We start from the raw sequence: 57671 nt of genomic DNA on the forward strand, positions 1-57671 counted from the left end.
CAAGCAAGAACATTTGAGGATACGACGATTGGTGGTTTAGAAGGAATTCTAACTAGTTTACAGTTGATTCACGAAGCGAAGAATATTCGTCCTGGAAATGAGAAACAGCTTAACCGGTGGTTATCAGCTCTTATTCCTGGTGATGTTACATCCTTTAGAGAATGGTTACTTCATGATCATACAGAAGCCATTCATCAACTCATACAACAGTTAAAAAAACAACAAAGCGCGTAAAGCTTTGTTTTATAGCAGGAAAACGAATGAACAGGATATGAGATCTGTTCTTTTTTTATTACTTTTTGGAGGGATTTATTATGCAATTTACTATTAACCGTACATTATTTATCGAAAAATTAGAGAAAGCAAGTGCTACTGTAGACGTTAAAAACCCAATGCCGGCATTACAAGGTGTTTTATTGGATTGTAATTCAAAGGGAATGATTCTAATGGGTTCAGACGGTACAGAAACAGTAACATTAGTAACTCGCTTTAATGTAAACAGTGGGGATTGTACTGAACCGGGGAAGGTGCTTTTTGCAGCTGCTCCGGTACTTAAAACGATTAAGAAATTCAAAAGTGAATTCATCGGTCTTGAACATAAAAATAATGAGCTAAAAATCGTAGAAAGTAAGAAGAAACAATTTAGCTTTTGTACCATGGATCATGAAGAATATCCTGAAATTAAAATTGAAGCAGGGGAAGATTGGATTTCACTTTCACAAGAACAATTTGTATCGATGGCCAACGGAACATTGCATGCTATTCCTGCAATGGATACACGTAAGATCCTAACAGGTGTGAACTTAAAATCAGTTGATGATAAGTTCTTTAGTATAGCAACTGATGCTCACCGTTTAGCCCGTTTACATTTTGATTGTACAAAGATCACTATCGCAAAAGATGGTGAAGTCGTGTTACCAATTAAGTCTCTTAAAACAGCTCTTAAGCTCTTTAATCGTGAAACAAATTTACAATTAAAGCTCATTAGTGATACACAGCTGTTAATCCGTGGCGAGAGTATTATCTATCAGTCTAGATTACTAGCTGGTACATATCCTGATACGGCACGTATGGTACCCGATGAATTTAAAAGTGAAATACAACTATCACGTGAAGAATTTAAAAACACGTTGGAGCAGCTTTCAGCATTTTCTTCCTTAATCGTGCTTACGTCAGAAGGAAAAGAAAGCATCCATCTGAAACCACAAAATTCTCAAGTAGGTACTGCAAGTGTAGAAATTCCATGTAATCAAGTTGAAGCATTTACATTGGCTTGTAATGTGGAATATCTGCTACAAGCACTACAAACGATAACTTCTGAAACAATCGCGATAAAAATGATTAGTAATCAGAGACCTATCGTGGTAGTGGGAGCAGAGGATACAACTCACTCTAATCTGCAGTTAATTCTACCGGTTCGCGTGTAAGGGGGCATCCATATGAGTATGAATCACAGTGACTTCTTTGACTTTTTACAGTCAAAAGAAGTCCTTCCTAATAATCAAGAACTTCGTCAATCCTTTGAATTGATTATAAATGGATTTATTGCGAACGAAATGCCTGATTTAGAAAACATACCATTAGAACATATAGATGAATTTGAAAAGCAATTTGAGCAGCTACGACATTATGTCACGTTTTATAGTGGTAATTCATTTCGTATAAATGGTCCAGATTGTGAATTAAAAGAAATGCTACATTTACATCTTTTCACTGAACAACTAGAAGATGTAGAAAAGCAGGGGCTAGAAGATGAGATATTTATTTAATCAAGGAAATGAGATGAAAGTATACATACGGATACTACGCATACAAAAATTAATTCGTAAATATAACATCCCATTCTTAATCAATATCAATGATTTTCACAGGGACAAGTTGCATATCACAAGTGAACTATTATTCGAGTCGCTTGCGCGTTTTAACGAGCAAACAAGTGTATTTTGTCACTTTGCCTTTGGAACTGAAGAAGACCTGTTAGATGGGACGTTATTTAGCTCAGAAGACATGTATTCGAATTTCGCTTCGGATATTAGTTCTATGGCTGCGGAAGGATGTTACTTCGATACAGCTGGTTACTATTTATGTATAGGCTCGGAACATATAACACAATCTGATTTTCAATTCGTGTTACATGAATTTTCGTTTAACACCTATCAAAGTGAAGCGTATCCCAGTCATATTTTAATTGAATTTCTAGAGGATGGTTATGAACAGTACTCATTTGATGAATGGGTACTTTCTTATTATGAAATTATAATCCGTCTTGCGGCAATGATTCGAGAAAAGACGAAGGGGAACCAGGTATGAAATTATTATTTACATACAATCACCAGAAAGTAAGAAAGTATCTACTTTCGTTAAAAATGCAAAAGAATGCTCACTTACTGCATGAATTACTTGCAGATAAGAAGCATGAAGAAGAAATCTATATATTAGATTGTTTAGAGCACTCAAGAGAAATAGACTTCAGTAAGATTTCAGAACGATCTATTCAACAAGTAATGGCTGCCGTTTCTTATTTAGAAGAGGACTCCAATTTCCCTATTAATTTAGATTCGAAAACTTTACTTGAAATAATCATGATTGCGGAAAAATCTTTAGATACTGATCTTTCCTGCTTCTATACATCGCAATTGTATCTTATGGAGATATTTATGCGTATGTATAGATTAGGGATTCCTGTAAAAGATTATTACCCAACTTATTTAGAACAAGATAATTTCGAAGAATACGATTGTGAGGATTCATTTAAAAATTGGGGTGATGACTTACTTCAAGATATGAAATTACATCACGAAGAGGTAGATAGCGACGATAAAGATACCTTAATCCAATATTCGAATTTATTTCATATATCTATGGATGAAATAAACCGTATTGTTGAGAATGCATGGAGTCCAATTGGCGAAATGCTCTCTAATATCAAGATAGAGGATCAAAGTTTCTTTCAGTCAATCCAGAATCAGTTTGATATACGTATGCTTTACCAAGCTGATGAGGAAAAACTTTACCTTTTCTACGATGATGATACATATTTTCCAGCAATTAAACGAATTGAGATGTTACTTCGTATCTTTGAAGAGATACAGTTAACAAAAAATATAGCAAATTAGTACAGAGGGCCTAAAAATGAAGAAATTATTTAGCTATTCATCTAATGTAGCGATGTCAAACTACTTACTATCACTTAAGTTAAACAAAACTTACAGCATCGTAAGTTGGGAACAAATTAAACAAAGATATCAAGAGGAAATATATATATTAGAAAGCCTTTCTAAAGATATAGAAATAGATTTCAACAAAATCTCTCATGGGACAATTAGTAAAATCCAAACTTGTGTGGACTTTCTAGATGAAAACCAAACAATAAGGTGGGAGGACATAGAATCAACAGATACGATTGTCATCTTCTTACTTTCCATGAACCTATTAAACATAAATCTATCTAAATTTTATTCATGTCAATTTCATATCTTACGTTACTTTAAAAGCATGCATGAGCTTTCGATTGATGTAACACAGTATTCTCCCTCGTATTTAGACCGAGAGAATATCTATGAATTAGACCATGAAGAAGGATTTATAGAATTGGGTACGGACATGATCGAAGATATGGGCTTAGAAGCTTTTCCAATTGATGAAGAAGAGTATGAAAAGCTCTCTACACTATTCGACATACCATTAAAGGAAATAAAGGAAGCAGCAGAGGACACATGGGGTGCTATAGCTGAAACAATAGACGGCATATCACCGAAGCATAAAGAAAAAATTTCAAAATTACTAGATTGTTATCCAGTAAAGTATTCTTACCAAATTGATGAAGAATCTCTTTATCTCTATTATGGCGACGAACCACTATACGGGCCATATAAATTTGAGATGTTACTAGATTTATTAGAAACAATCTATACGCAGGGGGAAACAACAAATGAAGACAGTAGCAATATTTGATGCTTTAGAGCCAAAAGGAATTGTAACCATACAGCAATTTAACAACGAATTATCTCGTGGAGAAACTGCCGTTACTTTTAAGGACTTTTATTTAGCTTTAAAAGAAGTTATGGAGCAGGGTACACAAGATAATACTCATTACTCTAGTGGCGTACTCCCAAAAGGTTGTATAAAACACGAGGTGTTATCTAAGAGTGGAGATAAACAAGCTGTTTGGATTGAAGTACCAAAGGCTCAGTGGGATATTCATTTCTTTGAACGACCGTTTCAACAAGTAGGCTTTCCACGTCTATTATTTCGTTATACGGTGTACCAAAAACGAGTTACGAATATCTCTGTCTTTGCTGTAAAAGAAGATATGGCGTTAGAAGAAGGAATGAAATTATATCAATTTCCATATTCTAATGTTCATCCTAGTGGATCTGTATGTACGGGTAGAGTTGTGATACCTGAATTCCGGGCTTTAAAAGATTTAGAAACATTTCATGTTTTATTCTTTGCAAGTTCATTTAATCACGACCTTACACATACTCATACGGAACCAGTTGGAGAGCTATTTAAACGATTTGAAAACCAAAGTTTTGATGATTCTATTTTAATGGAATCGGAAATGACTTTTTAATACACGCTCTTTAGAGTGATTGTTTATTAGAAGCAGGGGAGTATTTATTAAAAATAATAATTTTGTTGGAGTTTAGATTATAAACATTGGATCCAACATGCTTAGGAGGAAATACGGTGTATTTAGATTATGAAACACGAATGAGAATTGAGAGAGAAAGACAACGAATTATTAAGTTTTTAAACGAGAAGGGTATTACACAAAATTCAGATGGCAAAAGAGTCAATGATTTACCACTTTGGCCATTAACTTTAATGGAACATAAGTTACTGGCAGACAGTAATTAGGTACATCGAATTTCTGAAAATATCAGGACTATATATAAGCAAAGATACTAGGAGGATTTTTTATTATGACAAACTTATTCGATTTTTTTGATATGGAAACACAAGTAGAGGAAACAACAGTACCAGTGAAAAAAGCTGCTTCAGAGCAAGCCACTGCTAAAAAGGAAGAAAAAAAGGAAAAAGCAAAAGGTAAGACAAAGAGTAGTAAGAAATCTAAGACTACAAAATCTACAGATTGTCTAGATAAAATCAATACAACAACGGTTGTTCGCCACGTAGTATTTGGAGATATACCGTTAGTAGATTGGTTTACAGAAGAAGAAATTACACATGGAATCGCTGTTCAAAATGGAGATTCAACAGATGTAAGAAAAATAGAAGCAGAGGATATCCGCGTAAAATTAGAGCATCGTTATCCCTCATTTGTTAAAGGCTTAACTGTCATTAAATATGATGAGGATACAAATGCACTACTTCCGATTTTAACTGTCGGCGCAAAAGGAGCAAGTATTGTAGAGGGACAATCCATTTCAGATTGTCCTTTTTCTTTTCTTAGTACTTGGCTGAATCACTTTTTACCTGGGGATTTTATTCCGAGAACACTATTAATGGACTTTATTATTATTGCACAAGCCATTTCTCGTAAATGTGATTGCGAATTGCATGCTGATATCTATTTCAACAAAGAGCGTGGTTATTTTATGGACTTTCCACGCCAGCAGGTAGCAACTGAAATTGTAATCCCAGAAACGAATATAGAGATGCAGTCTATCGCTATGAAAGTTATGGAGATCCACAGTCATCATCGTTTCTCTGCTGAACCAAGTGATTTAGATAATCAAAGTGAACGGGCTCCTATTCTTTATGCAATTGTTGGCAGAATAGAGGATGTTTTCCCTGAACTACGAGTACGCACTTGTATAGATGGAAAATTTCATTCTATTAATCCTAACTTTATATTTGCAGGAGAATATGCAACGAAAGGAATAAGCCAAGATTACGATTTAAGTAGGATCACACTTTTAAAATAAATACACAAGGGGGCGTAAAAGGGACATATTTTTATGTCTCTTTCTTTATTATGACAACATTAAAAACAATTCACGTTTCAATGTTTACAAAGATAAAGCACTACATGTTAGTTCTTACAAAGAATAAACAAGCAATAGAGGGATCGCATGATGACTATAAGCTATTTCAATTTATGTGCAAGTTAGAGATGAATCACATATATGAAGCATTAGAAGGACACAGGAAGAATACTCATATTGATTTAGACACACATCAAGAATATGTAGATACGCTTGTTGTGCAGTTGAATTTACTTCAATATGTTGTAGGCATTGTGCAAGAGGAAGGAGTCATTTATGCTGCATCGATACTAGTGATGCATTCATTTGACTTGTATACCGTGCATAGGATTACAAATTTATCGATTCCATTTCTACGAAATTTAGAGAATACACTATCAAAAGAAAAATAGGGGGCTATAAAAATGAGTATTGTTATTGATATTGCAGAAGGAAAAAAGATTGTACCACATATTGTATTAGTAGGTGCTGGAGGAAACGGAGGATTAATTTTACAACATATTGCTCAAATGATGAGTATTTTTCAATTGGATGGCGAAATTGTAGTTGCAGATCCAGACACGGTTGAAGAAAAAGTGCGCCCATAAGGGCCTTGTAAACTCTGATTTAGTAAATCAGCGGGTGAAGTGAAACAAGATAACAACCCGACACCGGTAGCCTTATCCGTAATCGAAAGTGAACGGGGAGTGTAGCATGGCTGCAACGGGATAAGTCACTCTAATGTCATGAGTGCGACTGAATTTCTAGGTGTACCGTGGTAAACAAGGTTGAATGCTAAACTGCGTGAAGGATAAATCAAGGGGTCTTATCGACGACCATATCGAAATAGACATTGAAACGATATGTCTCTAGTTCAGCTCATCTATTTTTTGTGGAGAGAGGTGTGTTTCACACTAGAGAACCAACTAAAGTACATTAGTAAAGATTGAAAGTCCCAACCGACATTACTACAAACTATTTACAAGGTACTAAATGGGGATTACCTAAGTGGAAGCGCCATTTATGGCTATAGAGGATGATTTCAAGGTAAAAACCAAGAAATGTGGCTCTTGAATATTCCATATGGTAACGGAGCCTTCGTAGTAGTCAGAGATAGGGAAAGCCTATCACACTAACGTATGACAAATTACGTTAGGTCATGGTTGTGAAATCAGGATGGCGAAGGAAGGTAGTCAATTAGTTCATGATGATAATAAACAGGAAGGAAGCGAGATGCTGATGAGAAATCCAGTTTATGTATTGAACACCTTGTCGAAGAATACTATTAAAGAAAACTATAAGTTCAAAAGATTATATAGAAATCTTTATAATCCAGAATTCTACTATAAAGGTTATCAAGAAATATATGCCAATCCAGGTAATATGACCAGAGGAACCATAAATAACACTGTTGATGGCTTCTCAAAAAATAGAGTATCTAAAATCATCAACAACATTAAAAATGGTAACTATAAACCTACTCCTGTTAAGCGAGTATATATTGATAAAAAAGGGAGTAAGAAAAAACGTCCTCTTGGGGTACCGACATTTGACGATAAACTTGTCCAATTAGTAATAAAGTATATCTTAGAAGCAATTTATGAACCAAACTTCTCTGAGAACTCACATGGATTCAGGAAAAATAGGGGTTGTCATACAGCTTTGAAACAAATTAAAAAGAGTGGTAATGGAACTAAATGGTTTATTGAAGGTGATATTCAAGGTTTCTTTGACAATATCGACCACCATATCCTAATTGACCTACTAAGAAAACGTATCAATGACGAAACACTCATCGGATTAATATGGAAGTTCCTAAGAGCTGGGTACATGGAGGATTGGCAATTCCACAAAACATTCAGTGGAACACCACAAGGAGGGATTCTCAGTCCTCTTCTTGCCAACATATATCTAAACGAACTAGATATATACATGGAAAAATACGCTGAAAAGTTCGGAAAAGGTCAACCAAAAGACAGAGAAGTTGATAAAAGATATCAATACTTACACCTCAAAATAAAAAGAGGGCGTAAGAAAGCAGACTTACTAAGAGAACAAGGTAAACACAATGAAGCTCAGGAATTAATCGAGCAAGTCAACGAATGGGTTAAGGAAAGGGGACAACGTCCCTACTACAATCCAATGTCGGATAAATTTAAGTCACTAAAATATGTTAGATATGCTGATGACTTTATTGTAATGATAATCGGCAGTAAAGATGATGCCAAAGCCATTAAATCTGATATAGCTCAATTTCTCAATGAAGAATTAAAATTAACTTTATCAGAAGAAAAAACACTTATCACCCACTCTAGCAAGAAAGCAACATTTCTTGGATACAACGTCAATATCACTAGAAACGAGTTATTTACCAAATACTCGGTGAAAGGTGCAAAAAGAAGACATCACAATCTAAAAGTAAGACTTGAAATCCCCCATGAAGCATGGCGAAATAAATTACTTGCCCTGAATGTTTTAGAAATGAAGTATGTGAATGGGAAAGAAACTTGGAAACCAAAGCATAGACCGGAAATGGCACACCTAGATGATTTGGAAATACTACATAATTATGTATTACAGATCAGAGGGATGTACAACTACTACAAATATGCAGTTAATTCAACGGTACTCCAAAAATTCAGTTACGTTCTAGAATACAGCATGTATAAAACATTCGCCAATAAATATAAAAGCTCAATCGGAAAAATTAAGGGGAAATATTGCAAAAACGGTGTATTCATAGTCAATTACAAAGATAAAAAAGGCAAACAACACTCTCATTCTTTCTACAGGGAAGGATTTAGAACGGTTGATATAACTAAGATGAAAACACAAGAAAATAACATCGACAACTTGTTAGCCTCAAGAGTTCATATGTCAACAACTAGTCTTATGGATAGGTTGTCAGCCAACAAATGTGAACATTGTGGTAAAACCGATTCTAACTTAGTAATGCACCATGTCCGAAAAATGAAAGATGTTGAGAAAGGCAAAGCCAAATGGCAAAAATTAATGATTGCCCGTAGACGCAAAACATTAGCCGTATGTGAGGATTGCCATAATGAAATTCACTATGATATGAGAGTAGAACTTATAGCGAAAAACAGAAAAAAATAACTTTGACAAGCAATTGATGGAGAGCCGTATACTCTGAGAGGAGTACGTACGGTTCGGTGAGGGGTTTTGAGAAACCTATCATAGCAATATGACAAGGCGCTCGCTTCCTACTCTACAACCTTGGAAATCAACTCTTTATTCGACCTGATGTTGGTAAATACAAAGCAGAAGTACTGGCTCGTCGATATATTGCTGGCTATAACGTTCCTATCTCTTCCTTTACTTCACAGTACATAGAAGACATAGAAACAATGCAGCAGTTGTTTGGTAATAAATATGATTTATTAAAAAAACAACATAAAGACGACTACTTGTATCTGCCAATTGTAATTGGAGCAGTAGATAATATGTTTTCTCGTGAGATCTTTCATCAATTCTTCCATCAATCGGATAATCTTCTTTACATCGATGTAGGGAATACAGCTGTAACCGTTCCTGATAATTGGAGAGAAGTAAATAAAAGACATTGGACACCTCAACAAATAGCTGATTATAAAAACAGTGGTTATAACGGACAAGCAGTATGTGGAGTTAAATTGAATGGCGAGGTCATTCTTTCACCGCTTGGTGATTTATTTCCGGATGCATTTACGAAAAAAGAAACGGCTCCAAGTCAATTAAGTTGTTCCGAATTAGCTGCTTCAGAACCACAGCGCGTTATTACCAATAAGTTCGCTGCCATGACTGTTGCTCAATTCGTTAACGAACTCTTTGATGAAGGTACCGTATCGAATCACTATATCATTTTCCAGGCTCAAAAGGCTTTTATGAAAGCTGCACCAATTGAGGGGTAATGATATAGGAGGGGACAAGATGAGAGTGTATCAATTAGATTCCACTCAATTACAACACAGTTTAACACCAACAAACATGTGTAATGGTGTTCTACAATACTACCAATATAAACAGTATACCGTTGTATCTGTACTTGATTTATCAAAGCAAGATTCCGAAATGATACCATTGCTTCTGGCTTGTTTAGCAGAGGCTTTGATTCATTTCAATCCGGATTCTTTTTTAGCGAAGGATGAATCTAGCATCTTATATTGGTGTAGAAAGAACTTTAAAGGATTTCATAGTATCTCTGACGATGGATTTTTACAAGATTTCAAGCAGATATACGAATGTTATCAAGCATTGCAGAACGTTGGGAAACAAGAGAAAAATATAAAAATAAATATGTAATAGCAAGGAGAAGGGAAACGTATGTATAATATACTTAAACGTCAATATAATTACTTTATCCGAGGAGTGATTCGGATTAACGAAGAAGTACAAAGGGAATTGGACCTATTGGTGCAAAAGATTCGTGAAACTACTGTATCTTCTGTCCAAAAAATCATCCTTTTTGGCTCTCATGCATATGGCACACCAAATGAAGACAGTGATTTTGATCTCTGTATTGTTGTGGAAGGTGTCGGAGAAAGAAAAAGGGAAGTCATTAATCGTATCAATTGGGGTATTTATGATGTTATGGAAACACCAGTTGATATTTTAGTGTATGGACCAGAAGAGTTTCAAGAACGTGCTAGCCGTACCGTTACTATGGAACATAAGATTGCACTAGAAGGGAAGGTCCTATATGAGGTGCGAGACGTTCTCGAGTAAGCAATACGGAAGTATAAGCGACAACGAGGACTGTTCTTAATTGGAAAAACAATCAAAGCAATAAAGAACAGGATAACTGTTCAGATAAGTGGTAGGAATGAAGGAGTAACGCCCCGAAACTACCCCAGTGAGATTCCCAACTGCATACACTAGGCATAGCGTGATGTGGAGAGCAGGGTAAAATATACGGTCACGGTTCGTAGTGCACAACTGTATAACCGAAAGCCAACAGGAGTAATAAACCGGTTGGAACTAACCAAGTACCGTATGCTGTCAACCGACATGGTGAGAATGTGGTAAACCATTGACGAACTTGCGAATGTACGCCTCGAAAAGGACACGGATCAGAAATGATTCGGAGTCTGAAAACAAGACTTGTCTAATGGATTGGGGATATCTCATAATTAACAATCCTAACGTTGTTATAGGCAACGGAGCTAGACACGGGGTATAGCAAGCACCTAAATCGGAGGTCAAAATGACCTTTAAAACAATGATAGTCTGAATGGAACGTCGAAAGCCACCAACGTTGAGAGTAATCTCTATCGGCGGATACAGTTGAATACGAAATGGACAACCAAGGGAAGTATTCTTAATAGTGGTGAGAGTAGTGGCACGACCGTTGAAGGTTCTGTAATGGAACTGGAGGAACAGCCACAAGTCTATATAGTAGGAACTGAAATTTCATCTAATCTTGCATGGATTCTGGTAAGACTCAAAAGGTCACCAAAAATCAATTTGAGAGTAGGTGATAGACCATGAATGGCAATTCTAAGTCCGCGCCAAAGGGGAATAAACTAAGACACAACGAATACTACGGTATTCAACCTGTCCTAGATAACCTATACCAAAAAGCAACAAAGGGAAATTCTTTCAAAAACCTAATGTCTATCATTATATCAGACGAAAATATACTTCTCGCCTACCGCAATATTAAGGGGAATAAAGGAAGTAGAACTGCAGCTTGTGATAATGTAAATATAAAGAATATTGAGGGAATGGAACAAAGCTATTTCTTGAATGAAGTTAAAAGACGCTTTCAAAACTACCAACCGCAGAAAGTAAGACGTAAAGAAATTTCGAAGCCCAACGGACAAACCAGACCCCTGGGAATACCGGCTATGTGGGATAGGATAATCCAACAGTGCATCTTACAAGTCATGGAGCCAATCTGCGAAGCGCACTTCAGTAACCGAAGTTATGGTTTTCGCCCAAACAGAAGTGCTGAACATGCCCTAGCAGATGCATCAGTGCGAGTAAATAAACAAAACCTTACATATGTAGTAGACGTAGACATTAAAGGTTTTTTTGACGAGGTAAATCACGTCAAGCTCATGCGTCAATTATGGACATTGGGTATCCGTGACAAACAACTTCTGGTCATTATCCGAAAAATACTGAAAGCCCCAGTGCAAATGCCTGATGGCACAACAATGTTCCCGACCAAGGGCACCCCACAAGGCGGGATTCTTAGTCCTATACTTGCCAACGTCAATCTTAATGAATTCGACTGGTGGATAAGTAGACAATGGGAGACATTCAAAGCTAAAAAGGTAAAACCGAGATGCATGAGGGGAATTTGGTGCAATGACGTTGTAACGACACAACTCACCAAAACTTCCAAGATGAAACCAATGTACATCGTAAGGTACGCAGATGACTTTAAAATCTTCACAAACACACGTAGTAATGCGGAGAAAATTTTCAAAGCGACTCAAATGTGGTTAGAAGAACGTCTAAAACTGCCTATCTCAGCCGAAAAGTCTAAAGTAACCAATCTGAAAAAGCAACAAAGTGAATTCTTAGGTTTCACCCTCAAAGCTGTAAAGAAAGGTAAAAAGAAGAACGGTGACACACGATACATTGCAGTAACACACGTTTCCCCAAAAGCACTGGAAAAAACAAAACAAGATTTAGCAAAACAAGTGAGAAGAATACAGAAAACCCCAAACTCTAATGAAACAATTAAGAGAATCAGCATATACAACAGCATGGTCATTGGTAAGCACAACTATTATAAAATAGCTACGCATGCCTCCCAGGATTTCAGTAAAATGAACCATAATCTTGACCACATAATGTATAACAGATTCCCTAAGTCAACAACTGGAGGTAAAAGCAATACAAATGGATACACGAATATAGGAGAATATAAAGGAAAAGACAAAGGTATTAAACCATATCTAAAGTCAAAAATGATGAGATTTCTCATGAAACGTCCCATCCTACCAATCTCCTATATTCAACACAAAAACCCGATGATGAAAAAGCAAGTCATTAACAAGTACACCGCAGAAGGACGAGCCCTGATACATAAAAACTTGGCAGACATAACCGAAGCGGAACTGAAATGGTTAAGAGAAAATCCAGTTATAAATGAACGGGCAACCGTAGAATACAATGACAACCGAATTTCTCTTTATGTCGCACAAAAAGGCAAATGCAGTGTAACAGGTGAGAAACTCTTACCTTGGGACATTCATTGTCACCATAAGCGATTATGGAGTGAAACAAAGGACGACAGCTACAAGAACCTTACCATCATCAAACCAAGTGTCCATAGACTAATACACGCAACCAAGATAGAAACCATAAACCAACTACTCAATGAACACAAATTCAATGAGGAACAGTTAGGCAAACTCAATAAATTGCGAAAATTAGTCAAAAACGAGGAAATCTGTATTTAATCACAAAATGAAGTGGAAATGAAACATGAATAACTAGCGTTGTTCGCTTAGAACTTATCATTATTTTGATGAAAAGAAAACTACAATATAGATGGACCGCGGTATGCCGTGAAAGTGGCACGTACCGTGCGGATCGGGGGAAAAGTTGGAGATAGCTTCAAAGACTTACCTATCGACAATAAATATTGAGGATCTAAAAGAGTGGGTATTTATTGCAAAATCTGATTTAGATTCTGCTAGTTACTTAACTCACATGAAGCCTTTCCCTACTGCAATTATTTGTTATCATAGTCAACAATGCGTGGAAAAACTTCTAAAAGGATTTCTTGCACTAAACGGTAAGACAGTTCCAAAAACTCATAACCTTTTAATGCTGCACAAATCGTGTCGGAAATTAGATGAGGAATTCTCATTAATTTTAGAACAGTGCGTGCAGCTAAATGGTTATGCTACAGACATTCGTTATCCGTATTTTGAAGCACTTACTGTTCAAGATGGATTAATCGCTATACAACATGCTCAAAAAGTAATGAGCTTTTATATGGAAAAGTTAAACAAGTTGAATATACATGAAATCACAGTTGATTAAAAATAGAGGATATACACAAAAGAGAGTGCCTATTAAATAGGGACTCTCTTTTTCTATCTAAAAACAGAGGAGGCATGCTCCATAGTAGTATGAAATGATACTTTGCTATGGGGATAACAATATAATGATGGATATATATAAAGAAATTAAAGAGGAAATGAAAAAAGTCTATTTATCACGCGATTGTTGTTTTGTAGGTTACAGTGGGGGGAAAGATAGTTCTGCCATGTTGACGTTACTATGGGATGCAATTGCCGAGCTACCACTAGAGGAACGTACAAATCCAATTCATATCTTAACTTCCGAAGTTGGAGTAGAAACACCTGCTATGACAGCTTATATCTCACGGACATTACAAAAGATCCAGGAGAATGCAAATGAACAAAACCTACCGTTTGTTGTTCATGGTGTACAACCACTTATGAGAGAATCATATTGGTATAAGGTAATAGGTAGAGGCGTTTTACCACCGAGCGGAAACAGTAGATTGAGATGGTGTACTGACTCTCTCAAGGTCAAACCGATGCAGCGAAAGATGAAAGAAATCTTAATATCTTCTCAAACTACTACTGCAGTAGAATGCTTTGATGAATATGATGGAGTGCTTATGTTGGCCGTTCGTAATGAGGAGAGTGGTCGAAGAAGACACAGTATCCAAAGGCATGAGATAAGTACTGATTCCTTATTTTCACGTCATAATGACATGAAAAATATCCTCTGCTTTAATCCAGTTAAATTTTTAACCGGTGATGAAGTATGGATGTTACTTTTAGATAGAGGGATACTGCCTTTTGGCGTGGATGTGGAAGAAATGAGCATACAGTATGGACAAGCTATGTTTGAATGTGGCATAAAAACAGGTGGGAAACAGCAAGGAAATGCTTGTGGAGCTGCAAATTCACGTAGTGGATGTTGGACTTGCCTGATGATGAATGGTGAGGATAAAATGTTGACCCAGCTAATAAGTGAGGGGTATACGGACTATGCTTATCTACAATCCTGGAAAAGCTTCTTACGTTCGATTAGAAACGATATTCGGTATCGGAATGTAATGAATAGACGAAGCCTGCAAACGCTCCTTAGAAACGAAAATAAAAGGGATTCAGACTTGTTTTCCATATGTAATCATGTTGAATATGATTATATTATGTTTGATCGCACAGAAAAAGGAGACTATGCACCAGGAGGGCTTACGGTAGAAGGTAGAAGAATGCTTTTAGAGTATCTACTTTTTACACAACAAAAGATGAATACAAATCTTATTTCTGAAGAAGAAATTGAGGCAGTGCTGCAAGCCTGGTATGAAACGGATGGAATTAGAGTATACCGAGATGAATTGGAACCTATACACCACGCATATCTAGGTGAATTGGTGTTCAAACCCGATTGTACAATAAATGAGGAAAAAACGACGTCTCCATTCCCTGTGTTTTTCGTGGAAATTGATATTCATTTAGGGAAACAGGAGATATTTCGTTGGATGAAGGAACGACAGAAAGTTACGCAGCAGAGTTTTTTCTTTTTTCCTTCAAATTATTCTAATGGTTCTGCAAAGCTTACATGGAACAAACTAACCTTTGTTGTATCTAGATTTGATATAACAGAAGCAAGAGATGCTGAACGTATTATACGTCAATGGTTAGGTATGACGATGTACCATGAAAGGGCAGAAGCACAACATAAGAAGATGCTTGTACAGCTGTTCATTCATTCTATGAAGAATGAGCAACTATTTAATCCGGATGAATTAGAAAATACGAAGATCCTATATACTACAGAGTTTATAAGTAGGCTCTCTCGATTGCTAGAAACAGAGGAGTTGCTATCCGAGGGGACTAATCACCTCTTTGCAAAAATACTTAAAGAAATGGCTAACGAAACATTTCTCATAGCATGATATATAAATAATAGATATATTTAGAGAGTACCTATTCAATAGGTGCTTTCTATATTACAAAGGCAAGAGGAGATTATAATGGAATTTAAAAAACTTATGAAGTATATAGAAGAGAATAAGGAAGAACACTTTGATGAATTAATTAAAAAAAATGAAAACGCAATTAAAGAAAGCGATAAAAAAAATGAGAAGGAAACAGATTTTAAAAAATAGTTACGATATTTACCGAAGAACTATTAGGAACTTATAAATATAGGATTCAAGGAGGATACTTATGACTGAAATTAGTTTAAAAGACAGATGTATTCAAATTCTAGCCACAATTCCAACAATAGTATTTTTTATTTGGAGCATGTACTACTGCTTTCAGCTATTTGTAGGAAATGAAATACCTGGAGTAAATCCTTTTACAAAGTTTATACTTGGGTTGATTACACTGTTTATGGGAATAGGCGGACTTATTAATTTAACTAAGCCTAATGTAGATGCTGTCGAGTTCTCCGTAAAGACACTTTGCGGGTTACTTGCAATTGGCTTTATATTAGAGTCAGGACAATTTATAGATATCGTAAAAGTAGTCATTAATTCATTGTAAAGAAATCATATATTTTTTAGTACCTTTTAAAAGCCCAATTATATTTTATATATAATTGGGCTTTTATTTTTCTGTAATAAATTGCAACTATAATTCGAGTTTAGAGAAAGGAATGTAGAATGCCACTTCTAAGTGTAACTTTCGAAAAAAGTCTGATTATTTATAATAGAGTTTGATTAAAAATCCTGTGTTGATATGCAGGATTTTTTCTTGTTCTACAAACGGGCCATTTTCTTGAGTAACACTTTAATGAAAATAATTATGGAGCAAAAAAATTGTGAAGATTTCCCCTTAAACTAAAGGGTTGTAAAGGGGGAAATCTAAATGATTGAAAATGCTCAAACAAACAGTAATTCAGTAATCTCTTCAAACCTTGGTATTATTTAGATCCTAATACCATTTATCGGTTTTTTTGGTGGTTTAGGAGTTGTAGTTGCTAGAAAAGCAACAAAAGAAATTATAGAAAAAAACCAAAGTGGTAGTGGATTAGCTACTTCTGGTTTAATTTGTAGTGTGGTGGGAATTATCATTCAAATCTTTTTAGTACTCAGTATTCTCGTTTTCTATTCTTTAAGAATTGTAGGATATCTTATTAAACTAATGGGCCAGTCCTGCCATGGTTTGGGCGTTCAAAGCGTCGCAAACCATGAATAGGATTGGCTTACTATGGGGAGTGGTTTAGTGTTTTATTAATAATTTCTATTTTTTGCCACATGAAGAAATTCCTTAACCGCAGGAGAAGCATTTGCAATTGATTGACAGGCAAGTGCTACTTCACGGCTGTTTTCAATATTTAGTTTGCTGATTTTTATGTTTTGCTGTGTCTTTAAAAATAATTCTGGACCTATCGTAACGCCAAGTCCTTCCTGTACCATATTAGTGATGGTTGTACAGTCGTGTACTTCAAAAAGAATAGATGGTTTAATTTGCGCTTCTGCAAATAATTCCTCAACATGTGATTGGTACATCCCTGTTGGCATAATAAAGGATTCATACATTAAATCATTCATTTCTACTATTTCTTTAGAATGAAATTGATGATCAGGGTGATAAGCGACTACCATCTTGTCTTTAATCAAAGGAACCAAATCGAAATTTGGGTTTGATTTTCCTTTTACTACAAATCCAATGTCAATAATGCCTGAACCTAACCATTCCGTAATCTCTTCATAGGTTCCTTCGTAAAATTTAAATTCTATTTTAGGATGCTTTTTCCGGAATTTTGCAAGTAATTTAGGCAATAGGCAGGAAGAAGCACTTGCAAAAGTGCCGATACGAATAATACCTGTTTCCAAGCTTGTCATAAGCGCAATTTCTTGATTAATGACTTCCACTCTTTTCAATATTTCTCTAATATGCGGCAGAATTTTTTGTCCTATATCTGTAAGTGTTATTCCTTTTTTTCGATCACGAATTAATAAAGAAACTCCCCATTCAGATTCTAAACTCGCAACTGCATGACTCACGGCAGATTGGGTCATATTTAACGTTTCAGCAGTTTCTGTAAAGCTTCCTAGCTCAACCACTTTTGCAATGATTTCGTAGCGCACAATAGTCATGAGTGATTACTCATCTCCTTTATTAAAAACATCAATTTTACTTATGTTAACATGGAACATAAAATAAAAACAGTAGTTCAAATATAAGGAGATGTACAAATTGAAAAATAATATGAATCAACTAATCATCATACTTTTAGCTTTAGGAGCTTTTGTAACAGGAACAGTAGAGTTTGTTGTTTCTGGAATTTTAGAACTGGTTTCTTTTGAATTAGATATTTCAATTTCAACGGCTGGTCAGTTGATTACGATTTATTCTTTATCTTATGCTATTGGAGCTTTGATCTTGGTCATGCTAACGTCTAAATTGGATCGTAAAAAGGTACTTTTATATGCTATCTCTATATTTATTCTAGGGAATCTAGTTGCATTTTTTAGCTATAATTTTGTCTTTCTTATGGTATCTAGAGTCATTATGGCGATGAGTGGAGGGTTATACATTGTTGTTGCCACCAATTATGCTGCGCAAATTGCAGTTCCAGAAAAAAGGGGTAGTGCTATGGCAACAGTCATTACAGGTTTCACTGTTTCATTAGTACTTGGAGTACCTATCGGAACATTTTTAGCTGGACATTTTGATTGGCACTATATTTTCTTAATTATTGCGCTTAGCACAGTTTTTTTAATACTAGGACTTTACAAATTATTACCATCAATAAAAGGAAACCAACCGCTGCCATTTACACAACAGCTACAAATTATGAAAGATAAACGAGTCCTTACTGGTTTAATGACAACGATCTTTTGGATTTTAGGATATACGATGGTGTTCGCCTACATTGCTCCATTATTAAGTCATACTGCTGGTTTTTCTATAGAAATGACAAGTATCGCTTTATTTGTTTTAGGCACTTTTGCTTTTATTGGCTCACGTTTTGGAGGATATGCGGTAGACAGATGGGGACCTAATCGAACGATTTCATTAAGTTTATGTGTTCATATCATTTCTTTATTTGTACTAACATTTACACAGTATAGGGCAGTCGGTGTATTTGTCACACTAGCCTGTTGGGGAGTAGCAACTTGGACAACGACACCAGCAAAGCAGTTTTATCTGATTTCACTAAAACCACAATCTTCTGAAACAGTACTCAGTTTTAATACCGCTTTAATGAATGTTGGAATGATGCTAGGTTCTGCATTAGGAGGAATCATTATTCAGTATACAAATATAGTGAATTTAAGCTGGATTGGAGGATTATTCGGTATACTTGCACTTATTTTTATCCGATATTCTTTCTATTTAAATAGAAAGAATATGAAGAATCACCAATTTTAAGGATAAAAATACTCTCCAATACCAGCATTTCAAAAACTTGTTGAAGGTTTTGAAATGGGAAATCATCACCCACCTTTGCAGTTGTGAAGGGAGAGGAAATGTATATTAGAGCGAACGTAACGAATATCAAGTTCGCTGTGTATTTAACACCTTTTGTATTGAAGAAGAGATCAAGGAGACTTTCATTAGAGTATGACTAATGAATATAGGATTTGATAAATATTTTAGTTATTCCATTAAAGGGCGCGATTGTGGAAGATCACAGACATAAAATAATCAAACTTTTTTATAAAAGTTCTATACTAATTCACAAGAGAAGAATCCGTTTTAATCAATCTTTTTTCAAAACAGATTCCTTTTATTTAACGTAAAATACGAGTTTGAAAGGTAATTTTGATCAAACACTATTTTAAAGCCACACTAAGATGGAAAATTAGATTATTACATCAAATAATTAGTTATATAAATAATACAAACATTTCTCAATTTTTTACAAAATTTTCAGTTTTTTCTTGCGAAACCGCACCACTATAGCATTCTATAGAAATTTAATGTTAATTTAATTCTTTATATTCAGAATTTTCAACAAAGAGCATATAGACCTGTTGTTATTTTTTCCCTATAATCAATCTGTAGTTTCAATATTCAATTTTCTGTAAATTCGCGCGAACCAGGAATTGTTTTAAAATATCTTTTACTAGGTAAAATAAAAACTACAAAAAATAATTATCATTTTATGGAAATAAGGTGATCTTTTGTTTGTTTGCAAAGAACATGTATTAAAAGTGATTAAAAATCTAAATGTACCGCATATTTGTGAAACAGACAAAAATATAAAATGTAGGTATTGTGATCATGCTTCTCAATATGAATTGTATATATTTGATTTCAGGAATATCTCAAAAAAATTAAGAATGTTCAGTACCCAATAGGTTATGTTATTTTTCAAAAATACTATATAGATTATTAGTCTATGCAAATAATCTTTTGGTCTAGATTCTGAAAAGAATACATAATCAGATTATTTCGTCACTTATATTGCGATTTAGTAATGTTCACATTATAATTAAAGGGGAGAATAGTTAATATGGCATCTTATATCATTGGTAAATTAAACTTAAACGAGGAATTATTAAAGAAAGATTTAGCTACTATAGCGAATTTTCCAGTTATTCCAGAAGAGTATGATGAATTCAGTTCGGGTTATTGGATGAACAACTCTTTATGGAATGCTTCAAATGATAAAAATGATACAATGTATCGTGATTTTGATCATGCAGCACAACAAACAGAGTATGGTAAGCAGTTACCTTACATTAACTCACTTCTTGAAGAATACTTCACTTTTGATAATTTAAAAATGGTTCGTACACGTAATTTAGTGGATGCAATGGTTATCCCACATAGAGATTTCGTTGAATTCTCTCATAGTACAAAGCAACGTTTCCGTGTCTTCTTAGCTTTAGAAGATAATGAAAAGGCCTTCCATTCAGATGAAGAAGCAGTATTCCGTATCAGAAAAGGCGAAATTTGGTTCCTTGATGCAGCAATTGGACATGCAGCCGCTAATTTCTCTAAGGATAGCCGCGTTTTCCTTTGCTTGGACTATGTATTTGATTGTGATTTTGATCCATCTGATATCTTCAAAGATAAAAAGACATATAATCGTGATTTAGAAAGATTTATTGTTCAACGAGATAAATTAGATGAAACATTTGAAGAGGAGTTAATTACTTCACTTTCTAAAGTAATTTCAAGAATTAATTTTAGAGATGTTGTATTCTTCTTATCGAAAATTCATTTTGAAAAAGATATCCCTGTTGCAAAATGCTATGATTGGCTAGATCAAATTGCAGAAAGAAGCGGTGATCAGGCAATTATTCAGAAAGCAAAACATTTACGTGAGTATATTATTGAACATCGTAATTTAGGTGAGCGCTTCAGTATGGATAACTGGAAAGAAGAAGTTACTGTTTGATTTTAGAACAAGTAAAGTAAGTTCTTTACATAAACAACCGATTTTATTTTAATAAAATCGGTTGTTTTACTATTTGTAATGTAGGAAAGGAAAATGGTTCATATGGAGATTTTAATCGGTATATTGTTTAGTATTTTATGGGCATCAGGTGCTATCGCCACAAAAATTGGTCTTTTATCTTCATCCCCTTTAATGTTTGCAACAACAAGGTTAATTAGTGCCGGTCTTATCATGTTTATCTTTACATATTTTATCAAATCTAACAGATGGCCTAAAGGAGTAGAGTGGAAACAGTTAGTTGTACTAGGTATATTGAATACCACTTTGTATGTAGGTTGCTGTTTCTTGTCACTAAAGTTGGTATCATCTAGTTTATTTAACTTATTTATCACAGTAAACCCATTTGTTGTTGCTTTGTTGTCTTCTATGTTCTTAAGTAGAAAAGTAACAAAACAAGAATGGGCTGGTATGTGTATTGCCGCGTTTGGCTTATTTATTGCCGTATATCCGTATTTAAAGGATACGCAAGCCACTGTATCAGGCATCATTATTCTTGCAATTGGCATGTTGTCTATGGGAATTGGGAGTGTATGTTTCACAAAATACGATATGAAGATTGATCGTCTAGTCATTAATACTTGGCAAATCATCTTTGGTAGTTTATTTGCAGTTCCTTTAAGTTTCTTATTAGATACAAATCCATATATTAATTTAGACATGAATTTTGCTATTGGTCTATTTTGGCAGGTTGTTATGACTTCGATAGTATCCATGTTACTATGGTTTTATTTATTAAAAAAAGATCCAATAAAAGCAAACAACTATCTATTCTTAACACCGATTTTTGGTTATTTACTAGCTTGGTTAATACTTAAAGAAAGTATTACAATATACCATCTGTTTGGTGCAATTTTAGTAATTGGTGGTTTGTTAATCTCAGGAACCATGAATATTAAAGACTTACTACGGTCAAAAACAAGAAGTGAAAAACATAATTCTATTTAAAGTTGAAATATTTGACCGCTCAATTCAACTAAATATGTAGTGAATGCTCTTGGTAATTTCGACTGAAGTTATCTTGGGCATTTTTTTGAGTTTTCTTCCATTCTTTTTCAGAATGTATGTAAAAAAGCTACATACGTTATAAAAAAGGAGGGAACGGAATGAAAAGACTTTGGTTTGTCATTTTGTTTTTTATCACCATGCTTACAGGTTGTTCTGTAAAAGATGTAAATTGGTACCCGATATCACAAGAGGTCATGGCCACTACACCAAAAGAACTCCCATTTCCAATATCCTATCCTACTAAATTACCTTTCGAAGTAGATTCAATAACAGTTACAAATGAGAATGCAGAACATGTTACCGTTGTTTATTCAAGTGAAGACAATCAAAACTTAATTGTTGAAATAACAAGAGGAAAGGATGTTTTCCCACAAAAATCTTTACAAAAGATCAATACATTTGATAAAACTCGTCAAGCATTTAATCATCAAAAAAATGAATCACATTATATATACTGGAATGAAAATGACGTACATTATCAAATTTATTCATCTAACGAAAATAAGAAACAATTAACAAATGATGAACTTTGTACAGTTCAAAAGTCTTTTTCGGTGAAATAGGAGTTACGTTTTTTTCATCGAGTTTTTTTAGATAACGTCAAGTATTGATAGTATCTTTTTAAAGATATTTTTGTTTTAAAACCTATTTTATTTACCAATTCATCTTCATTTATTCCTTGCTTAATTAGACGAAGAATAAACGTATTCCTCATCTGTTGTGCAGAAATACGTCTACCTAATTCTGCTCGTTTCACTTCCAGTCGAATCATCTTTTGTATAGCAACCTCAGACAAAGCCTTTGGTGCATCATTTTCGTAAACCCATCGATATGTACCTCGATTAAAATCAAATGCCACAAATAGGGGATTATCTGTGTGCTGTCGAGGTCTTACAGGTTCAGGGATAGTCGAATAATATTTGTAAAGCTGTTGTGTATCTTCAGCTGTTAAGAAGATGGATCTAGTAACTCCGTTTTCTCCTGGAACAATTAAAGTGTTCCTAGCAAACTGTATATGGCTCATATTAAGCGATACAAGCTCTTGCAAAGACAAACCGTAGTTTACTATTAAATTAATTATACAAACGTTTCTATCCATAATTAGAGGACGATATTTAACTTGTCTCTCTGTTAACCCCTTAGTTGATAGAACAGTTTGTTTTAAAAGTGCCTCTTCCAATTCGGTAATAAAATCATTGTCATTTAGTGATTGATCCGGAATTAAAGAGAGATGAATATCATCTAATGGACTAACTATACCTAAAAACATGTGTAACTTCTTTAAAACCACCCATATCCTGTGCCTTGTTTTAAGAGAATATTCTCGTTTGTGTTCTAACACTGAGAAATAAGCTTGATAATCATCTACGGATATTTCATTCCATGATTTGATATGTAAAAGCAACTCATTTTCATTCAACCATCTATAAAAATCTTTAATATCGTATGCATATCGTTGGATTGTAGAATGTTTTCGGCCTTTTTCACTTAAATATGTAGAGAAAGTTTCTAAAGTTTCCTCTAAGCTAATTGTCTCGTTCAATATAATCACCTAATTTCTTTGGATATATTATAACAGAAAATAAGTGAAAGACCTGCTACCGCCCTTTGCTACGCACGGTTGCTGGCATATCCAAAAAGCAAACGGACAAACAACCCTTTGCTTTTTGGATATGTTGTTTATCATTTATAAAGCCAAATAAATAAAACTATCATAATACTCCAAAAAGGCACTACAAAAACTAATCCCGAAAGAACCCCTTTAAAAAATCTAATTTCGTTATAGGTATTCATTTCTATGTAAGTCGTATCTTTTAGTACAGCCATGTTTAGTCCTCCAATATAAATTGTTTATTAAAATGAAAAAAGGACAAACCTAGTCCTGGTAGGGATACATAGGTTTGTCCTTTTGTATGAGGGTAATGATCTGTTTAATTATCATTATTATAACGTAATTTACAAATATTTTCAATTAGGTCGGACATCTTATTAACAATCATACTAATTGTATTAAAAATCTATTATAAATATATCTTATATATTAAAAAGAAATAAAGATAAAACTATTATAGGTTATCAAAAATAGGGGAAAGATCTACTCCCACAAGGGAAAATTTGATATTAAAACGTAAAAAATCATAAATAGTAGAAAATGTATTCGTAAATTCAATGATTATTAGACTATCAATTCTACAAAAAAGCATAAAGAGAATTATATATTTCTACATGAAATCGGAAAGAAATTGATACAAATCACTTTATATTTATCCACCTATGAAAATAGGCTTTATTTTCTTTATTTTGTTAAATATAGCAGTATTTAGCGTTCGATTACCCACATTTTATCCAGATTAGGCTCTTATTTGTTAACATTACTCAGTATTTACACATAACTCACATTATTATTGATGATTTTTATTAGATAAAATGAACGACAGTAGTATTATCAGGGGTATTGAGGAAATATTATCCACATTGGATCATATTTATCCTCATATCCACTATTATTATTATTTTCCTTTTGATTTTTTGTAGGTATTATGAGATAGGTTTTAATACATTAGAAGAACACACTCTAGTATTATGTGGAGAGTTATGTATTGATAAAACCAAATTTGTATAGAATTGCATAAAAAAAGACTCCATTTTACATGAAGTTCTTTCGATTTGGTATTTATAAATAGAGTAGTAGGAAGGTATTACTAATTAAAGAAACACGAATAGCCCTCCACTTTTGTTTTTTTCAAAAATAGAGAGCTAGTTGTTATTATTTTATTTCCATTGCAGTTAGTACCTGATCTGGAGCTGTTATTGTTACACCAGCACGTACTAAACGTTCGAAGGTACGCATAAACTCTAGTAAATTAAACTGCTTTGGTAGCTCAATCACACGAAGTTTTTCTTGTGGTAGCTTATCAATGGCTTCGATAAACCATTCACGTACATCACTTGGGATCGTGCGTTCTTTATGACCACGCACTTTTAATTTTTCTCGCATTTCAATTTCTAAAGCGGTATATGCATGAAGATTCACACCTTGATCATATGCATATTTTCTAAATAACGTTTCTTCCGGGTATTTTAAATAATTACGGTGATAAGACTCTTCCGTGACTGGTACCGCAAACTTCTGCTTCAGTAGTGCATGCACATTCTTAAACATCTTCTTAATGTTGTGTAGAGAGTACATAGAATAATGTAAACCGAAATTAAAGACAGCTTGCTCACGGTCACTATTTCTCTCTTTTGGTATATGTTGCGCAATAAGAGGGTAGATACCTTCTTTCGCTGCAGCATCAAGGATTTGATATTGAGATGTTTGATGTAATAGTTTTTTCAATGTATATACAATTTTCGTTGGATATCCTTCTTTTCGATCAATTATGTCACGAAGTCCGCGAATTACACTGCGGATTTGGCGATGACAAGTATGCTTTAATACATGAATGAATTTATTCATGTCTGCAGACAGTTCACCGATATTCATCTCTTGTAGAACTGCTTCTATAAATTTCGCTTTACGAGCATAGGTAGCTTTTGGTGTAAATGGATCCCTGTGTTGCTCTTCTCCAGATTCTTTTGTACATAAAAAGTCCGAATGAATAGATAAATATAAGGTTGTATATCGTTTTGTATGCTTTACCCCTTTTTGCATTTTGCAAATTTTGAATAGGGGATTCCCCGTACATGGTAATGCCGTTGTTAATTCATCGATAACGGAACGGATTTGATGCGGATATTTTTTATGTAAGAAACGATACATCCCACCGAAGTGAGTTTTGTTGCCTCTTTCATCCTGCTTGTCCAATGAACGCTTTAATGTTGTTTCTGTATGTTGTTGCATGGCAATGTCTAAGAATAGTTTCTTAGCCGCTACAGATAGCTTAAAGAAAGCCTTGGTAAATACAACAGGACTAATATATACGTATGGATTTGCTTTTTCTGTTTCCTCATTCATAAAATGAGTCAGTTTGATTGTATATCGGCCATCTACTCCGTTTTCAATGGAGATAATGTTATGTAAGTTTAATTTCTTTAATGCAATATAGAATTGAGAGTGCTGGATATAAGCAAATTCTTCTTTATATTGCTTGTAATCTTCCCACATCATATGTATTGTTACATTTGGAATGACGCCGTTTGTATAGCATTTTTTATGTAGGTATAAGAATACTTCAAGGTCAGCATTCGTAATCCCATATAATTTATGTTTTCTTCCAGTTTTCTCTGCAAGTGTAGACATTGCGCGACGTGAAAAAGATGGTTTTGCTTTTTCTACAAAGCCTTCTACGTCAGCAATACGTTCTTCGTATGTCATGTGCTGCAGAATATCTTCTAAATATGTATCTTTATAGCTGTAGTACTTCTCCTCAAATGTTTCCACAAATTTTTGCCAAGCTTTTAATGTTACTAACACAGCATTGGTTGTTTCCCCATTTAAGCTACGTTGATTACGTATCACAAATGATTTTCCCATCTTTTTCACCTCCGTTCTACAAATTCAGAAAGATATGCCAAATTACTATAAAATATTCCAATTTTGATTATAGCAAAACGAATTTTGTAAAAATGTGCTCCTTTAAGAAGAAAAATAGCAACTTGCAACAGCTTATGAAGCTAGTCGTATCAAGGGTTAAGAGAATTTCTTAATTTTTTTTTGTGTTAAGGATACCGCAAACGTGTTGCAAGTTGATTATATGTATATGAATAAGCAGAAAAAGTATCTAACCCCTTGATATATAAGGGATTAGAGTGAAAAATGATAGGGGGGTTAGGGAAAGGATACCGCAAACGTGTTGCAAGTTGGTTAGCAGGATCATTAATAATGAATTGCAATGATTACCCTTGATATAAAAGGTTTTTTTGGCACTTATAGATTGAAAATAGGGAAAGGATACCGCAAACAGTGTTGCATCTTGTGTAAAGAATAAGGGCATGAATACCGCAAACGTGTTGCAAGTTGGATGATATGTATATAAGTAAGTGAAAAAGTACCTAAACCCTTGGTATATAAGGGATTAGAGTGAAAATGGTAGGAAAGTTAGGGAAAGGATACCGCAAACATGTTGCATTTTATGTATGTAACTTACTCAAAATATAAGAAAAATAGCTTAAAAATTTTAAAATTACTAGGTTGAAAAATAAATTATACTGTTGCAAGTTGAAAGGTAAGCCCGAACTATAAAAAATAAGCATACCTTAACCGTACGCATCATAAATCACCGTATATCATGATTTTTTTAATCAGATATACGGTGATTTCATTTTATCTGCCACATTCTGCTTGGATCATTTTTGACCAAGGCATATATTGATTTAAAATTTCCGAATGTGGATAGATATCAAGATTCGGAAAATCCGTCAGTAACTTCAAGAGATAACGATAGAAATCCACTCCGTTTGCTTTTGCCGTTTCTGCGATACTTAAACAGATGGCGTTGGCTTTTGCACCAGCTTCACTGACGGAAAAGAGCCAGTTTTTTCTTTTATGTGTTTAAGTCCTAAAAGGAAAAACTGGATTTTTGCAAACACTCCGAAAGGAGCGAAGGCTAGTGCTGTGACTTATAGTATTGTAGAAACAGCCAAAGAAAATGGGCTTAATCCTTATCAATACTTGATGTACATTTTCGAGAAGCTTCCCAATGTAGATGCGAGTAATGAGAACGCCATTGATCGGATTTTTAAAGCCTGATTTTCTACTTCTGTCAAAAATGTCTCGTCATATTCAAATTCCTGTACCTCCGATAAATATCTTATATTTTTTGCTGCTTCAATTCCTCGCCTACGCAAGGCTTTCGATTTTACCAAATCACAATAATAAATGGTATTCGCTGTAGTTGGTACTGAGCCAGCTAATTGAGTAAGATAGGTTACGCCGCCCACATCCTCCAGTATCCCTTTTTGATTTAGTTGTTCGGAAACAGTGACCACATCAATATCTTTATAGCCACCCTTTATACTCTTTAATTCTGGTTTTAATTCTTCCTCTGGAATAAGTAATGATAAGGTTTTGAATAGTTTGTCATCACCTTTGTTGCTTAACTCTGCTGCTAATTTATTTACATACCAATTAGGTGCTCCTGTCGCAATTAATCATATCGGCACATGTTTCAACAGATTTTTCAAAGCGATAAATAAATACAACTTCAATATATCTTTGTCCATCTTTCGAGTGCGGCTTAATGACTTCTAATTTTTGAAATAGGCCCGAGATTTACTGGTGTTCCATACAATTATAAATTGTTATACACAACTTCCAGTAGCTTGATAATATTGTCTTGACGTTGAAACAGTTCGTCCTGACGTTGAAATAGTTTGTCAAGAGTTTTCGTTATACTTTGAATGGCATTACCTGTGCCATAAAGTTTATTCTTGAACTCTACAAGCCCTTGCTTTATCTTTTCAATTTTATTGTCAATTACATCGGCGTATGCGAGCCATAGTATAAATTCGTACATAAAAGGATTAGATTAGTCATTCCTAGGTCCAGTTTAAAAAATTGGGTATTGCTAGGCCTAGTTTCGTATTGCAAAAAATGTGCTATTGCCGTTTATTATTTTCAGGATAGTATTTAACAACAAGAGTCAAATTGAACAGTTGTTTTTCAGTCTTTTTTCATATCGAGAAACATATACTCAGTAAGAATGACTTTAGAATAGGAGGATCTAAATGACAAACAACAACCTGTTAAGCTTTTATGATCCATATGTTTATCAGACATTAACAACCATTGTTGGTAAAATTGTTACTGTTCAAACCATAAGAGGTAGCGTTCGTGGCTCCTTGAAAAATGTATTGCCAGATCACATTGTTGTCGAATCTAACGGAACTCCCTTTTTTATTCGTACCGAGCAAATTATTTGGGTTTTTCCTGGTTAACAAAAAGGAAGTGGAGGGGAAATAATGTTTAAAAGAATAAATAAATTGGCAATTGAACTTCCTATACCCGCACACGGCGATATGAATGCTGCAGCAGCAGTACAAGAACTCTTGGGTGGCAAGTTTGGGGAGATGTCTACCTTAAATAACTATATGTTTCAGTCTTTTAACTTCAGAAATAAAAAAAAGCTAAAACCATTCTATGAGTTAGTGGCAAGCATTACAGCAGAAGAATTTGGTCATGTAGAACTTGTTTCTAATACGATTAATTTGTTATCGGTAGGTAATACTTTTCCAGGGAATCCGGATATCACTCCACTTCAAAATGGGAAGGATGCGAGAAACACCCACCATTTTATTTCTACAGCTCAAACGGCTATACCAGGTGATTCAATGGGAAGACCTTGGACTGGTGATAATGTTTTTAATAGTGGAAATCTGGTTTTAGATTTAACACATAACTTTTTTCTAGAGATTGGTGCACGTACACATAAAATGAGAGTTTATGAGATGACTGATAACCCAGTTGCTAGAACCATGATTGGGTATTTACTTGTTCGTGGAGGAACACATATCCTCGCCTATGCGAAAGCAATCGAAATTGCTACAGGGGTAGACTTGACGAAAATGCTTCCAGTTCCAAATCTTGATAACTCAAAATTTGATTATGCCAGACCGTTCATAGAAAAAGGCTTAAGCAATGTGCTATTCACATGGAGCGAAACAGAATACAGGGATATCGGAATGATTTGGAAAGGAACAAATCCGGAAAATGGGCAACCGCTTGAAGTGAAAATTGGTACTCCTGAAGGCGGACCAATTCCAAACTTAGAGGAGTTACCTGAAGAATTTGCTCCTGGTATTACTAGGGACGATTATGAATTAATCAAAAAACGTCTAATGGAAAATTTATAATAGATTTTTTGTAGGAAAGTTTTTCAACGACCTGGAGGATTTGAAGCAACTATAAGAGGATATTTTTACCAAGCAGCTAGAGAAACAGAAATTAGGTTAGCAAGGAGACTAATTAAAGGAGAACGATTTCATCCATTACTTCCTTTGAGGTAATGCTTTTCTTTTGTAAGCCCGAACTATAAAAAATAAGCATACCTTAACCGTACGCATCATAAATCACCGTATATCATGATTTTTTTAATCAGATATACGGTGATTTCATTTTATCTGCCACATTCTGCTTGGATCATTTTTGACCAAGGCATATATTGATTTAAAATTTCCGAATGTTGATAGATATCAAGATTCGGAAAATCCGTCAGTAACTTCAAGAGATAACGATAGAAATCCACTCCGTTTGCTTTTGCCGTTTCTGCGATACTTAAACAGATGGCGTTGGCTTTTGCACCAGCTTCACTGACGGAAAAGAGCCAGTTTTTTCGACCCATCACATTTGGACGAATGGCATTTTCGGCTGGATTATTATCAATTTCGATACGGCCATCCTTCAAGAATGCTTTTAGTCCATTCGCTCTGTTCAGAGTATATTCAGCTGCTTTTGCAAGCGCATTTTTGCCGTAGAATGGTGATTTTTCAACCCAGTCAAGGAATTTCTTAACGATTGGCAACGCAAACTTTTGACGTTTCTTTCTTCGCTTACTGGGAGACAGATGCTTGAATTTCCTTTCAAGTCGATACAAAGCATCACAATAGCTGACACCGATTTGTCCGTTCTTGCTGTTCGCTTTCATCCAATAACGGCGAACATGCGCCCAACAATTTGCGAAGGTGACGCCTTCTATTTTGTCATAGGCCGAATAACCATCACAGACAATCGTTCCGGAATAATCTTCAATGAAGCTTTCGAGAACAGACCGAGCACGTGATAATGAACTTTGAAACAGGACAATCGTTGGACCTTGACTGGGCACACTTCGATAGACCCAATTGTAGGCGTTAGACTGACCAGATTTGCCATCGGAACGGTTGATAATTTGTGAATACGTTTCATCGACATGTAGAATGGTTTTAGCCATCATCAAAGACTTCATTCGTTCGTAAATAGGCAATAGCCAATCGTGTGAGGCACGAATGACCCAATTGGAAAGGTTCTTATCATTCGTGTTCAGGCCATAACGCTCCCATTCCTTTACCTGACGGTAAAGAGGTAAGTATTGTGAAAATTTATCATACATCACTTTGGCAAGTACGCTAGGACTTGCGATGCTACGTTGAATGGGAGGTTGTGGCGCTTTACCACGTTTAATCTGCCCTTTTTGTAATGAATCGCTTTTGCATTTTTTACATTCATAAGCGTGTTCAATATGTTGAACTTTCATCATTTTCGCAGGAATAAATTTCGCCTCTTCACGCACGATTGTACTGCCCATTTCTATCATTTGATCATGGCAACCGTCACAGATTGTATTTGCTGGATGATGGTGAATAGCTTCTATTTCAATATCTTCACGCAAGGAATCATTTCGTTTTTTTGGTTGAATTTTTCGTACAACAGTATAAGAAATGGTCTGTTGGCTTTGTTCTTCTGTGTGCTCAGGATCAGTAAAAGACGGGTCATCCTCAAATAAGGACACTTGCCCGTCGGGCGTATTGTATTTGGATTTTTCTGTTTTAGAGCCATATAAGAGCTTGGTTAAGTGTTGAAGTTGTTGCGTTAACGATTCAATCTGTTTCAACGATTGATCCAACTTTTTCGATAACTCTTTATTTTGTTGATTCGAATGAGCTAATTGATCTTCAAGCAATCGAATTAATTTCTCAGATTGATTTTCATTCGTAGAAGAAACGTTCGTCACATCATTCACCACTTTCGTTCAGTTTCGTTCAGTTTCGTTCCTCCTATTATAATCAGTTCGAACAGTGAAAATAAAGATAAAAATAACGACTTGAACGAATTTAGAACGCACCTTTTGGCGATGGTTGAATGGCTTTTGGCTGCTGAATGGATAACCCTTCAAGGAGCCAGCGAAGCTCCTGTTGTGAAAGATGGCGTACTTCATTTTCATCTTTTGGCCATTGAAGTTTTCCACTATCCAAACGCTTATACAGCATGGCGAAGCCATCACCATCAAAATACAGACATTTATAGCGGTCTTTACTCCACCCTGAAAATAAGAAAATGGAATCGCCATATGGATCAAGTTCGAAAGAATCTTGAATCAGTGTGGCAAGCCCATCAATTCCTTTTCTCATATCTGTCTTACCGCAAATGATATAAATGTTTTTAACACTTGTATAGTCGTGTTTCACCCATTTTTCAACTCCCTCATGACCGCTTGGATGATATGCTCATCTACACCGTTAAAGAAGGAAATTTCAGCGTTTGCTGTTTTAATCGTGCAAGTAGGATTGGAGGAAAGCACTGTTGGCTTTGTTGCAGAATTATTTTCGTTTTCGGTATGTAATGTAACGGGAACAATGGTTAGTTTTTGTTGTGGCATAGGAAAAGCACCTCCTTTTATTGATACATGTATCGTACCAGGAGGTGCTGCGTGTTTATATGCGTTGTTTGAATGGGGGCTTACGTTGAAAGAAATAGGGAAAGGATACTGCAAACGTGTTGCAAGTTGATGAGTTAAGGAAAGCAAAGCGCAAAAGGAATGCAAGTAGAGAAGAAATAGGAAGAGAAAGAGCAACCATGTTGCAAATTAAGGACTAAGGGAAAGCAAAGTGCAAAAGGAATGCAAGTAATGAAGAAATAGGGAAGAGAAAAGGCAACCATGTTGCAAATTGAAGACTAAGGGAAAGCAAAGCGCAAAAGGAATGCAAGTAGAGAAGAAATAGGAAGAGAAAGAGCAACCATGTTGCAAATTGAGGACTAAGGGAAAGCAAAGCGCAAAAGGAATGCAAGTAGAGAAGAAATAGGAAGAGAAAGAGCAACCATGTTGCAAATTGAGGACTAAGGGAAAGCAAAGCGCAAAAGGAATGCAAGTAGAGAAGAAATAGGAAGAGAAAGAGCAAATATGTTGCAAGATGATGAGTTAGGGGAAGAAAGACGCAAAATCTTGTAAATATCTGTTACAATAAATTAAATATAATAGTAGTAAGGAATTTTATGATGAAAACTACTTTGTTATGATCCATGGTTTAGGGAGGAATATAAAGTGGATAATTTATTACAAATGTTTCGAGATGCATTGTTAATCTCTGAGCCAATTTATAAAACAAATGAGCTAGTATGGAATAAGTGGAATGCCTACTTTAAAGATGTTGAAAACAATAATAATAAAGTATTAACCTCATCTCATGCATCTCCATCATTTACGGCATTAGTGTCTTGGCTAGAAAAAAAGCAAGAATCCGGTATTACATTAGTACAAATTTATGCGAAAATTGATTCCTATAAGGAAGAAATATATAAAGAAATCGAAGGATTTATAGAAAAAGAATTTCAAGATGTAGCACCTTCAAGTTCCATAGTAGTAGAAAATGATCAAAATATAGATAAGACAAGCATAGTAAACCATGAGGATTATTATGAGGTAAATAACTCTGCTGTCTATTATAAGCTAAGAGATGGGATTGCAAAAAATCAATTTGAAGAAGATGAGTTAAGTAAGGTTTTACAATATCCAATTGAAACCAAATCTTCTAATGGTGTAGCTCAACTTTCTTCACATAAAGATGAAGATTTAAGACTTACAAATATAGAAGAAGCTGCTCGGTGGAATACCCTTGTCGATGATGTAATGAGTAATATGGATGATTTAACGGCAGATTGTTTAGATGCAATTACAATACAATGGATAAACGAAGCGAAATCTCCAGACGAATTCATTGATTTTTCTTATGAGCAAGTTTTAGAGATGTGCAACATCCCAAAAACAGTAGTCAAAAATAAAGAATACTATAGAGCGGAAGATAAAATTAAAATAGCAAAGAGAATTGCGGCTTTAGCAAGCATTTTTATCTATTTAAATGATGATAATGAGGTAGTAGTATTAAATGACCGTGATGATGATGGAGAACGTTTAGAATTAAAACGTGAAGTAATCAAAAGGTTATTTGTATTAGATTCAGTTGTATTGTGGAGACATAGTGTTACTAATGAATACATGGGCATTGAGTCTTGTCGTATTAAGCCAGGCAGCTTTTTAACCAATTACTTATACGGATCAAATAATACAACAGCTTTATTATCTAAAAAAGCACTTGAATACAATAGTTATAGACACAAATATCATAAAAGGTTAATTCGATACTTAACATGGCAATGGAGAATTAGACAAATGTATTCATCATTGAAAAAGCCATATTCTATAGGTGGGGACAAAGGGCTGCTAGCAGTAATGGATATCCCAAAAGATTGGAAGCCGAATCGCATTAGAGAACAGTTGGAAAATGTTCTAATGGATTTAGAAAATGAAAAAGTAATCTCTCATTGGGAGTATAGTGATCCACTTGATGAACAACAAATTGGGAAACGTAATTGGTTTAAAAACTATTACGCTAATTTAGGAATAACGATTTTACCGCCTGAGGAAATGCTGCAATCAATGGATAGGGTAATCGGAAAGAAATGTATAGAAGAACTTCAAGAACAATTACCTGAAGTAACAGTTGTTAAAGAAGTAAAGAAGACTGTAGAATCAGTCGAACAAATAGAGAAGAAGATCCGTGAACAAATACTGAAAGTACACAATGAAAAAAAAGTAAGCATTCGTGAAATAGCAGATGAAATTAGTATTTCTCCGTCTACATTATCTAGATTTTGCAATTATAAAACAAAACGTTTATCTAAAAAAGCATTAGAAAAGCTAACGAAATGGTGCGAAAGACAAGAAATATTAGAAAAGATGTAACATAGACTAAACATTTCTTTTAATAATAGTCCAATTAAAAATACACATACATTATGTATGTGTATTTTACTTATTATCAATTGCAAGAGGCAAAATTTCTTTTATTAAAAGTAATTTTGGAGGGCGAAGGTCCTACTGAAAAATCAAAATAGTTATACTGTTTAATCCACTACAATTAAACTTCTTGTCTTATCGATATGGTTCAGTAACATACGATACTCTTCTTCATACATAGTTAAACGTTGTAGAAGGGATTGATTCTCAGCTTCTAAATCTTCAATTTGATTTTGTAAAATTGTCAATTCATTTATATCTTTATAATTTTGTAGAAAGAGAATAATGTCATCTAATGTAATAGACAAAGAGTTTGTTTCTTTTTCTGGTTGGGAGAGAGGAATGCTGTTTCCCACTTTTCGGTGTTGTTTGGCTTGTTGGATTTCGTCTTGGTATTGTTTTCTCACATATGAATTCCAACGAAATCCACAAGCTGCGGGTGTTCTAGCTAGTAGTTTTGCTACTTCTTTGAATGCAGCTAACTGTGTTCCACCGTTACGAATATACTGAAGTACTGTTGATGCGAGAAGTAAATCGTTATCATTAGTCCAAGAATCTTGTCTTGAAATTACCACGTTTTAACCCCCCATATATGTTTTATATTACATATATGCAGTTACTTAAAATGATAGAAGCTCAATCTCTCTTACAATAATTAAGGGTAAGTTTATAGAAGTATCTATGATTTTCAATGCAAAATTACATATAGGGTTGACTATTCACCAAACCTGTAACTATAATAGTTACAGGTTTGTAGCTGAATTAATAGGATTGACATGAGTTAGTTCTATGAATGATGTATAAACAAATATTTAAGAATGAATGGAGTTGAAAATATAGACCTACATATAAAATATATTTCTAGAAAGAAATTAGGTAATATACATTTTTTTATAATTATATATTAATAAAAAGAGGTGCGCGTTTTGAAAATTTTTAAGGGAATTCTAGTTTCTTCAATTGCATTAACAGCATTTAATGGAGTAGGTGGTATACTTCCAAGTGAAAAATCAGAAGTTGCCTACGCAGCTACTTACAATTATTCAAATAAGCAATTGAATTCTACTGTACATAAACAAGCTACTAAACAATTAATTTTAAAATTTAAAAATGAAGCGAATTTACCATATCAGGATGGAATAGAAAAATTCATTAAAGAAGAAAAACAAGATCCTGAATTCATTGGAATTTTAGCTGAATATCCAAATGTAACTATAAATCGACTTTTTAATTCTTTAAATCCTAAAGAAATTAAAAATCTAGGTAAAGAAATAAAAGATTCTGATCATATTTCTTCTAATTTGCTAAACTACTATATTGTAGAAACTCAAGATGGTATTGATGTACAAGCGTTACTTACAAAAATTGAGAAATCATCTCTTGTTGAAACGGCGTATTTACAGGAAGAAGAGGCTTCACCAGCAGAGCGTTTACCAAATTTATCTGTTAACCCATATGATGAGCCTAGACTTAAAAGACAAGGTTATCTTGAACCAGCACCATTAGGAATTAATGCACCTTATGCCTGGAGCATAAAAGGTGGGGATGGAAAAGGGACTACATTCGTAGATATGGAGTATGGATGGTTATTTAGTCATGAGGATTTAGTGAATCAAAAGATTGAATTGATATCTGGACAGAATAAAAGCGAGCACCATGATCATGGTACTTCAGTCTTAGGAATTGTTTCGGCAGAGGATAATAACATAGGCGGAATTGGAATCGCACCCAAAGCTAAGGTAAAGGTTGTATCTCAAATTAGGGATAACGGAAATTATAATACAGCTGATGCTATTTTAAGTGCGGTTAACAATATGCAAGCTGGAGATATTCTTTTACTAGAGGCACAAGCAACTTACGATGGATATGGAGATAAGAACTATCTTCCTGTAGAAGTAAAACCGGATATATTTGATGCAATTCGTCTGGGAGCAAATAAAGGAATTATTATTATTGAAGCAGGTGCAAACGGCGGAAACGATTTAGATCAATTCAGAGACCGTAATGGTAAACAAGTTTTAAATCGTAATAGTCCTGATTTTAAAGATTCAGGGGCAATTATGGTTGGAGCAGCTTCTGCAAGGGTTCCTCATAAACGTTCATATTTCTCTAATTACGGTAGTAGAGTGGATGTGTATGGATGGGGGAATGCAGTTGATACTACAGATGCTAAACCAAGTGAATTTACAACAAATCTATATACTTCTAGCTTTAGTGGAACATCTAGCGCATCACCTATTATTGCTGGTGCTGCTGCATCAATTCAAGGAATTGCAAAAAATAATAAGGGAAAAGTATATACACCAAGCCAGCTTAGAAATATTTTAAGCGACCCTAGTACTGGAACGAAATCTAACGATCCAATCTCTGATAAAATTGGTGTTTTACCTGACTTAAAAGCCATTTTATCTAAACTGGGTTTTTTACCAAACTTAAGTAATGATTCTTCCATTGTATTTCCTGAGGAACAAGAGATAAATAAAGGGAATAAGGGAAATGAAGGATCAACTATTACATTCCCAAAAGAAGATTCCGCTAATAGTGAAGGGGACTCTAGCTTTATTTTCCCAGAATAATTGGTTAATTAGGAAGAGTTAAATAGATTTTTAAATGAATATATTGTTGTGTTCTTAGTGTAGTGAAGTATTTTACATCGAAACTCAAACAAGTATAACCCCTTCCTAAATTTAGGAAGGGGTTATACTTGTTTGAGTTTTTAAATTTAATCACTTTATTGTCGATTTATATTTAGTAGAAAAGATTCATAAACTAATTGCTTTTTAGTAAACCTTGGAGTAAAAGCTTCCCAGTTTCACGGCAAAAGTAATCTTTCGTCTTCCTGAGTCTTACTTCAAAGTAAGATGTTCAGTATGGCTATTCCGTTAATACTGTTGATATTTTAAACAGGAAACGAATGGATCAATTTTCCCAATCTATTTTCTTCCCCAACCTTATTATCAAGCTATCAAAAGTTTATGGCTCTACACCTACCGTGGCTATCGCTTTTCATACGCTTAAAAAGTAAAAAGCTAAGGAATAAAAATATATTTAATTATATAAAGGGAGGAAATGTCTTTGGGATAGTGTTTTATATTGAAAATTCCGTCTTTTATTTATAAAATTATAAATTGTAAAATTGTGGTAGAATCCGTTTTATATGGTTATATATTACATTTTTTACAGGGGGAAATTATGATTGAACATGTTGATGTACTTATCGTTGGTGCAGGACCAGCTGGATTATTTCTGGCAAAAGAATTACTAGGGATTTCTAATCAGACAGTAGCTTTAGTTGATAGTGGAAGATCTATTAAAAAGAGATATTGCCCTTTGGTTAATAAAGGGAATTGTACACAATGTAATATTTGTCATGTTGTTGAGGGGGTTGGTGGTGCTGGAATGTATTCAGATGGAAAATTATCATCTTTTCCAGCAGGTAGTGGTTTAGTTAAGCTTCTTGGAAGCGAAGAAAAAGTAATTGAATTAAATAATTATGTTTTAGACCCATTTATTTCTAAAATGAATAATGATGGAATTAAGCAAACAAAAGCAGATGAATCGCAAGATTCATGTATGATACAACAGGCTACAGATAATAAATTAGACTGGAAATGTTATGATGTCTATCATATTGGTACAGAAGGTATTATTGAATATTGTATTGAGCTAGAAGAGGAGTTAGTCAATGGTGGACTAAATCTACTAACCCAAACAAAATTAAAAAGCGTAGAAAAGAAAGAAGATATTTTTATCTCTACTTTAAGAAATAGAAGGGGAGAAGAGTATCAAATTTCTTCAAGTAATTTAGTCATGGCAACTGGAAAAGCTTCTGGTCATGTTTTAAGAAATATAATGGATAAATTAAATGTAAATTATTCTTTTAATGAAATTGAATTAGGTGTTCGAGTGGAAACTGAAAGAGAAGGTATAGTTGCATTGTCGGAAACTCATTTAGACGCTAAAATAAAAACGAAGATGGATGATGGAGCTGAAGTAAGAACGTTTTGTATGTGTAATGGAGGATATCTAGTTAATTGTTACTATGATTCTTATGTTCCTAACGAAAAAATTTGTACAATCAGTGGATTTTCTTTTAGAGATAAAAAATCTGATAATGCGAATTTTGGTGTGTTAGTAAGACAAAGTTTCCCAGATTATGTTGATCCAATGGGAATGCAATTGGGAATTATACAAGCAATTAATAGGGCCTCGGGTTATGGGGGAACGATTGTACAGAGATACGAAGACTTTATTGCAAATCGTCCTACAAGTAAGGAGGGGCTAGAAAATAATTCAATCCAATCAACGCTTCCAGAAGCTACACCGGTTAACTTAAGATGGGTACTTCCTGATTATGTAACAAATCATATAGAAAGCTTTTTAGGGAAATTATCTGGTTTATCAAATAAGTTAATTACAAAAGATACTTTACTACATGCCCCAGTATGGGAATTATGTTGGGATAAAGTACATGTAGATGAACATTTACGTACGAATATTTCAGGATTTTATGTAGCTGGAGATGCCATTGGATGGGCAAGAGGGATTATTCAAGCCGCGACTACTGGAGTAGTAATAGCTAGAGATATTCATACCAGAAATAAAGAATTAGTAAAAAGTTAGGAGTGGTTATTTGAATCCAAGAGTTGGAGTAGGAGCATTTATTATTGATGAAAACGAGAAATTACTATTAATATTACGTAATACAAATCCTGAGAGAATGCACTGGAGTATTCCAGGAGGAAAAGTAGAGTGGATGGAAACTGTAGAAGATACAGTTGTTAGAGAAATCAAAGAAGAAACAAACTTAGATATAAAATTAGAATCTTTATTATGCGTAACAGATCATATTATAAAAGAACAAGAAGTGCATTGGGTTTGTCCAACATATACTGCAACGGTAAATGATGGCGTAGTTAAAAGAATGGAACCAGATAAGATACTTGAAATCGGATGGTTTTCTTTAAATGATCTGCCAAAACCATTAACACTTACAACAATTAAGGCTTTAGAAGCGTATAGAAAAGAAAATGTAAGGAAGTGCTAATAGTGAAAGCTATCATAATGGATTTAGATGGCACATTAGTTAACAGTGAATGGTTAGCAAAAGAGGCGTATAATTTTGGTTTTAAAGAGGTATTAGGGAGACCACTAACTGTAGAGGAGAAAGAAGAACTAGTTGGAAAGCCGATAGCTCTATTTTTAAGCCGATTCCCTGATAAATCGGATTTAATTAAATCTCATATTCTTCACTATTATCAAGAAAATATTTATAAAGTGAAGCTATATGATGGGATAGAAAATATGCTTGAGAGTTTGTTAATGAAGGATTATAAATTAGGAATAGTTACATCACAGTTGAAACATTTTGCGAATAGTGAATTGGAAAATAATAAAATTCACTCATACTTTCAGAGTGTTTTAACGGTAGAAGATTGTGTAGAAAGTAAACCGCATCCTTTACCACTTATTCAAGCAGCTAAGGAATTAAATATAGACCCTAAACAATGCATGTATATTGGCGATCAAATTACTGATATACAAGCTGCTCATGCTTCTCAAATGAAGAGTGGAGCAGCATTATGGGGAGAAGGTATGTTTGAAAAACTAGTTATACAGGAGCCAAATTTTGTATTTAATACACCAAGTGAACTATTAGAGCTATTAAATCAAAAATTAGAAAATAAATGGTAGTTTATTTTGAGATAGAATTGTAATCAAATAAGATTGAAGAAAAATTTTAGTTTCCATTTTGTCTTTTCAAAATTTATAAAGTGTGAAACTAAATAGAGGATAAGATACAGTGAATTGTCTTATCCTTTTTTATTTATAAGCAATGGTATGTGCATATAGATTTTCATTGAGTAAGATAGCTTGAAATTTACTAATTAAATTGTTACTGAGGGGGAGAAGGTATGAATAAAATATCTAAAGTTTATAGTGCGATAGAAGATATAAAACATAACTTTCTTGAGGTGAAACCAGATTTAACATTTAAAGAGGTAATAGAAGAGGCAAATCGATGTCTATATTGTTACGATGCTCCATGTATAAAAGCTTGTCCTACAAGCATAGATATTCCTTCTTTCATTAAAAAGATTACTACAGATAACTTAAAAGGGTCTGCTCGCGTAATTTTTGAGGCTAATCCAGTTGGAGCAACTTGTGCAAGAGTGTGTCCAACTGAAGAACTATGTGAAGGGGCATGTGTATTAAATGAAGCATCTCAACCAATAAAGATAGGAGATTTACAGCGCCATGTTACAAATTGGACAATGAAAAATGAAGTCCAGTTGTTTAAGGAAGGAGAAAAAAAAGGGAAAACCATTGCTATTGTTGGGAGTGGCCCAGCAGGCTTATCAGCTGCGCGAGAATTAGCAAGGTTAGGCTATACTGTTACAATTTTTGAAGCAAAAGAAAAAGCTGGGGGATTGGATACTTATGGAATAGTATCTTTTCGATTGCCGCAAGAAGTATCACTGTGGGAAGTTGATCAAGTTAAGAAATTAGGTGTTAAAATTCTTACTAACACAAAAGTGGGTAAGGATATTATAGTATCAGAACTAATGAATAGTTTTGACGTAATTGTTTTAGCGATTGGTATGTCTTCTGTACCAAATCTTAATATAGAAGGGGAAAATTTGAAGGGAGTATATGATGCAATCCAATTTGTTGAAGATACAAAAAGTAAAGAGCCCACTAGTCGGTTCTTAGGTTCGCGTATTGCAGTTATTGGTGCAGGAAATACAGCAATTGATGCAGCAACTTGTTCAGTTCGGTTGGGAGCTGAAAATGTAAAAATGATTTATCGTCGTACCCAGGAAGAAATGCCTGCATATCAATTTGAATATGAGTTTGCTAAACAAGATGGAGTAGAATTTAAGTGGTTAACACAACCAAAACGAATTATTGGTGATGAAAATGGACATGTAAAGCAATTGGAATGTATACGTATGGAATTGGGAGCAGAAGACTCTTCTGGGCGTCGTAGGTCAATTCCTATTGAGGGTTCGGAATTTATTATTGAAGTGGATGCAGTAATTAAGGCGATTGGGCAGACGCGTTATATTAAATTAATTGAAGAATTTGGTCTCCTTCATAATAAAGGTATTGTTAAAATCAATCCAAAAACAAACCAAACATCTAATCCAAAAATTTTTGCTGCAGGGGATGTTGTTTTTGGTGATGGTCAAGGTGAAGCAATGGTGGTTAGTGCGGCAGAGCAAGGTAAACAAACAGCATATGCTATTCATAAATATGTGTTTGGTTACAAATTAGATGGAATGATGAAGGAGGTTTTATAATGGCGGATTTGTCTATTAACCTAGCAGGGATAAAATCTCCTAATCCGTTCTGGCTAGCATCGGCACCACCAACAAATTCAGGATACCAAGTACAAAGGGCTTTTGCGGCAGGATGGGGAGGAGCTGTTTGGAAAACGTTAGGTGCACCAGTTGTAAATGTCTCTTCTCGTTTTTCTGCTACAAATTTTCAAGGGAAAAAAGTTGCTGGATTTAATAATATTGAATTAATTTCAGATCGTCCCCTTGAAGAAAACTTGAGAGAAATTTATGACACAAAGAAGAAGTTTCCGAATCATACAATTATAGCTTCACTTATGGTAGAACCGAAGCAACATCAATGGCACGAGATTGTTAAAAGGGTACAAGATGTAGGAGTTGATGGATTTGAACTGAATTTTGGTTGTCCTCATGGAATGGCTGAGCGTGGAATGGGATCTGCATCCGGGCAAGTACCTGATCTTGTAGAAAAGCAGACATATTGGGTAAAAGAAGTAGCAGAAGTACCAGTGATTGTAAAGTTAACACCTAATATTACAGATATTACAGAAACCGCATATGCAGCCGTAAAGGGGGGAGCAGATGCAGTTAGTATGATTAATACAATTAACAGTCTAATGGGAGTTAATATTGATACATGGAATCCCATTCCACATGTAGATGGAAAAGGAGCACATGGTGGATATTGTGGCCCAGCTGTGAAGCCAATTGCATTAAATATGGTTGCAGAGTGTGCACGTCATCCCGAAATCAATGTACCAATTTCAGGTATGGGGGGGATTTCTAATTGGCGTGACACGGTAGAGTTTATATTAATGGGATCAACAAGCGTACAAGTTTGTACAGCTGCTATGCATCATGGTTTTAGTATTATAGAAGATATGTTAGACGGTTTAAATAATTATTTAGATGAAAAGGGAATTTCTTCTGTGATGGATATAGTAGGGAAATCTGTACCAAGATACTCTAATTGGGGGGATCTTAATCTAAGTTATCATGTGGTAGCAAGAATCAATGATGATGTTTGTATAAAATGTAATAAATGTTATATTTCTTGTGAAGATACATCACATCAGTGTATTGAGATACTTACTAACGATAAGGGAAGTAAATTTCTTAAGGTTCGTGAAGAGGATTGTGTAGGGTGTAATTTATGTTCTATTGTTTGTCCTGTTGATGGAGCAATTGATATGATTGAAACTACAAGTAAAGCACTAGTGACTTGGAATGAGCTTCAAGCTTCAATAAAATAGCTAATAAAAATTAAACATCCAAAGAAGAATACACAAGGTTATCATAAATAAATGCTGCCCTGATTCAATTTTTGAATCAGGGCAGCATTTATTTATGATATAGACCAATAGCTTCAGTAATATTAGTGAGTCCATCTTTTTCTAGTAAAGTTAAGATTTCTTGATTAATATGCTTTGCAACAGAGGGACCACGATAAATCATACTAGTATAGATTTGAATAAGTGAAGCGCCAGACTTAATTTTTTCATATGCATCTTCTCCAGTAAATACTCCACCGGATCCTATAATGGGTAAATTTCCTTGAGTCTGTCGATAGATTTTAGAAATAATTTCTGTAGAACGATGATTTAATGGTTTACCGCTTAAACCACCATTTTGTTTTTGAAATTTTGAATTTAGATTAGTGCGACTTATAGTTGTGTTCGCTGCGATAACTGCATCAATTTTTACCTCTTGAATTATTGAAATAACTCCTTCTAGTTGTTCTGGAGTTAAATCAGGAGCAATTTTTAAAATAATAGGACGATATTGATTATGTTTTTTACACAGCTCATTACGTTTATCTAATATAGAAGTTAATAATGGTTTTAAAGTATCGACATATTGTAAGTCTCTTAATCCTTCAGTGTTTGGAGAACTAATATTAATGACAAAATAGTCACCATAGGAATATAGTGTTTCCAATCCCTTTTGATAGTCTAAAGTGGCATCTGAGTTTGGAGTATCTTTATTTTTCCCTAAATTTATCCCTAGAGGAATATTGGGACGTGGTAAAGTCATAAAGTTTTGCTTTGCTCTATTCAAGCCCTCACTATTAAAACCCATACGGTTAATAAGTGCCGTATCCTCAGGTAAACGATATAAGCGTGGTTTAGGATTTCCAGATTGAGGTTTAGGTGTGATAGAACCTACTTCAACTGATCCAAAACCAAGTGATGCAAGACCTGGGTATACATCAGCAAATTTGTCAAACCCTGCAGCCAAACCAATAGGATTAGGAAATTTAATATCTAGTAATTTACATTCCAATCTAGAATCATTTAATCTCATATTTTTATTGTACATATTTCTAGCAAATGAAAATGATTGCATCATTTTTAAAGCATGAATAGTTCTCGTATGAGCTTTTTCTGGGTCCATCTTAAATAATAAATTGCGGATATTTGCATACATCGTTAGAATCTTCCCTTCAAATAAAATAAAAAGAACGATAAAAACTCTTTATCTAAAATGAACAATGTAAAGTGTATTCTAGATGATTGATAATTAAAATTTTTGGATAAGTACAACGCCTATAATAACTAAAATAGCACCAAGAATACGGGGTAAGGACAATAGATGTATAGGCACATTAATTAGACCAAAATGATCTATTAATACAGATGCAACAATCTGCCCGGCAAGCACTAACGCAACGGTGGTTCCTGCTCCAATTCTTGGAATAAGAATAATGGTAGCCAGTACATAAAAAGCTCCCAAAACGCCACCAGTCCATACCCACCATGGTGCAGAAGCAATCCCTTTATTAAAACTAAAACCAGCTTTAAATAATGAAATGGTAAATAAAGTAATCGCCCCAACTATAAAGGAAATAGTCGCAGCTACAAGGGGGGATCCTACAAAAGTACGTAATTGAGCATTAATACTAAATTGAATAGGTAAAGCAAGTCCAGCCAGGAAGGCAAATATTAAGAATAAAATCCACATAATAAAATATCTCCTTACTTATATGAAATTGTTAAATATAGAATAAGTATGTAATATTATTTTTTAAAATTAATAGTATTTTATGAATAATCCGAGGGTGCCTCACCCATTATATTCCATAGATAGGTGTTATTCAAATGTTTTTTAGGCTGATTTTTCAGATGTAAAATTTATTTTTTAATATTTTTATGCAGAATAATTTAGAAAATAATAAAATTTATTTGTTATGATTATTAGTGTTAGCGATAGTAATAGAGAAATATATTTTTAGAAATGAGGGGTTAAAATTATGAACTCAATATGTGTATTTTGCGGATCAAATTATGGGGAAAGTGAAGAGTATAAACATGCAGCAGAAAAGTTAGGTAAATATTTAGGTGAAAAAAATATCACATTAATTTATGGTGGAGGAAAAGTGGGATTAATGGGGAGTGTAGCAAATTCTGCCCTACAAGTTGGCGGGAATGTGGTAGGGATTATCCCAGAATTTTTACGAGATAAAGAAATTGCGCATCAAGGTATTACGGATTTAATAGTTGTAGACTCTATGCATTCACGTAAACAAAAGATGAATGATATGGCTGATGGATTTATTGTATTGCCTGGTGGATATGGAACTTATGAGGAAATGTTTGAAGTTTTATCTTGGGGACAAATTGGTATACATAAAAAGCCGGTAGGCCTACTTAACGTTGATGGGTTTTTTGATCCTTTAATTGATATGTTACAACATACAGTTGAAAAAGGATTTGCAAGACCTGAAAATCTTAGTTTAATTCTTTCTTCAACAAATGTAGAAGATCTTTTAAAGAAAATGAAAAATTATAATCATATTATAGTGAATAAATGGGTTAAATGAAGAGGATTAATATAATTTTTAATAAGGAAAGAGGGGGACTTACAATAGTTCCCTCTTTTTTTGTTTGAAAAATAAAATTTGATATAACAAACGTTTATATCAATTAATAATAAAAAAATTCTAACAAAATTTTATCAAGTTTTTTTCTGATGATATTAGTTTACAAATATAAAAACTAAGTATATTACCAAGTAGATTTTATTACACTGTAATCTGTACTTTTAATTGAGAGAAGCTTTAAATTTATGATAATACTAGTAGTTTTAGAGGAAGAATGAAAAATGAAATGTATGAAATCTGAGGAGTGATGTCAGACAATTACTTTTTTGTAAAAAAATAATAAATTTTCTGATATATTATTGAATCTGCATTTTTTGTTTGATATATTATTAATCATTGGAAGTTTGGGAATTATTAGACTATTGATATCTGTTTAACCTCATGAATTAATGGATTGAAATAGAATGCATTGAATATGCGTAACGAATTTATTGCTTTTACTAGCAAGATATTTAAGAAACTAGGGAGGGAAATCTGTGTTATCTGCATTAAAGGTAGTGCCAATCGAACAAATATTTTTACATGAAGAATATGAGGTAGAGAGGTTAAAATCAATTTGTAAAAAAATTAAAGATGAACAAAAGCTAAAGAATCCACCTATTGCCTTACAAATAAATAATGGCAAGTATTTAATACTTGATGGTGCACATAGAACATCTTCTCTGCAAGCTCTAAATTGTAAGAGAATGGTTGTTCAAGTAGTGGAATCAGAATTGATATCTATTGATTCATGGGCACACTATATTCCAAATGACAGAAACTTTATTGCAGATTTAAAAGAAAATCCTAATTTATATTGGAGCGATGTTCCTATTCAAAAACAAGATTTTTTAGCGATTATTACAATTGATGGGAATAATTATTATATTTATTCTAAGTTTATGAATCAATTAGATTTGACCTTAATGGTAGATTTGTGGAAACAAATTGTAAATGTATATAGAGATAAATATCATTTTCAACGTATTTCCAATAATGAGTTAAAAGAAGATGGTATTGTTATTCGTTATCCTTCTTTAAGTTTAAAACAAATCGCTCAAGTAGTAGAAGAAGGTATCTTACTTCCTGCTGGTGTTACAAAATTCACAATAAATTGTGGACGTTTTTTAAACTTAAATGTACCTTTAAGTTTTATTATCCGTGAAGATTATGTAGAAGAAGATTGGAAAGAGATGTTAAGTCTCTGGAAAGAATCTATTAGATTGTATACAGATCCAATATATTTATGTGAGATTTAAAAAAGAATTATTTTTCTGAAAAACTAAATATTCATAATTTTGGAGGTATTTTAAATGTTGTATAGAGAAAGAACTAATGATAATCGAAAAGTATATTTAAATGGCGAATTAATTAAGGACGTATCAAAACACTCAGCATTTGAAGGAGCGATTCATTGTGTAGAACAGTATTACAGTTTGCAGAATGAGAAACCAGAAGAGCATAGTTTTATAGATGAAGAGGGACAACAATGCTCAATTAGTTTACTAGTTCCGAAAAATATAGAGGATTTAGAAAGAAAAAGAAAGGCTTATAAAGAAATAGCTGATATATCTTATGGAATGCTTGGTAGAACACCTGATTTTATTAATGCGGCAGTAGCTACAATATCTGCCCATGCTGGTTTTTTCGGAAGCGGGGAATATGCAAATTACACTGAAAATGCAAAGCAATATTATAAGCATGTAAAGAAAAATAATTTATTTATAGCACATGGATCAATTAATCCACAGATTGATCGTTCAAAAGCTTTAGGTGCACAAGAGCATGATTTTGCAGGAGTACATGTGGTGCGTTATGATGCATCCGGAATTGTGGTTAAGGGTGCAAAAATGATTGTTACTTTAGCACCAATTGCAGATGAACTACTAATCTTTAATATGCCGGGGCTTAAAGCTGGTGATGAGAATTATGCAGTAGCATTTACTATACCTGTAAATTCTCCAGGATTAAAAGTAATTTGCAGGAAACCATTAGTGAAAGAGGGATATGATAAGTTTGATCATCCATTGACAAATCAATTTGATGAAATAGATGCTTACTTATTATTAGATGAAGTGTTTGTTCCTTGGGATAGAGTTCTTATATTTAGGGATGTAGAAAAATCTAATCAATTTTATGATAAGACTTTTGCAAGGCACCATACAGGACATCAAGGAATTGTAAGGGGACTTGCAAAGGCCGAACTATTGACTGGTATTGCAATTAAACTAGCTGAAATGCTAAAACTTAATCAATTTATAAATGTGCAAGAAAAATTAGGAGAGTTAACATCTTATGTAGAGTTATTAAAAGCAAGTATCGTATTAAGTGAGCAGGACGCATATATGAGTCCTGAAGGAGTAATTACACCAAGTATTAATGCAATTCAAGCTATTAGATATAATTTCCCAAAAATGTATGAAAAAATGGTGAAATGCATTCAATCTCTAGCTGCTGGTTCTATGCTTGCGACACCTCATCATGAAGATTTCTTTAATGAAAATGGAGATTACTTAATGATGGCTCTTTCAACTGGTGAATTTGATGCAAAAGAAAGAACGATGCTACTTAATTTAGCATGGGATGCTTCGGGAGACGCTTTTGGTCAGCGTCAATTAGTATATGAGTACTACCATGCTGGTGATCCAATGCGTATAGCAGCTGGGCATTATCTTTCATATGAAAAAGGTCAAATGTATAGCATGGTGGAAAGGATTTTGAAGAGTGAAACGAATAAAGTGTGCATGTCTCGTTAAAAAAGAAAACAGTAAATTGTTATTGGTAAGGGTACGAGATAATCAGCATTGGTATTTACCAGGTGGGAAGATTGAACAAGGCGAGATAGCTAGTGAAGCTTTAAAAAGAGAGATACGTGAGGAATTAAATATAAAACTAATACCGAAGAGTATTCAATATTTATATACAGTTACTGGACCAGCATATAATGAAGAAGCGTTAGTTGATCTGGTTTGTTTTTCTGCAGATTGGGAAGGGGAAATTCAACCTAAGGCAGAGATTAGTGAAGTGGATTGGATTGAATGTAAGGAAGCGAATTTATTAGCTCCAGCAGTGTTGGAATTAATAAAAAGCTGGGATTAATTATTAATATTGGGGTGAACAACTACATTGATTTATAATATAGAACGTTTAGTTAATAAGATGAAACAAAATAATTTAGATGTCATTATTGCTGCTACGAAAGAAAATATTCGTTATTTTACTGGGTTTCAGCCAGTCGTAAAGACATTAAATCCATACTTTGGACAATGTTATGCAATTGTTACAATTGATAGTCCTGAAGTTGTGCATCTTGTACATTCTATTGGAGAAATTGATCAAGTATTAGATGCACGAGTGCAAGTAGGAAAAGTATATACTTATGGAGTTTTTTTTAGGGAATATTCAAATAACGTTCCTCTGACTGAAGAAGAAGAGCAACTAAAACTATTATCTAATGTTGATGCGAGCTATTCTAATGGAATTGAAGCATTGATTGCTCTTTTAAAAGATATAGATGTTGAACATTGCAACATAGGTATAGATGAAGACGGAATGCAACCAAATCATATTAATACGATTAGTAATTATTTTAAGAAAAGTAGTATAAATCCTGTTTCAAATATTTTAAGACATGTTAGATCTATAAAAACAAATCATGAAATTCAGGCACTGACTTATTCGGCAAATTGTATTGAAAATGCAATTGAAGATGTAACAAATAATTTATTTGAAGGCATAAGTGAATATGAAATAGCAGACATTTTTAATTGTTCTATCGCCAAAAAAGGAGCATTGCCTGTTTTACCGATGATTAAGGTAGGAAGACATGCTGTGGGAGGTCAGCGGAGACAAAGTAAAGACATTAAATTAATGCCAGGTGACCTAATTTGGTTCGACTGCGATATTGTATGTGATGGATACTGGGCTGATATTGCTCGAGTCTTATCATATAAGTATATGAAACCGGAATATGATAAATTTAATGCTCTTTATCAAGGCCAATGTATAGCTATGCAAGAGATTCAGCCTGGCATGAAGGGGGCAGATGTTTTTGACTTAACGATGAATGCAGTTTATAAATCTGGTTTCACGGAATATAGAAGACATCATGTGGGACATGGGATAGGATTGGAGCCTTATGAGTTGCCTATACTTGCTCCAAATAATGAGGATGTAATTGAAGAAGGAATGGTCTTATCTGTAGAAACACCATATTATGAGTTTGGTTTAGGAGCCTTACATGTAGAGGATCCAGTTTTGATTTCTTCTAGTGGTAATAAAGTGTTAACTCGCACAAAAGGGCATATCAAAATCGTGGAGTGATAAATGTATGATATATGATAATATTACAGAATGCATTGGAAATACACCCGTAGTAGATTTCAAAAGTGATTTAGTACCTTATGGTAAAAAATTATATTTAAAACTGGATTATTTTAATCCGAATTTCAGCGTAAAAGATAGAACAGCCCTTGGATTAGTAAAAGCTGCTATAAAAAGTGGGAAAATTCAAAAAGGTGATATTTTAATAGAATCAACTTCAGGAAATTTGGGTAAATCTCTAGCAATGTTAGGCGCTGTGTATGGATTTCAGGTAATTATTGTTGTGGACCCAAAGATTAGTTCTAACTTATTAAAATGGTATAACGCATATGGTGCTCGAGTTGAGATGGTAAAAAATCCAGATGAAAATGGTGGGTTCCAAAAAGCGAGAATTCAACGTGTGAAAGAACTCATATCACAATATCCTAATGCATATTGGACAAATCAATATGATAATCCCGATAACCCTAATTTTCATGCTGAAACTACTGGTAAAGAAATTGTCGATTTACCTATTGATTCTGTTGTAGGGGCAGTAAGCACAGGTGGACATTTGTGCGGAATTGGAAAATTTATCAAACGATTTAACCCTGAGATAAATGTAATTGCTTGTGATGTTAAAGGTTCTGCTGTATTCCAAAATCAATTTAATCCGTACTTAATTAATGGGGTCGGGCTGAGCTGGAGAGGTCAAAATACGAATTTAGAAGTGATAGATCAAGTTTGTATAGCAAGTGATCAAGAAGCAATTTCAACTTGTCGCATATTAGCTAAAGAGTATGGCATTATGATAGGTGGTTCTGGTGGGTTATCAGTCATTTCAGCATTAGCATGGCTACAAAATAGTAGTGCAAAGGCGGCTGTGACAATTATTCCAGACACAGGAGTAAACTATTTGGATCAAATTTATGATGATATCTGGTTAGAGCAAAGAGGAATAATATTATTAGAAAAAGAACAGCTTCAACAAAGGATAAATGCGAAGCAATTTATGACAACAGACAACCTAGAAAGTAAAACTTTAGTCTGAAAAGCATAGTTTTTAAATCCATGGCCTATAATAAGTAAACTAGTTTATATTATAAGTTTAAAAAACAGGAAATAACTACCTAAGCACATAAATATATGTAATTTCTATTAATAAGGAGGCAACTAGTGAAATGAATGCCAATAAGGAGCAATTTATAAAGTTCATTTTTGAGGAAAATATTCTTAAATTTGGCGATTTTGAATTGAAATCAGGACGTCATAGTCCGTATTTCTTTAATTTTGGATCATTTGATGACTCGGTTAAATTATCTAGATTAGGAGAATCCTATGCTTCTAATATTATAGAAAATGACATTAAGTTTGATGTTATTTTTGGACCTGCGTATAAAGGGATTCCAATTTCTCTATCTGCATCGATGGCTTTGTTTTATAAACATGGCTTACGAGTGAATTATGCATTTAATCGTAAAGAAGCAAAAAACCATGGTGAAGGCGGAAATATTATTGGAACATCTCTAAAAGGAAAGAAAATACTTGCAGTAGATGACGTTATTACTTCAGGTAGAACAATTAAAGAAACAAAAGAAATTATTGAGAAGGAAGGTGGAGAATTATCTGCATTTTTGGTTGCTCTTGATAGAGAAGAAATAGCATTAGATTCTCAACTTTCAGCCTTAGAAGAGGCATCAAAAAAATATGGTGTAGAAATATATGCAGTAGCTAAAATCTCTGATGTAATGAATTATATGGAAAAAGAGTACGGGAAAACTTATATCCATCTATCTGCAATCCAAGAATATTTAAAATTATATGGATCAGAAAGCTTAGGAGTTTATTGAAATATAATATCTATTAAAAGGTGAGTAAACAGAGAATAAATTTTTTGGCCACTGATAAATGTAAAATATGAAATCCCAGTCTATAAGTTGATAGGAAAGCCAAAAAATACTGAAGGAAAGTATGTAGAGGGAACAACAGAAGTAATTTATGAATATGAAAAAGTAGAAGAGCTGAATGTCCCAATGGATCCGAAAGGTTCAAATAATCCAAAGGAATCATTAAAAGGTGAATTTTTGAAAAAAAGCTTATGTTACAAAACACAGGCGAGAAAGAGGAATCATTATTCTGGGCGATTTTATGTATCATGTCAGGATTATTATTGATTTCTAATAGAGCTAAAAAGAATTTCTCACATCTGCAAGTTGGAAATGGTACTTTAGAACTGCTTCTATAATACGACAAAATAGTTTATTCAGTAAGAACAAAGGATATGAATTCAATAGTAAGTTGAATTCATATCCTTTTTATTTTATAGTGATTTGTTATATTTAAAGGAATACGAACAAACAGAAATTATAACTGTACAAAGTTGTCTGTTATAGAAAGAATTGAAGAAACGTTTCTAAAAGCTTTAAAATGTATTTTATAAAGCAGCAAGATGTTAATTTAGGAATTTTTTGTCTTGCTGAAGAGGATAACATGGTAGAAATGGCTATGATATAATAAAATTCAAGTATACTAAGGGGGATTAATGAGATGATTTTTCAAAGCATGATAACAGCTATTATAGAAAAATTACAAGAGACGGTGAATCCCTATTGGATAATTGTATTTGGATCAACGGCTGAGAACAGAGAACGAGAAGATAGTGATATTGATATAGCTTATTTAAGTGACACAACTTTAGGGAACTATGAACGTTTTTTATTAGCACAGGAGTTAGCTAACATTGTTCATAGAGATGTTGATTTAGTTGATTTATCCGAAGCTTCTACAGTTTTTCAAGCTCAGATTATACATACAGGAAAGACAATATTTTGTTCGGATGAAAAACGTAAGGTCATCTTTGAAATGAAAACCTTAAAAATGTATTCAAAATTGAACGAAGAAAGACAGATAGTATTTGATGATATAAAGAAAAGAGGTTCTATATATGAAGAATGAGGTTATTTTAAATAAAATTTCTACAATAGAGCGTTGTATAAAAAGAATCCAAGATGTATATGGAAATGACCCTGAAAATTTAGAGGATTTTACAAAACAAGATTCAATAATATTGAACATACAAAGAGCTTGTGAAGCGAGTATTGATTTAGCAATGCATATTGTTGCAGGGAAAAAATTAGGACTACCCCAATCTAGTAGAGAGGCTTTTGATTTATTGGTTACAGCAGGATTACTTAGCGCTGATCTAGCAAATAAGTTAAAAGCAATGGTTGGATTTCGTAATATTGCTGTTCATGATTATCAAAGTGTAAATTTAGATATTGTTCGTCAAATTATTGAAAAACATTTAACTGATTTTAAACTATTTACGAAAGAAGTAATGGGGATATTGGAATTTTAGGCAAAAGAACAGAATAATAGGACTGAAAAAGAAAGTAATTCTATGATTCCCAAACCAGCTATTGAAACAATTACTTAATTTCGTAAGAAGAAACGCGGTCATAAGATGAATTTGTTTATGTTGTAGCGAGGCTTTGCATGAGATGTGTGTAGTTAATAGTAGGAACAATATCCACATACAATTTTATCAACAAATAAGTAAATATTTTCAAAACTAATTTTTATACATATAATGTATATTAAAAACAAAAAAGTTTCCTTATGGAAACTTTTTTGTTTTTGGTAAATTTATGGCGGTAAATTAATATGCAGTTTTTGAAAAAAATGATGAATCATGTCAAATCATCTTCATTTACACGAACATGAACGTAGTATAAAAATGAAGCATATCCAAAATAATTAAAGGGGGCTGAAAAAATGATTAAAAAACTTATTATTGGTTCTATTGCTTTAGGCACAACAATAGGAGTGAGCAAACCTACATTTGCTGCTACAATACATTCTCCATCACAGTTTAAAGAAATTCAAAATGTTCATGTGCAATCCCTACACTCTCCATGGCAGTATTTAGGGCAAACTTCAAGGGAACTTCAAATTAAAAGTAAGGATCCAAAAGTACTAGCTTTTGAACTAGCAAAAGAAGCGCCATTTTACGAAGAAGAATTAGTAGACATATGTTCGGTAATTTTAGATGCAAATGTAGACGTTATATATTGGACAAGTAAGGAATGGGTTAGATTTGAAGAAGGAAATTATGAATTTAAACATGAAATTAAAATTTTTAGAGATAAAGAACGTCAGCAATTAATTACTGCACTAGAATCTTAGAACTTTTACAAAAAAGAAGCTATTTTTAGTATGCTATTCTACCCTCATAGTAGATAGGAAAAAGAAAACACATTAACCTATTTATTGTCGAAAATAAATTGCGATTATAATAGCAATTGTATTCCCAAAAGCAATGTGTCAAATGGATTTTAACATACCTGTAACGGTATTGTTATCAATAAAGTATGCACAGAATTACAAATGGTTGTTTAGAATATTAGAAAAAGTTTAACTGATAAAACCCATTGATCTCAGTATGTCTACATGAGATCAACGGGTTTTTATTATTATGTATTCGAAGATATGGAAAGTATTTTGTGTGTCTATAAAGTTTGGTTTTGAATTTTACGGATGTCTGTATATTACATGAACATTTACAGATATTTTTGTTATAATTATTTATGAGGTGTATGAAATGAAACACAAAACATTTGGATATGTACGAGTTTCCAGTAAAGATCAAAATGAGGAACGACAAATTCGAAATATGAAAGATTTAGGAATAGAAGATCAAGATATTTTTATCGATAAACAATCTGGTAGAAATATGCAACGCGAAAATTATCAAATGTTAAAACGTCTTGCTCGTACAGGTGATACCATTGTATTTGATTCTTTAACTAGACTAGGAAGAAGCATGAATGATGTCCTCCAGGAATTCAGATACTATGAAAAGCATGAGATTAATTTACAATTTATAAAAGAACCATTTATTAATGTAAATTACACAGGTAAGAGTACAAATGATGTTATTCAAAGTGCTATTCAGAAAGCAACGCTTACCATTTTATCTGCTTTTGCAGAAAAAGAACGGCATGATATTAAACAGCGACAAGCGGAGGGTATTGCTCTAGCTAAAAGGCAAGGTAAACGGTTAGGACGTCCTCCGGTAGAAATTACAGCCGAATTTATTGAAGCCTATAAAGAATGGAAGTCTGGTGGCATTACAGCAGTAGGAGTCATGAAGAAATATGGTATCAAACGTTCTTCGTTTTACAAACTTGCTAAGCAGTATGAAGAAACAAAACATAAAAATCTACTGAATGATTAATTATAATTTAGGAGGTTATTATATGAAACATACAGCAAAAGTAAAAATTGGTGATTGCGTTCAATTTTCTTATCGTAAGAATCCTTCCTTGCAATTAACTGGATATGTGGTAAGAGTTTTAACAAATACCATTGTTGTAGAGGTTTCAGATATGATGGAAGAGGAGTTAATTGATGCTAGACAGGTAGTAAAGCATGGGCGTTATCATAAGATAGCCCGTAAACAAGTAAAAAGTAAAGTTTCATGAAAAATGCTCTTAAAGAAATCTAGAAGCAACTTTTCAAATGTCATAGACTGTCTTGAATACATTTATGTATTGGCATTTTTGTTCGTATTTTGTATACTAAACGTGAGTTTTCCTTACAGTAGGCAATCTTTCAATTTCTATGAAAGCCAACTAATCTGTTAATTATGTATGGTAGCAAATAAGCTCTTATGTCCACAGATATAAGAGCTTATTTGCATATGTATCACTCTTTTATGTACAATGAAAGAAAAACATCATATGAGATGGGGAGAGGAAAACCCATGTCCAACAAACAATTAGTGAATTTACGCATTGATTTTGCTTTTAAACAATTATTTGGCACAAGTGGAAATGAAGATATTCTCATTGCTTTTTTAAATGCGATGTTACAAGAATCTTTAGAATCACCCATTGTTTCGTTACAACTAGAAGATCCACACTTGCACCGAGAACATGAAGAGGATAAATTATCGATTTTAGATATTTCCGCTACATTAGATACAGGAACAAAGGTAAATGTAGAAATACAGCTGAATAACAATCATGACATGATTAAGAGAAGTTTGTATTACTGGGGAAGGCTATATACATCCCAACTACAAAAGGGAATGCCATATAGTTCTCTTCACAAAACCATTACGATTAATTTATTAAACTTTGTGATGTTTCCAGAATATGAAGCATTTCATACAACAGGAATCTTATGGAATCAGCAACAACAAAAGAAGTTAAGTGATGATATTGAAGTTCATATTGTGGAGATTCCAAAACTCATGCAACAGTGGCGGAATGAACAAGTTAATCCCTGGGAAGATTCTTTTGTTCGTTGGTTGTTATTACTTCCAGCGAATGAGGATGAACAATTAACTCAAACATTGGAGGATATTGCGATGAACCAAGACCCTATTTTACAAAAAGCGATGAATAAATGGGAACGTATGAGTCAAGATTCTTCTTTCCGACAAGCGTATGAAGCAAGGGAGAAAGCGTTGATGGATGAAGCCGCAAAGTTTGCTTATGCAGAACAAAAAGGGATTGAAAAAGGGAAAATGCAACTTATTCGTGGTATGCATAAAAACGGAATGCCAATAGAAGATATTGCAAAGTTTACAAATTTACGTATAGAAGAAATACGAAATATTTTACAAGCCTAAATAATTAAAAGTAACAACTACAAATACTGTAGGTATTATTTTTTAGTGACCGCCACCAGGAAGTATAGTTAATGTTTGAAATGATTTGAACTACTCCTACTTTCACTTCGTTTTACAAAAAAGAAGGACCAAGGTTGGAAATAGATAAATCATAATAAAAAACTACAGGTCTGTAATTGATTAAGAACCTGTAGTTTTTTTATGTTTATCCTATTTTATTTTCCATTTTTTTGCGTTTCAATAATAAATTTTGAAACTAATTCTGATAATGCTTCTACTTTTTCTTTTATGTTGTTAGATTGATTTGATACTTCCTCAATTGATGCCGCTTGTGATTGGATTGACTGTACAGTTTGAGTGGTTTCTTTAGCTATTTGTGTTGCAGTTTCAGAAACACTTGATATAGAAGCATTAACTTCTTCTGTACCAGCAGACATTTCTTCTGTTGCTGCAGATACCTCTTGAATTTGGCTAGTGATTTTATTAATAGCCACCATAATAGATGATAATGCTTGATCTGCTTGATAAGCAGCTTCTTTTCCTTCTGTAGCC

At 33.8% G+C, this 57671-nt stretch carries 56 protein-coding genes and 5 pseudogenes (2 of these 61 running past the window's edge); 48 read left to right on the forward strand and 13 right to left on the reverse strand.

Going from position 1 to position 57671, the window contains the following annotated elements:
• The 20 genes and pseudogenes from J0835_RS27625 to J0835_RS27720 all read left to right on the forward strand — a co-directional run.
• A protein-coding gene (locus J0835_RS27625; RefSeq protein WP_000917103.1) for a hypothetical protein crosses the window boundary here: on the forward strand, nucleotides 1-234 show its 3' portion. The gene continues 294 nt to the left of window position 1, outside the view; only the last 234 of its 528 coding nucleotides appear in the window; the start codon falls outside the window, past its left edge; the stop codon is at nucleotides 232-234.
• Between the two features lie 80 nt (nucleotides 235-314).
• Entirely contained in the window at nucleotides 315-1427 is a 1113-nt protein-coding gene (dnaN, locus tag J0835_RS27630; protein ID WP_001160900.1) for a DNA polymerase III subunit beta, read from the forward strand.
• 12 nt (nucleotides 1428-1439) lie between these two features.
• Complete coding sequence (locus J0835_RS27635; RefSeq protein ID WP_000062336.1) at nucleotides 1440-1769, forward strand: hypothetical protein; 330 nt, start codon at nucleotides 1440-1442, stop codon at nucleotides 1767-1769.
• A complete protein-coding gene (locus tag J0835_RS27640) occupies nucleotides 1753-2310 on the forward strand; it encodes a hypothetical protein (protein ID WP_001269725.1) in 558 nt (185 codons plus the stop codon). The genes J0835_RS27635 and J0835_RS27640 overlap by 17 nt, the downstream gene beginning before the upstream one ends.
• Nucleotides 2307-3116: a hypothetical protein gene (locus tag J0835_RS27645; RefSeq protein ID WP_000770658.1), complete on the forward strand. Its 810-nt coding sequence runs from the start codon at nucleotides 2307-2309 to the stop codon at nucleotides 3114-3116. The genes J0835_RS27640 and J0835_RS27645 overlap by 4 nt, the downstream gene beginning before the upstream one ends.
• Nucleotides 3117-3132: 16 nt before the next feature.
• Nucleotides 3133-3954: a hypothetical protein gene (locus J0835_RS27650; RefSeq protein WP_000732879.1), complete on the forward strand. Its 822-nt coding sequence runs from the start codon at nucleotides 3133-3135 to the stop codon at nucleotides 3952-3954.
• A complete protein-coding gene (locus J0835_RS27655) occupies nucleotides 3932-4576 on the forward strand; it encodes a hypothetical protein (protein WP_000859309.1) in 645 nt (214 codons plus the stop codon). The genes J0835_RS27650 and J0835_RS27655 overlap by 23 nt, the downstream gene beginning before the upstream one ends.
• Nucleotides 4577-4692: 116 nt before the next feature.
• Entirely contained in the window at nucleotides 4693-4863 is a 171-nt protein-coding gene (locus J0835_RS27660; protein WP_000280378.1) for a hypothetical protein, read from the forward strand.
• Nucleotides 4864-4928: 65 nt separating this feature from the next.
• Nucleotides 4929-5894 (forward strand): hypothetical protein, encoded by a 966-nt coding sequence (locus J0835_RS27665; protein ID WP_000182857.1) that lies wholly within the window; start codon nucleotides 4929-4931, stop codon nucleotides 5892-5894.
• Nucleotides 5895-5944: 50 nt separating this feature from the next.
• Nucleotides 5945-6346 carry a hypothetical protein gene (locus J0835_RS27670; RefSeq protein ID WP_000209418.1) on the forward strand — a complete coding sequence of 134 codons (402 nt, stop codon included), beginning with the start codon at nucleotides 5945-5947 and terminating at the stop codon, nucleotides 6344-6346.
• A 12-nt stretch (nucleotides 6347-6358) separates the two neighbouring features.
• Nucleotides 6359-6541 carry a hypothetical protein gene (locus J0835_RS27675; protein ID WP_000029266.1) on the forward strand — a complete coding sequence of 61 codons (183 nt, stop codon included), beginning with the start codon at nucleotides 6359-6361 and terminating at the stop codon, nucleotides 6539-6541.
• A gap of 631 nt (nucleotides 6542-7172) precedes the next feature.
• On the forward strand, nucleotides 7173-9050 hold the full coding sequence (locus tag J0835_RS27680; RefSeq protein WP_033656444.1) for a reverse transcriptase domain-containing protein: 1878 nt from the start codon (nucleotides 7173-7175) through the stop codon (nucleotides 9048-9050).
• Nucleotides 9051-9166: 116 nt separating this feature from the next.
• A pseudogene (locus J0835_RS27685) lies at nucleotides 9167-9844 on the forward strand (ThiF family adenylyltransferase); the annotation flags it as partial.
• A 19-nt stretch (nucleotides 9845-9863) separates the two neighbouring features.
• On the forward strand, nucleotides 9864-10235 hold the full coding sequence (locus J0835_RS27690) for a hypothetical protein (protein ID WP_001267125.1): 372 nt from the start codon (nucleotides 9864-9866) through the stop codon (nucleotides 10233-10235).
• A gap of 21 nt (nucleotides 10236-10256) precedes the next feature.
• Nucleotides 10257-10658 carry a nucleotidyltransferase domain-containing protein gene (locus J0835_RS27695; RefSeq protein ID WP_000282367.1) on the forward strand — a complete coding sequence of 134 codons (402 nt, stop codon included), beginning with the start codon at nucleotides 10257-10259 and terminating at the stop codon, nucleotides 10656-10658.
• Nucleotides 10659-11416: 758 nt separating this feature from the next.
• Nucleotides 11417-13348 (forward strand): group II intron reverse transcriptase/maturase, encoded by a 1932-nt coding sequence (gene ltrA, locus J0835_RS27700; protein WP_001014145.1) that lies wholly within the window; start codon nucleotides 11417-11419, stop codon nucleotides 13346-13348.
• A gap of 145 nt (nucleotides 13349-13493) precedes the next feature.
• Nucleotides 13494-13937 carry a HEPN domain-containing protein gene (locus tag J0835_RS27705; RefSeq protein WP_000401560.1) on the forward strand — a complete coding sequence of 148 codons (444 nt, stop codon included), beginning with the start codon at nucleotides 13494-13496 and terminating at the stop codon, nucleotides 13935-13937.
• Between the two features lie 124 nt (nucleotides 13938-14061).
• Entirely contained in the window at nucleotides 14062-15834 is a 1773-nt protein-coding gene (locus J0835_RS27710; protein WP_033665586.1) for a phosphoadenosine phosphosulfate reductase domain-containing protein, read from the forward strand.
• A 78-nt stretch (nucleotides 15835-15912) separates the two neighbouring features.
• A complete protein-coding gene (locus J0835_RS27715) occupies nucleotides 15913-16047 on the forward strand; it encodes a hypothetical protein (RefSeq protein ID WP_000394600.1) in 135 nt (44 codons plus the stop codon).
• Nucleotides 16048-16108: 61 nt separating this feature from the next.
• Complete coding sequence (locus tag J0835_RS27720; protein WP_000136245.1) at nucleotides 16109-16429, forward strand: hypothetical protein; 321 nt, start codon at nucleotides 16109-16111, stop codon at nucleotides 16427-16429.
• Between the two features lie 689 nt (nucleotides 16430-17118).
• Here J0835_RS27720 and J0835_RS27725 read toward each other — a convergent pair.
• The gene (locus J0835_RS27725) at nucleotides 17119-17988 is read right to left on the reverse strand and encodes a LysR family transcriptional regulator (RefSeq protein WP_000158036.1); all 870 of its coding nucleotides are present in this window, start codon (nucleotides 17986-17988) and stop codon (nucleotides 17119-17121) included.
• A 91-nt stretch (nucleotides 17989-18079) separates the two neighbouring features.
• Here J0835_RS27725 and J0835_RS27730 point away from each other — a divergent pair, with 91 nt between their 5' ends.
• The 4 genes from J0835_RS27730 (at nucleotide 18080) to J0835_RS27745 (ending at nucleotide 22873) form a co-directional block, all read left to right on the forward strand.
• Complete coding sequence (locus J0835_RS27730; RefSeq protein ID WP_002019938.1) at nucleotides 18080-19267, forward strand: MFS transporter; 1188 nt, start codon at nucleotides 18080-18082, stop codon at nucleotides 19265-19267.
• Between the two features lie 1087 nt (nucleotides 19268-20354).
• Entirely contained in the window at nucleotides 20355-21245 is an 891-nt protein-coding gene (locus tag J0835_RS27735) for an aspartyl/asparaginyl beta-hydroxylase domain-containing protein (protein ID WP_000179384.1), read from the forward strand.
• Between the two features lie 93 nt (nucleotides 21246-21338).
• Nucleotides 21339-22250, forward strand: a complete 912-nt coding sequence (locus tag J0835_RS27740; RefSeq protein WP_000233488.1) for a DMT family transporter — start codon at nucleotides 21339-21341, stop codon at nucleotides 22248-22250.
• Between the two features lie 158 nt (nucleotides 22251-22408).
• The gene (locus J0835_RS27745; protein ID WP_000827038.1) at nucleotides 22409-22873 is read left to right on the forward strand and encodes a hypothetical protein; all 465 of its coding nucleotides are present in this window, start codon (nucleotides 22409-22411) and stop codon (nucleotides 22871-22873) included.
• A 14-nt stretch (nucleotides 22874-22887) separates the two neighbouring features.
• Here J0835_RS27745 and J0835_RS27750 read toward each other — a convergent pair whose 3' ends face one another.
• The 4 genes and pseudogenes from J0835_RS27750 to J0835_RS27765 form a co-directional block, all read right to left on the reverse strand.
• The gene (locus J0835_RS27750; RefSeq protein WP_002019941.1) at nucleotides 22888-23862 is read right to left on the reverse strand and encodes a tyrosine-type recombinase/integrase; all 975 of its coding nucleotides are present in this window, start codon (nucleotides 23860-23862) and stop codon (nucleotides 22888-22890) included.
• 131 nt (nucleotides 23863-23993) lie between these two features.
• On the reverse strand, nucleotides 23994-24137 hold the full coding sequence (locus tag J0835_RS27755) for a hypothetical protein (RefSeq protein WP_000279641.1): 144 nt from the start codon (nucleotides 24135-24137) through the stop codon (nucleotides 23994-23996).
• 940 nt (nucleotides 24138-25077) lie between these two features.
• Entirely contained in the window at nucleotides 25078-26787 is a 1710-nt protein-coding gene (locus J0835_RS27760) for a hypothetical protein (protein WP_046199360.1), read from the reverse strand.
• 789 nt (nucleotides 26788-27576) lie between these two features.
• Nucleotides 27577-27795: pseudogene (locus J0835_RS27765) on the reverse strand (IS66 family transposase); the annotation flags it as partial.
• A gap of 21 nt (nucleotides 27796-27816) precedes the next feature.
• Between J0835_RS27765 and J0835_RS27770 the strand changes: the two are divergent.
• A pseudogene (locus J0835_RS27770) lies at nucleotides 27817-28002 on the forward strand (transposase domain-containing protein); the annotation flags it as partial.
• Here the strand turns inward: J0835_RS27770 and J0835_RS27775 are convergent.
• Nucleotides 27918-28241 (reverse strand): DnaB-like helicase N-terminal domain-containing protein, encoded by a 324-nt coding sequence (locus J0835_RS27775; RefSeq protein ID WP_076315514.1) that lies wholly within the window; start codon nucleotides 28239-28241, stop codon nucleotides 27918-27920. The pseudogene J0835_RS27770 and the gene J0835_RS27775 overlap by 85 nt on opposite strands.
• A 738-nt stretch (nucleotides 28242-28979) precedes the next feature.
• Here J0835_RS27775 and J0835_RS27780 point away from each other — a divergent pair.
• From J0835_RS27780 to J0835_RS27790, 3 genes and pseudogenes are all read left to right on the forward strand, one after another.
• Nucleotides 28980-29189, forward strand: coding sequence for a YuzF family protein (locus J0835_RS27780; protein WP_088029881.1), 210 nt, complete (start codon nucleotides 28980-28982; stop codon nucleotides 29187-29189).
• 24 nt (nucleotides 29190-29213) lie between these two features.
• Nucleotides 29214-30104 carry a manganese catalase family protein gene (locus J0835_RS27785; protein WP_031538344.1) on the forward strand — a complete coding sequence of 297 codons (891 nt, stop codon included), beginning with the start codon at nucleotides 29214-29216 and terminating at the stop codon, nucleotides 30102-30104.
• Nucleotides 30105-30122: 18 nt separating this feature from the next.
• Nucleotides 30123-30239: pseudogene (locus J0835_RS27790) on the forward strand (cell wall hydrolase); the annotation flags it as partial.
• 128 nt (nucleotides 30240-30367) lie between these two features.
• Here the strand turns inward: J0835_RS27790 and tnpC are convergent.
• The 3 genes from tnpC to J0835_RS27805 all read right to left on the reverse strand — a co-directional run bounded on the left by tnpC (nucleotide 30368) and on the right by J0835_RS27805 (nucleotide 32605).
• Nucleotides 30368-31960: an IS66 family transposase gene (gene tnpC / locus J0835_RS27795; RefSeq protein ID WP_088029994.1), complete on the reverse strand. Its 1593-nt coding sequence runs from the start codon at nucleotides 31958-31960 to the stop codon at nucleotides 30368-30370.
• Nucleotides 31961-32060: 100 nt separating this feature from the next.
• Nucleotides 32061-32414: an IS66 family insertion sequence element accessory protein TnpB gene (gene tnpB / locus J0835_RS27800; RefSeq protein WP_140384346.1), complete on the reverse strand. Its 354-nt coding sequence runs from the start codon at nucleotides 32412-32414 to the stop codon at nucleotides 32061-32063.
• The gene (locus tag J0835_RS27805) at nucleotides 32411-32605 is read right to left on the reverse strand and encodes a hypothetical protein (RefSeq protein WP_039238838.1); all 195 of its coding nucleotides are present in this window, start codon (nucleotides 32603-32605) and stop codon (nucleotides 32411-32413) included. The genes tnpB and J0835_RS27805 overlap by 4 nt, the downstream gene beginning before the upstream one ends.
• A 663-nt stretch (nucleotides 32606-33268) precedes the next feature.
• Here J0835_RS27805 and J0835_RS27810 point away from each other — a divergent pair.
• Nucleotides 33269-34966, forward strand: a complete 1698-nt coding sequence (locus J0835_RS27810) for a helix-turn-helix domain-containing protein (RefSeq protein ID WP_000369389.1) — start codon at nucleotides 33269-33271, stop codon at nucleotides 34964-34966.
• Between the two features lie 161 nt (nucleotides 34967-35127).
• Here the strand turns inward: J0835_RS27810 and J0835_RS27815 are convergent, their stop codons facing one another.
• Nucleotides 35128-35595 carry an RsfA family transcriptional regulator gene (locus J0835_RS27815; protein WP_000237083.1) on the reverse strand — a complete coding sequence of 156 codons (468 nt, stop codon included), beginning with the start codon at nucleotides 35593-35595 and terminating at the stop codon, nucleotides 35128-35130.
• Between the two features lie 351 nt (nucleotides 35596-35946).
• Between J0835_RS27815 and J0835_RS27820 the strand changes: the two genes are divergently transcribed.
• From J0835_RS27820 to preA, 6 genes are all read left to right on the forward strand, one after another.
• Nucleotides 35947-37596 carry a S8 family peptidase gene (locus J0835_RS27820; protein ID WP_000688768.1) on the forward strand — a complete coding sequence of 550 codons (1650 nt, stop codon included), beginning with the start codon at nucleotides 35947-35949 and terminating at the stop codon, nucleotides 37594-37596.
• Nucleotides 37597-38212: 616 nt separating this feature from the next.
• Entirely contained in the window at nucleotides 38213-39643 is a 1431-nt protein-coding gene (locus J0835_RS27825; RefSeq protein ID WP_000569550.1) for an NAD(P)/FAD-dependent oxidoreductase, read from the forward strand.
• Between the two features lie 10 nt (nucleotides 39644-39653).
• Nucleotides 39654-40067 (forward strand): NUDIX hydrolase, encoded by a 414-nt coding sequence (locus tag J0835_RS27830; protein ID WP_001069632.1) that lies wholly within the window; start codon nucleotides 39654-39656, stop codon nucleotides 40065-40067.
• Nucleotides 40068-40069: 2 nt separating this feature from the next.
• Nucleotides 40070-40714, forward strand: coding sequence for an HAD family hydrolase (locus tag J0835_RS27835; protein WP_000644049.1), 645 nt, complete (start codon nucleotides 40070-40072; stop codon nucleotides 40712-40714).
• Between the two features lie 221 nt (nucleotides 40715-40935).
• Nucleotides 40936-42324, forward strand: a complete 1389-nt coding sequence (locus J0835_RS27840; protein ID WP_061531285.1) for an NAD(P)-dependent oxidoreductase — start codon at nucleotides 40936-40938, stop codon at nucleotides 42322-42324.
• Nucleotides 42324-43574, forward strand: coding sequence for an NAD-dependent dihydropyrimidine dehydrogenase subunit PreA (gene preA / locus J0835_RS27845; protein ID WP_062821617.1), 1251 nt, complete (start codon nucleotides 42324-42326; stop codon nucleotides 43572-43574). Before J0835_RS27840 ends, preA begins: the two co-directional genes overlap by 1 nt.
• Before the next feature lie 88 nt (nucleotides 43575-43662).
• Here the strand turns inward: preA and J0835_RS27850 are convergent, their stop codons facing one another.
• On the reverse strand, nucleotides 43663-44748 hold the full coding sequence (locus tag J0835_RS27850; RefSeq protein ID WP_062821618.1) for a quinone-dependent dihydroorotate dehydrogenase: 1086 nt from the start codon (nucleotides 44746-44748) through the stop codon (nucleotides 43663-43665).
• A gap of 93 nt (nucleotides 44749-44841) precedes the next feature.
• Nucleotides 44842-45282 carry a DMT family transporter gene (locus J0835_RS27855; protein WP_000264901.1) on the reverse strand — a complete coding sequence of 147 codons (441 nt, stop codon included), beginning with the start codon at nucleotides 45280-45282 and terminating at the stop codon, nucleotides 44842-44844.
• 289 nt (nucleotides 45283-45571) lie between these two features.
• On the opposite strand from J0835_RS27855, the gene J0835_RS27860 reads away from it, so the two are divergent.
• From J0835_RS27860 to J0835_RS27920, 13 genes are all read left to right on the forward strand, one after another.
• The gene (locus J0835_RS27860; protein ID WP_001084317.1) at nucleotides 45572-46141 is read left to right on the forward strand and encodes a TIGR00730 family Rossman fold protein; all 570 of its coding nucleotides are present in this window, start codon (nucleotides 45572-45574) and stop codon (nucleotides 46139-46141) included.
• Between the two features lie 536 nt (nucleotides 46142-46677).
• The gene (locus J0835_RS27865; protein WP_062821619.1) at nucleotides 46678-47439 is read left to right on the forward strand and encodes a ParB N-terminal domain-containing protein; all 762 of its coding nucleotides are present in this window, start codon (nucleotides 46678-46680) and stop codon (nucleotides 47437-47439) included.
• A 54-nt stretch (nucleotides 47440-47493) separates the two neighbouring features.
• Nucleotides 47494-48936, forward strand: a complete 1443-nt coding sequence (locus tag J0835_RS27870; protein ID WP_000966858.1) for a 4-hydroxyphenylacetate 3-hydroxylase family protein — start codon at nucleotides 47494-47496, stop codon at nucleotides 48934-48936.
• Nucleotides 48905-49279 carry an NUDIX hydrolase gene (locus J0835_RS27875; RefSeq protein WP_046199359.1) on the forward strand — a complete coding sequence of 125 codons (375 nt, stop codon included), beginning with the start codon at nucleotides 48905-48907 and terminating at the stop codon, nucleotides 49277-49279. The genes J0835_RS27870 and J0835_RS27875 overlap by 32 nt, the downstream gene beginning before the upstream one ends.
• Before the next feature lie 27 nt (nucleotides 49280-49306).
• Nucleotides 49307-50503 carry a M24 family metallopeptidase gene (locus tag J0835_RS27880; RefSeq protein WP_000639936.1) on the forward strand — a complete coding sequence of 399 codons (1197 nt, stop codon included), beginning with the start codon at nucleotides 49307-49309 and terminating at the stop codon, nucleotides 50501-50503.
• A gap of 7 nt (nucleotides 50504-50510) precedes the next feature.
• Nucleotides 50511-51533, forward strand: coding sequence for a PLP-dependent cysteine synthase family protein (locus J0835_RS27885; RefSeq protein ID WP_000638692.1), 1023 nt, complete (start codon nucleotides 50511-50513; stop codon nucleotides 51531-51533).
• Between the two features lie 130 nt (nucleotides 51534-51663).
• Nucleotides 51664-52332 (forward strand): orotate phosphoribosyltransferase, encoded by a 669-nt coding sequence (pyrE, locus tag J0835_RS27890; RefSeq protein ID WP_000993282.1) that lies wholly within the window; start codon nucleotides 51664-51666, stop codon nucleotides 52330-52332.
• A gap of 697 nt (nucleotides 52333-53029) precedes the next feature.
• Nucleotides 53030-53437 carry a type VII toxin-antitoxin system MntA family adenylyltransferase antitoxin gene (mntA, locus tag J0835_RS27895; protein ID WP_000577223.1) on the forward strand — a complete coding sequence of 136 codons (408 nt, stop codon included), beginning with the start codon at nucleotides 53030-53032 and terminating at the stop codon, nucleotides 53435-53437.
• Complete coding sequence (gene hepT, locus J0835_RS27900) at nucleotides 53427-53840, forward strand: type VII toxin-antitoxin system HepT family RNase toxin (protein ID WP_000787540.1); 414 nt, start codon at nucleotides 53427-53429, stop codon at nucleotides 53838-53840. Before mntA ends, hepT begins: the two co-directional genes overlap by 11 nt.
• 416 nt (nucleotides 53841-54256) lie before the next feature.
• Nucleotides 54257-54667 (forward strand): hypothetical protein, encoded by a 411-nt coding sequence (locus J0835_RS27905; RefSeq protein WP_000592181.1) that lies wholly within the window; start codon nucleotides 54257-54259, stop codon nucleotides 54665-54667.
• 415 nt (nucleotides 54668-55082) lie between these two features.
• Nucleotides 55083-55718, forward strand: coding sequence for a recombinase family protein (locus tag J0835_RS27910; protein ID WP_000681161.1), 636 nt, complete (start codon nucleotides 55083-55085; stop codon nucleotides 55716-55718).
• A gap of 22 nt (nucleotides 55719-55740) precedes the next feature.
• Nucleotides 55741-55965 carry a DUF2187 family protein gene (locus J0835_RS27915; protein ID WP_000683046.1) on the forward strand — a complete coding sequence of 75 codons (225 nt, stop codon included), beginning with the start codon at nucleotides 55741-55743 and terminating at the stop codon, nucleotides 55963-55965.
• Between the two features lie 281 nt (nucleotides 55966-56246).
• Nucleotides 56247-57119, forward strand: a complete 873-nt coding sequence (locus J0835_RS27920) for an Rpn family recombination-promoting nuclease/putative transposase (protein WP_000066765.1) — start codon at nucleotides 56247-56249, stop codon at nucleotides 57117-57119.
• A gap of 215 nt (nucleotides 57120-57334) precedes the next feature.
• On the opposite strand, the pseudogene J0835_RS27925 reads toward J0835_RS27920, so the two are convergent.
• Nucleotides 57335-57671, reverse strand: a pseudogene (locus J0835_RS27925) (methyl-accepting chemotaxis protein) (its annotated part continues 221 nt past the right edge of the window); the annotation flags it as partial.

Origin of the sequence: Bacillus cereus group sp. Sample62, from assembly GCF_036851315.1 — a bacterium.
GTDB lineage: Bacteria > Bacillota > Bacilli > Bacillales > Bacillaceae_G > Bacillus_A > Bacillus_A wiedmannii.

What these genes read in the sequence shown, in the direction of transcription:
- J0835_RS27645 (WP_000770658.1), top strand. Translation starts at nt 2,307, where the DNA reads ATGAAATTATTATTTACATACAATCACCAGAAAGTAAGAAAGTATCTA.
- hepT (WP_000787540.1), top strand. Translation starts at nt 53,427, where the DNA reads ATGAAGAATGAGGTTATTTTAAATAAAATTTCTACAATAGAGCGTTGT.
- J0835_RS27725 (WP_000158036.1), bottom strand. Translation starts at nt 17,988, where the DNA reads ATGACTATTGTGCGCTACGAAATCATTGCAAAAGTGGTTGAGCTAGGA.
- J0835_RS27885 (WP_000638692.1), top strand. Translation starts at nt 50,511, where the DNA reads ATGATATATGATAATATTACAGAATGCATTGGAAATACACCCGTAGTA.
- J0835_RS27650 (WP_000732879.1), top strand. Translation starts at nt 3,133, where the DNA reads ATGAAGAAATTATTTAGCTATTCATCTAATGTAGCGATGTCAAACTAC.
- J0835_RS27760 (WP_046199360.1), bottom strand. Translation starts at nt 26,787, where the DNA reads ATGGGAAAATCATTTGTGATACGTAATCAACGTAGCTTAAATGGGGAA.
- J0835_RS27665 (WP_000182857.1), top strand. Translation starts at nt 4,929, where the DNA reads ATGACAAACTTATTCGATTTTTTTGATATGGAAACACAAGTAGAGGAA.
- J0835_RS27740 (WP_000233488.1), top strand. Translation starts at nt 21,339, where the DNA reads ATGGTTCATATGGAGATTTTAATCGGTATATTGTTTAGTATTTTATGG.
- mntA (WP_000577223.1), top strand. Translation starts at nt 53,030, where the DNA reads ATGATTTTTCAAAGCATGATAACAGCTATTATAGAAAAATTACAAGAG.
- J0835_RS27855 (WP_000264901.1), bottom strand. Translation starts at nt 45,282, where the DNA reads ATGTGGATTTTATTCTTAATATTTGCCTTCCTGGCTGGACTTGCTTTA.
- J0835_RS27910 (WP_000681161.1), top strand. Translation starts at nt 55,083, where the DNA reads ATGAAACACAAAACATTTGGATATGTACGAGTTTCCAGTAAAGATCAA.
- J0835_RS27730 (WP_002019938.1), top strand. Translation starts at nt 18,080, where the DNA reads ATGTACAAATTGAAAAATAATATGAATCAACTAATCATCATACTTTTA.
- J0835_RS27915 (WP_000683046.1), top strand. Translation starts at nt 55,741, where the DNA reads ATGAAACATACAGCAAAAGTAAAAATTGGTGATTGCGTTCAATTTTCT.
- J0835_RS27805 (WP_039238838.1), bottom strand. Translation starts at nt 32,605, where the DNA reads ATGCCACAACAAAAACTAACCATTGTTCCCGTTACATTACATACCGAA.
- J0835_RS27785 (WP_031538344.1), top strand. Translation starts at nt 29,214, where the DNA reads ATGTTTAAAAGAATAAATAAATTGGCAATTGAACTTCCTATACCCGCA.
- dnaN (WP_001160900.1), top strand. Translation starts at nt 315, where the DNA reads ATGCAATTTACTATTAACCGTACATTATTTATCGAAAAATTAGAGAAA.
- J0835_RS27825 (WP_000569550.1), top strand. Translation starts at nt 38,213, where the DNA reads ATGATTGAACATGTTGATGTACTTATCGTTGGTGCAGGACCAGCTGGA.
- J0835_RS27905 (WP_000592181.1), top strand. Translation starts at nt 54,257, where the DNA reads ATGATTAAAAAACTTATTATTGGTTCTATTGCTTTAGGCACAACAATA.
- preA (WP_062821617.1), top strand. Translation starts at nt 42,324, where the DNA reads ATGGCGGATTTGTCTATTAACCTAGCAGGGATAAAATCTCCTAATCCG.
- J0835_RS27670 (WP_000209418.1), top strand. Translation starts at nt 5,945, where the DNA reads ATGACAACATTAAAAACAATTCACGTTTCAATGTTTACAAAGATAAAG.
- J0835_RS27690 (WP_001267125.1), top strand. Translation starts at nt 9,864, where the DNA reads ATGAGAGTGTATCAATTAGATTCCACTCAATTACAACACAGTTTAACA.
- J0835_RS27680 (WP_033656444.1), top strand. Translation starts at nt 7,173, where the DNA reads ATGAGAAATCCAGTTTATGTATTGAACACCTTGTCGAAGAATACTATT.
- J0835_RS27870 (WP_000966858.1), top strand. Translation starts at nt 47,494, where the DNA reads ATGTTGTATAGAGAAAGAACTAATGATAATCGAAAAGTATATTTAAAT.
- J0835_RS27695 (WP_000282367.1), top strand. Translation starts at nt 10,257, where the DNA reads ATGTATAATATACTTAAACGTCAATATAATTACTTTATCCGAGGAGTG.
- pyrE (WP_000993282.1), top strand. Translation starts at nt 51,664, where the DNA reads ATGAATGCCAATAAGGAGCAATTTATAAAGTTCATTTTTGAGGAAAAT.
- J0835_RS27655 (WP_000859309.1), top strand. Translation starts at nt 3,932, where the DNA reads ATGAAGACAGTAGCAATATTTGATGCTTTAGAGCCAAAAGGAATTGTA.
- J0835_RS27720 (WP_000136245.1), top strand. Translation starts at nt 16,109, where the DNA reads ATGACTGAAATTAGTTTAAAAGACAGATGTATTCAAATTCTAGCCACA.
- J0835_RS27675 (WP_000029266.1), top strand. Translation starts at nt 6,359, where the DNA reads ATGAGTATTGTTATTGATATTGCAGAAGGAAAAAAGATTGTACCACAT.
- J0835_RS27860 (WP_001084317.1), top strand. Translation starts at nt 45,572, where the DNA reads ATGAACTCAATATGTGTATTTTGCGGATCAAATTATGGGGAAAGTGAA.
- J0835_RS27710 (WP_033665586.1), top strand. Translation starts at nt 14,062, where the DNA reads ATGATGGATATATATAAAGAAATTAAAGAGGAAATGAAAAAAGTCTAT.
- J0835_RS27735 (WP_000179384.1), top strand. Translation starts at nt 20,355, where the DNA reads ATGGCATCTTATATCATTGGTAAATTAAACTTAAACGAGGAATTATTA.
- J0835_RS27745 (WP_000827038.1), top strand. Translation starts at nt 22,409, where the DNA reads ATGAAAAGACTTTGGTTTGTCATTTTGTTTTTTATCACCATGCTTACA.
- J0835_RS27840 (WP_061531285.1), top strand. Translation starts at nt 40,936, where the DNA reads ATGAATAAAATATCTAAAGTTTATAGTGCGATAGAAGATATAAAACAT.
- ltrA (WP_001014145.1), top strand. Translation starts at nt 11,417, where the DNA reads ATGAATGGCAATTCTAAGTCCGCGCCAAAGGGGAATAAACTAAGACAC.
- J0835_RS27780 (WP_088029881.1), top strand. Translation starts at nt 28,980, where the DNA reads ATGACAAACAACAACCTGTTAAGCTTTTATGATCCATATGTTTATCAG.
- J0835_RS27850 (WP_062821618.1), bottom strand. Translation starts at nt 44,748, where the DNA reads ATGTATGCAAATATCCGCAATTTATTATTTAAGATGGACCCAGAAAAA.
- J0835_RS27920 (WP_000066765.1), top strand. Translation starts at nt 56,247, where the DNA reads ATGTCCAACAAACAATTAGTGAATTTACGCATTGATTTTGCTTTTAAA.
- J0835_RS27755 (WP_000279641.1), bottom strand. Translation starts at nt 24,137, where the DNA reads ATGGCTGTACTAAAAGATACGACTTACATAGAAATGAATACCTATAAC.
- J0835_RS27715 (WP_000394600.1), top strand. Translation starts at nt 15,913, where the DNA reads ATGGAATTTAAAAAACTTATGAAGTATATAGAAGAGAATAAGGAAGAA.
- J0835_RS27640 (WP_001269725.1), top strand. Translation starts at nt 1,753, where the DNA reads ATGAGATATTTATTTAATCAAGGAAATGAGATGAAAGTATACATACGG.
- J0835_RS27635 (WP_000062336.1), top strand. Translation starts at nt 1,440, where the DNA reads ATGAGTATGAATCACAGTGACTTCTTTGACTTTTTACAGTCAAAAGAA.